The sequence below is a fragment of the Brevibacterium ihuae genome, assembly GCF_900184225.1.
Taxonomy (GTDB): domain Bacteria; phylum Actinomycetota; class Actinomycetes; order Actinomycetales; family Brevibacteriaceae; genus Brevibacterium; species Brevibacterium ihuae.
Genome location: NZ_FXWZ01000003.1, coordinates 1,486,491 through 1,542,254, shown reverse-complemented (window position 1 = coordinate 1,542,254; position 55,764 = coordinate 1,486,491). Strand labels below are relative to the sequence as shown.

General features: G+C 71.2%; 52 protein-coding genes and 4 tRNA genes (2 of these 56 running past the window's edge). 34 read left to right on the top strand and 22 right to left on the bottom strand.

From position 1 onward, the window contains the following. Positions 1 to 635: the 3' portion of a phosphate ABC transporter ATP-binding protein PstB gene (pstB, locus tag C1A17_RS12225; RefSeq protein ID WP_101653230.1), read on the top strand. Its footprint begins 145 nt before the window's first position; the window shows 635 of its 780 coding nt (coding positions 146–780); the start codon falls outside the window, past its left edge; its stop codon occupies positions 633 to 635. 208 nt (positions 636 to 843) lie between these two features. Here the strand turns inward: pstB and C1A17_RS12220 are convergent, their stop codons facing one another. The 3 genes from C1A17_RS12220 to C1A17_RS12210 form a co-directional block, all read right to left on the bottom strand. Next, positions 844 to 1,851, bottom strand: a complete 1,008-nt coding sequence (locus C1A17_RS12220) for an inorganic phosphate transporter (protein ID WP_101653229.1) — start codon at positions 1,849 to 1,851, stop codon at positions 844 to 846. 1 nt (position 1,852) lies between these two features. Then, positions 1,853 to 2,473: a DUF47 domain-containing protein gene (locus C1A17_RS12215; protein WP_101653228.1), complete on the bottom strand. Its 621-nt coding sequence runs from the start codon at positions 2,471 to 2,473 to the stop codon at positions 1,853 to 1,855. 301 nt (positions 2,474 to 2,774) lie between these two features. Further along, entirely contained in the window at positions 2,775 to 3,374 is a 600-nt protein-coding gene (locus C1A17_RS12210) for a hypothetical protein (protein ID WP_245873737.1), read from the bottom strand. Between the two features lie 190 nt (positions 3,375 to 3,564). Here C1A17_RS12210 and C1A17_RS12205 point away from each other — a divergent pair, with 190 nt between their 5' ends. Then, entirely contained in the window at positions 3,565 to 4,596 is a 1,032-nt protein-coding gene (locus tag C1A17_RS12205; RefSeq protein WP_101653226.1) for a hypothetical protein, read from the top strand. 225 nt (positions 4,597 to 4,821) lie between these two features. Here the strand turns inward: C1A17_RS12205 and C1A17_RS12200 are convergent, their stop codons facing one another. Then, complete coding sequence (locus tag C1A17_RS12200) at positions 4,822 to 6,225, bottom strand: MFS transporter (RefSeq protein ID WP_101653225.1); 1,404 nt, start codon at positions 6,223 to 6,225, stop codon at positions 4,822 to 4,824. Between the two features lie 246 nt (positions 6,226 to 6,471). Here C1A17_RS12200 and C1A17_RS12195 point away from each other — a divergent pair. After that, a tRNA-Lys gene (locus C1A17_RS12195) sits at positions 6,472 to 6,544 on the top strand. 119 nt (positions 6,545 to 6,663) lie between these two features. On the opposite strand, the gene dctP is transcribed toward C1A17_RS12195, so the two are convergent. Then, a complete protein-coding gene (gene dctP / locus C1A17_RS12190) occupies positions 6,664 to 7,965 on the bottom strand; it encodes a TRAP transporter substrate-binding protein DctP (protein WP_245873832.1) in 1,302 nt (433 codons plus the stop codon). A gap of 250 nt (positions 7,966 to 8,215) precedes the next feature. Between dctP and C1A17_RS12185 the strand changes: the two genes are divergently transcribed. The 3 genes from C1A17_RS12185 (at position 8,216) to C1A17_RS12175 (ending at position 12,030) form a co-directional block, all read left to right on the top strand. Next, on the top strand, positions 8,216 to 9,049 hold the full coding sequence (locus C1A17_RS12185; protein ID WP_101653223.1) for a phosphatase PAP2 family protein: 834 nt from the start codon (positions 8,216 to 8,218) through the stop codon (positions 9,047 to 9,049). Between the two features lie 176 nt (positions 9,050 to 9,225). Further along, positions 9,226 to 10,515, top strand: coding sequence for a type 2 periplasmic-binding domain-containing protein (locus C1A17_RS12180; protein WP_101653222.1), 1,290 nt, complete (start codon positions 9,226 to 9,228; stop codon positions 10,513 to 10,515). A gap of 54 nt (positions 10,516 to 10,569) precedes the next feature. Then, positions 10,570 to 12,030, top strand: coding sequence for an MFS transporter (locus C1A17_RS12175; protein WP_245873735.1), 1,461 nt, complete (start codon positions 10,570 to 10,572; stop codon positions 12,028 to 12,030). A gap of 139 nt (positions 12,031 to 12,169) precedes the next feature. Here C1A17_RS12175 and C1A17_RS12170 read toward each other — a convergent pair whose 3' ends face one another. Continuing rightward, entirely contained in the window at positions 12,170 to 12,967 is a 798-nt protein-coding gene (locus tag C1A17_RS12170; protein WP_101653221.1) for an acyl-CoA thioesterase, read from the bottom strand. A gap of 117 nt (positions 12,968 to 13,084) precedes the next feature. Continuing rightward, positions 13,085 to 13,810 (bottom strand): NADPH-dependent F420 reductase, encoded by a 726-nt coding sequence (locus tag C1A17_RS12165; RefSeq protein WP_101653220.1) that lies wholly within the window; start codon positions 13,808 to 13,810, stop codon positions 13,085 to 13,087. A gap of 70 nt (positions 13,811 to 13,880) precedes the next feature. On the opposite strand from C1A17_RS12165, the gene C1A17_RS12160 reads away from it, so the two are divergent. From C1A17_RS12160 to C1A17_RS12105, 12 genes are all read left to right on the top strand, one after another. Beyond that, entirely contained in the window at positions 13,881 to 14,909 is a 1,029-nt protein-coding gene (locus C1A17_RS12160) for an LLM class flavin-dependent oxidoreductase (protein ID WP_101653219.1), read from the top strand. A gap of 273 nt (positions 14,910 to 15,182) precedes the next feature. Further along, positions 15,183 to 15,824: an ABC transporter permease gene (locus C1A17_RS12155; RefSeq protein ID WP_101653218.1), complete on the top strand. Its 642-nt coding sequence runs from the start codon at positions 15,183 to 15,185 to the stop codon at positions 15,822 to 15,824. After that, the gene (locus C1A17_RS12150) at positions 15,817 to 17,070 is read left to right on the top strand and encodes an ABC transporter ATP-binding protein (protein WP_425427308.1); all 1,254 of its coding nucleotides are present in this window, start codon (positions 15,817 to 15,819) and stop codon (positions 17,068 to 17,070) included. The genes C1A17_RS12155 and C1A17_RS12150 overlap by 8 nt, the downstream gene beginning before the upstream one ends. Further along, positions 17,070 to 17,924, top strand: coding sequence for an ABC transporter permease (locus C1A17_RS12145; protein ID WP_219618280.1), 855 nt, complete (start codon positions 17,070 to 17,072; stop codon positions 17,922 to 17,924). The genes C1A17_RS12150 and C1A17_RS12145 overlap by 1 nt, the downstream gene beginning before the upstream one ends. Before the next feature lie 2 nt (positions 17,925 to 17,926). Next, on the top strand, positions 17,927 to 18,916 hold the full coding sequence (locus C1A17_RS12140; protein ID WP_101653217.1) for a glycine betaine ABC transporter substrate-binding protein: 990 nt from the start codon (positions 17,927 to 17,929) through the stop codon (positions 18,914 to 18,916). A gap of 268 nt (positions 18,917 to 19,184) precedes the next feature. Then, a complete protein-coding gene (locus C1A17_RS12135) occupies positions 19,185 to 19,991 on the top strand; it encodes a basic amino acid ABC transporter substrate-binding protein (protein WP_101653216.1) in 807 nt (268 codons plus the stop codon). Between the two features lie 228 nt (positions 19,992 to 20,219). Further along, on the top strand, positions 20,220 to 21,011 hold the full coding sequence (locus tag C1A17_RS12130) for an amino acid ABC transporter permease (RefSeq protein ID WP_101653676.1): 792 nt from the start codon (positions 20,220 to 20,222) through the stop codon (positions 21,009 to 21,011). Positions 21,012 to 21,028: 17 nt separating this feature from the next. Beyond that, a complete protein-coding gene (locus C1A17_RS12125) occupies positions 21,029 to 21,886 on the top strand; it encodes an amino acid ABC transporter ATP-binding protein (protein WP_101653215.1) in 858 nt (285 codons plus the stop codon). 154 nt (positions 21,887 to 22,040) lie between these two features. Further along, on the top strand, positions 22,041 to 22,304 hold the full coding sequence (locus C1A17_RS12120) for a hypothetical protein (protein WP_101653214.1): 264 nt from the start codon (positions 22,041 to 22,043) through the stop codon (positions 22,302 to 22,304). Positions 22,305 to 22,328: 24 nt separating this feature from the next. Continuing rightward, on the top strand, positions 22,329 to 22,895 hold the full coding sequence (locus tag C1A17_RS12115) for an HAD domain-containing protein (RefSeq protein ID WP_101653213.1): 567 nt from the start codon (positions 22,329 to 22,331) through the stop codon (positions 22,893 to 22,895). A gap of 55 nt (positions 22,896 to 22,950) precedes the next feature. Continuing rightward, a complete protein-coding gene (locus C1A17_RS12110; protein WP_101653212.1) occupies positions 22,951 to 24,738 on the top strand; it encodes a thiamine pyrophosphate-dependent enzyme in 1,788 nt (595 codons plus the stop codon). Between the two features lie 90 nt (positions 24,739 to 24,828). Then, positions 24,829 to 26,088 (top strand): M20 family metallo-hydrolase, encoded by a 1,260-nt coding sequence (locus tag C1A17_RS12105; protein WP_101653211.1) that lies wholly within the window; start codon positions 24,829 to 24,831, stop codon positions 26,086 to 26,088. A 128-nt stretch (positions 26,089 to 26,216) separates the two neighbouring features. Here the strand turns inward: C1A17_RS12105 and C1A17_RS12100 are convergent, their stop codons facing one another. Continuing rightward, positions 26,217 to 27,575, bottom strand: coding sequence for an aspartate aminotransferase family protein (locus C1A17_RS12100; RefSeq protein ID WP_101653210.1), 1,359 nt, complete (start codon positions 27,573 to 27,575; stop codon positions 26,217 to 26,219). A gap of 128 nt (positions 27,576 to 27,703) precedes the next feature. On the opposite strand from C1A17_RS12100, the gene C1A17_RS12095 reads away from it, so the two are divergent. Beyond that, entirely contained in the window at positions 27,704 to 28,327 is a 624-nt protein-coding gene (locus tag C1A17_RS12095; RefSeq protein ID WP_101653209.1) for a YigZ family protein, read from the top strand. Between the two features lie 49 nt (positions 28,328 to 28,376). Here C1A17_RS12095 and ybaK read toward each other — a convergent pair whose 3' ends face one another. Together ybaK and C1A17_RS12085 are read right to left on the bottom strand one after the other, a co-directional pair. Then, complete coding sequence (gene ybaK / locus C1A17_RS12090; RefSeq protein WP_101653208.1) at positions 28,377 to 28,877, bottom strand: Cys-tRNA(Pro) deacylase; 501 nt, start codon at positions 28,875 to 28,877, stop codon at positions 28,377 to 28,379. 200 nt (positions 28,878 to 29,077) lie between these two features. Further along, on the bottom strand, positions 29,078 to 29,428 hold the full coding sequence (locus C1A17_RS12085) for a metallopeptidase family protein (RefSeq protein WP_101653207.1): 351 nt from the start codon (positions 29,426 to 29,428) through the stop codon (positions 29,078 to 29,080). 145 nt (positions 29,429 to 29,573) lie between these two features. On the opposite strand from C1A17_RS12085, the gene C1A17_RS12080 reads away from it, so the two are divergent. The 3 genes from C1A17_RS12080 to C1A17_RS12070 all read left to right on the top strand — a co-directional run bounded on the left by C1A17_RS12080 (position 29,574) and on the right by C1A17_RS12070 (position 29,906). Further along, positions 29,574 to 29,646: transfer RNA gene (locus C1A17_RS12080), tRNA-Glu, on the top strand. Positions 29,647 to 29,691: 45 nt separating this feature from the next. Beyond that, positions 29,692 to 29,765: transfer RNA gene (locus tag C1A17_RS12075), tRNA-Asp, on the top strand. A gap of 68 nt (positions 29,766 to 29,833) precedes the next feature. Next, positions 29,834 to 29,906: transfer RNA gene (locus tag C1A17_RS12070), tRNA-Phe, on the top strand. Between the two features lie 59 nt (positions 29,907 to 29,965). On the opposite strand, the gene C1A17_RS12065 is transcribed toward C1A17_RS12070, so the two are convergent. From C1A17_RS12065 to C1A17_RS12050, 4 genes are all read right to left on the bottom strand, one after another. Next, entirely contained in the window at positions 29,966 to 30,592 is a 627-nt protein-coding gene (locus C1A17_RS12065; RefSeq protein WP_180953358.1) for a 1-acyl-sn-glycerol-3-phosphate acyltransferase, read from the bottom strand. Positions 30,593 to 30,750: 158 nt separating this feature from the next. Continuing rightward, complete coding sequence (locus C1A17_RS12060) at positions 30,751 to 31,038, bottom strand: hypothetical protein (protein ID WP_101653206.1); 288 nt, start codon at positions 31,036 to 31,038, stop codon at positions 30,751 to 30,753. Positions 31,039 to 31,165: 127 nt separating this feature from the next. Then, positions 31,166 to 31,666 carry a hypothetical protein gene (locus C1A17_RS12055; protein WP_101653205.1) on the bottom strand — a complete coding sequence of 167 codons (501 nt, stop codon included), beginning with the start codon at positions 31,664 to 31,666 and terminating at the stop codon, positions 31,166 to 31,168. 8 nt (positions 31,667 to 31,674) lie between these two features. Continuing rightward, a complete protein-coding gene (locus C1A17_RS12050) occupies positions 31,675 to 32,502 on the bottom strand; it encodes a DUF8083 family protein (protein WP_101653204.1) in 828 nt (275 codons plus the stop codon). On the opposite strand from C1A17_RS12050, the gene C1A17_RS14840 reads away from it, so the two are divergent. After that, a complete protein-coding gene (locus C1A17_RS14840; RefSeq protein ID WP_425427307.1) occupies positions 32,501 to 32,908 on the top strand; it encodes a DUF3073 domain-containing protein in 408 nt (135 codons plus the stop codon). The two genes, C1A17_RS12050 and C1A17_RS14840, sit on opposite strands and share 2 nt — an antisense overlap. Positions 32,909 to 32,971: 63 nt before the next feature. Here the strand turns inward: C1A17_RS14840 and purM are convergent, their stop codons facing one another. The 6 genes from purM to C1A17_RS12015 form a co-directional block, all read right to left on the bottom strand. Next, the gene (purM, locus tag C1A17_RS12040) at positions 32,972 to 34,075 is read right to left on the bottom strand and encodes a phosphoribosylformylglycinamidine cyclo-ligase (protein WP_101653202.1); all 1,104 of its coding nucleotides are present in this window, start codon (positions 34,073 to 34,075) and stop codon (positions 32,972 to 32,974) included. Position 34,076: 1 nt separating this feature from the next. Then, positions 34,077 to 35,564, bottom strand: a complete 1,488-nt coding sequence (gene purF, locus C1A17_RS12035) for an amidophosphoribosyltransferase (RefSeq protein ID WP_101653201.1) — start codon at positions 35,562 to 35,564, stop codon at positions 34,077 to 34,079. A gap of 4 nt (positions 35,565 to 35,568) precedes the next feature. Beyond that, a complete protein-coding gene (locus C1A17_RS12030) occupies positions 35,569 to 36,114 on the bottom strand; it encodes a hypothetical protein (protein WP_180953325.1) in 546 nt (181 codons plus the stop codon). 57 nt (positions 36,115 to 36,171) lie between these two features. Next, positions 36,172 to 37,614, bottom strand: a complete 1,443-nt coding sequence (locus tag C1A17_RS12025; RefSeq protein ID WP_101653199.1) for an aldehyde dehydrogenase family protein — start codon at positions 37,612 to 37,614, stop codon at positions 36,172 to 36,174. Positions 37,615 to 37,763: 149 nt separating this feature from the next. Then, positions 37,764 to 38,162: a sterol carrier family protein gene (locus C1A17_RS12020; protein WP_101653198.1), complete on the bottom strand. Its 399-nt coding sequence runs from the start codon at positions 38,160 to 38,162 to the stop codon at positions 37,764 to 37,766. Further along, positions 38,159 to 39,193 carry an asparaginase gene (locus C1A17_RS12015; RefSeq protein ID WP_101653197.1) on the bottom strand — a complete coding sequence of 345 codons (1,035 nt, stop codon included), beginning with the start codon at positions 39,191 to 39,193 and terminating at the stop codon, positions 38,159 to 38,161. Before C1A17_RS12015 ends, C1A17_RS12020 begins: the two co-directional genes overlap by 4 nt. Positions 39,194 to 39,246: 53 nt before the next feature. Between C1A17_RS12015 and purD the strand changes: the two genes are divergently transcribed. The 11 genes from purD (at position 39,247) to C1A17_RS11960 (ending at position 54,309) form a co-directional block, all read left to right on the top strand. Continuing rightward, positions 39,247 to 40,542 (top strand): phosphoribosylamine--glycine ligase, encoded by a 1,296-nt coding sequence (gene purD / locus C1A17_RS12010; protein WP_101653196.1) that lies wholly within the window; start codon positions 39,247 to 39,249, stop codon positions 40,540 to 40,542. A 49-nt stretch (positions 40,543 to 40,591) separates the two neighbouring features. Next, on the top strand, positions 40,592 to 41,494 hold the full coding sequence (locus C1A17_RS12005) for a phosphoribosylaminoimidazolesuccinocarboxamide synthase (RefSeq protein ID WP_101653195.1): 903 nt from the start codon (positions 40,592 to 40,594) through the stop codon (positions 41,492 to 41,494). Between the two features lie 26 nt (positions 41,495 to 41,520). Then, on the top strand, positions 41,521 to 42,048 hold the full coding sequence (locus tag C1A17_RS12000; protein ID WP_101653194.1) for an arsenate-mycothiol transferase ArsC: 528 nt from the start codon (positions 41,521 to 41,523) through the stop codon (positions 42,046 to 42,048). Between the two features lie 89 nt (positions 42,049 to 42,137). Further along, complete coding sequence (gene purS / locus C1A17_RS11995) at positions 42,138 to 42,479, top strand: phosphoribosylformylglycinamidine synthase subunit PurS (RefSeq protein WP_101653193.1); 342 nt, start codon at positions 42,138 to 42,140, stop codon at positions 42,477 to 42,479. A 65-nt stretch (positions 42,480 to 42,544) separates the two neighbouring features. Continuing rightward, the gene (purQ, locus tag C1A17_RS11990) at positions 42,545 to 43,258 is read left to right on the top strand and encodes a phosphoribosylformylglycinamidine synthase subunit PurQ (RefSeq protein ID WP_425427321.1); all 714 of its coding nucleotides are present in this window, start codon (positions 42,545 to 42,547) and stop codon (positions 43,256 to 43,258) included. Between the two features lie 73 nt (positions 43,259 to 43,331). Further along, the gene (locus C1A17_RS14275; RefSeq protein ID WP_180953324.1) at positions 43,332 to 44,492 is read left to right on the top strand and encodes a DUF6882 domain-containing protein; all 1,161 of its coding nucleotides are present in this window, start codon (positions 43,332 to 43,334) and stop codon (positions 44,490 to 44,492) included. A 110-nt stretch (positions 44,493 to 44,602) separates the two neighbouring features. Then, positions 44,603 to 45,271 (top strand): hypothetical protein, encoded by a 669-nt coding sequence (locus C1A17_RS11980; protein ID WP_146000634.1) that lies wholly within the window; start codon positions 44,603 to 44,605, stop codon positions 45,269 to 45,271. Between the two features lie 79 nt (positions 45,272 to 45,350). Further along, positions 45,351 to 46,340 carry a hypothetical protein gene (locus tag C1A17_RS11975; protein ID WP_101653190.1) on the top strand — a complete coding sequence of 330 codons (990 nt, stop codon included), beginning with the start codon at positions 45,351 to 45,353 and terminating at the stop codon, positions 46,338 to 46,340. Between the two features lie 43 nt (positions 46,341 to 46,383). Next, complete coding sequence (locus C1A17_RS11970) at positions 46,384 to 49,272, top strand: LysM peptidoglycan-binding domain-containing protein (protein ID WP_101653189.1); 2,889 nt, start codon at positions 46,384 to 46,386, stop codon at positions 49,270 to 49,272. Positions 49,273 to 49,291: 19 nt separating this feature from the next. Further along, the gene (locus tag C1A17_RS11965) at positions 49,292 to 53,824 is read left to right on the top strand and encodes an FtsK/SpoIIIE domain-containing protein (RefSeq protein WP_146000633.1); all 4,533 of its coding nucleotides are present in this window, start codon (positions 49,292 to 49,294) and stop codon (positions 53,822 to 53,824) included. A 194-nt stretch (positions 53,825 to 54,018) separates the two neighbouring features. Next, the gene (locus C1A17_RS11960) at positions 54,019 to 54,309 is read left to right on the top strand and encodes a hypothetical protein (protein ID WP_101653187.1); all 291 of its coding nucleotides are present in this window, start codon (positions 54,019 to 54,021) and stop codon (positions 54,307 to 54,309) included. 91 nt (positions 54,310 to 54,400) lie between these two features. Here the strand turns inward: C1A17_RS11960 and C1A17_RS11955 are convergent, their stop codons facing one another. Together C1A17_RS11955 and C1A17_RS11950 are read right to left on the bottom strand one after the other, a co-directional pair. Continuing rightward, positions 54,401 to 55,042 carry a hypothetical protein gene (locus C1A17_RS11955; RefSeq protein ID WP_101653186.1) on the bottom strand — a complete coding sequence of 214 codons (642 nt, stop codon included), beginning with the start codon at positions 55,040 to 55,042 and terminating at the stop codon, positions 54,401 to 54,403. Beyond that, positions 55,039 to 55,764: the 3' portion of a hypothetical protein gene (locus C1A17_RS11950; RefSeq protein WP_101653185.1), read on the bottom strand. The gene runs 42 nt beyond the window's last position; the window shows 726 of its 768 coding nt (coding positions 43–768); its start codon lies off the right edge, out of view — the gene reads right to left on this strand; it ends in the stop codon at positions 55,039 to 55,041. The genes C1A17_RS11955 and C1A17_RS11950 overlap by 4 nt, the downstream gene beginning before the upstream one ends.

The following is a 55,764-nucleotide window of genomic DNA, read 5'->3' as shown; positions in this document are numbered from 1 at the left end:
CGATCAACCGGATGCACGAGGTCATCCCCGGCGCCTACGCCAAGGGCCAGCTCATGCTCGACGGCGACGACATCTACGCTCCGGGCGTCGACCCGGTCAACGTCCGGGCCATGGTCGGCATGGTGTTCCAGCGGCCCAACCCCTTCCCCACGATGTCGATCCGGGACAACATCCTCGCCGGCCACAAGCTCAACGGCTCGCGGATGTCGCGCTCGGAGGCCGACGACATCGTCGAGCGCTCCCTGCGCGGATCGAACCTCTGGGAGGAGGTCAAGGACCGCCTCGACCGCCCGGGATCCGGGCTGTCCGGCGGCCAGCAGCAGCGCCTGTGCATCGCCCGCACGATCGCCGTCTCCCCCGATGTCATCCTCATGGACGAGCCGTGCTCGGCCCTCGACCCGATCTCCACGCTCGCGATCGAGGACCTCATCAACGAGCTCAAGGAGGAGTACACGGTCGTCATCGTCACGCACAACATGCAGCAGGCGGCGCGCGTGGCCGACAAGACCGCGTTCTTCAACATCGCCGGCACCGGCAAGCCCGGCAAGCTCATCGAGTATGACGATACGAGCACGATCTTCTCCAACCCGGCGAACGAGGAGACCCAGAACTACATCTCCGGCCGCTTCGGCTGACCGGGCCGTCCGGGTCCTGCGGTCCGTGGGTGCGCCCGCGGCCCAACGGTCCGCTTCACACGAGTGACCCGCGTTTCCTGCGGTGGCACGCGATTCCTGTACAGATTTCGCGTGCCGCAGCAGGAAACGCGGGTTTTTCGTCGTCGTGGCCGCTGGGAGGGTCGGCACCGGATGTGAGGGCCGGCCGGGGCCGAGGCGGCCGTGCGCCTCAGCGCGCGGGCAGGAGGACGAGGGCGAGGAGCGCGGCGAGGACGGCTGCGGCGGGCAGGCTCAGCAGCCACGAGCCCAGCACCGGGACGAGATAGCGCATCCGCCCCCCGGCCCGCCGATCCTCGAACTGGGTGCCGAGATTCGCCGCGACGACGAGGAAGCTCATCGACACCGGCACCCGGAGGAGGAGTGCGGCGATGAACATGAACGAGGTTGAGGTGAAGTCCGAGACCGCGGACTTCACCGGATCGAGTTGGACCATGCGCACGCTGAGGGTGCGCGCCACCCGCCAGCCGCTGAGCAGGGTGCCGAGGGCGAGCGCGCACGCGATGGTGATGCGCACCGGCCAGTCGATGGAGAACGCGTCGAGCACCACGGGCTCCGTCGTGGTATACGCGAGGACCGCGACCATCATGATCGCCGCGGACTTCTGCGCGTCCTGGATCCCGTGCGCGAGCGACAGGGCACCGGTGAGGACGCTCGAGACCATCCGGCTGCGCCGGAACAGCGGCTTCATCGCCGTCGCGCCGACGACCGCGCTGACCACGCCCATGAGCAGGAAGCTCAGGAGGAAGGCGACGAGCGGGGTGAGGATGAGGGGGGCGAGCACCGAGACGAAGAGCTCACGTCCGGACGAGGTGGCGCCGAACACGAGCCCTGCGCCGATGAGCCCGCCGAACAGGCAGTGGGTCGAGGACACCGGCAGTGCGAACAGGTAGGTGGCGATGTTCCAGACGAGGCCGCCGAGCACGCCGGCGAGCACGATGAGGAGGATGTCGACGTGATCGGGAGGGAAATCGACGATGTTCGCGACAACGACCTCCGCGATGCTCTGCCCGAGCAGGGCTCCGATGAAGTTGAAGACTGCGGCGAGCGCGAGTGCGAGGCGCGGTGTGAGCGCGCGGTGGACGACCGCATTGCCGACGGTGATCGCCGCGTCGTGGAAGCCGTTCATGAACGCGAACGCCACGATGACGAGGACGATCGCTGCGAAGAGGAGCTCCACCTCAGGACTCCTTGACGGCGATCGTGGCGATCACCCGCGAGATCTCCTTGAATGACCGGGACGCGTGGACGAAGGCGGTGGACAGCTGCATGACGGCCGTCGCGTACGTCAGTCCGCGGCGGGATGCGGGCACCGCGTCGGACACCTTCTGCTGGAGCCCGACCGCGCGATGGACGAGCCGGTCGATCGACTCGACGTACTCCCAGTGATCGGTCTTGCCGCGCAGCCGCTGGGTCATCCGCAGCGTCTGGTCCGCCTGGGTGGAGAGCAGCGCGAGCATCTCGAGTGCGCCGACCGGGAGCTCGTCGAACGCCGAGGAGGTCATCGCGAAGCCCACCGCATCGAGCGCGTGGCACGTCTCGCGGAGGGTGTCGGAGAGAAGGAAGAGATCCTGGCGGTCGAGCGGGGTGACGTAGTTCTCGCGGAGCCGGCGGAGCACGGCCCCGGCCGATTCGTCGGCGGAGTCGCAGATCTCCTGCATCCGGCGGGCGGCCGCCCGCCGCTCGTCGACCGGGATCCCGGAGAGCTCGGCGAGGACGAGGGTGCCGTCCTGGAGGTGAGCGGCGAGCTCGATGAACAGGTCGTAGAACTGTGATTCGCGTGGAACCCGGCGCAGTCTCACGCGGTTCTCCTCGTTCGGTGCTGCTGGAGGGCGGGTGCCGGACCGAGAGCGCCTCTCGGCGGTAGGCCGCTCGAAGCGGCTGATGTTGGAGCCCGGGGCTTCAGCGATCCGACACCCGATGCGACCCTCGCGGGCCACGTGAGCAGGATACAAGTCCCGGCGCCGGTTTCCCAACGGCGGATCGCTGATGCTCGAGAACCCGGGTGACCTGTGCGATCACCACCGGAACCGCTCCCAGCAGCACCCGGGCGACCTGCGAGATCCGCGTCGGGGACGCGTGCGGTGTGCTCGCCCGGTGGGTTCAGACGAGGCGGCCCTGCCGGCGCGCGCGAGCGGCTCCAGCGAGATCCCGAGCGAGGTTCTCGAACTGCTCGGCACCGGTGCCGGTGTCCCCGGTGAGGACGCGGCCGCGCGCGGCGACCTCGACGAACGCCGAGGCGCGGGCGAGTGCGATGGCGAGATCCCCCGCGAACGCCCCGGAGAGGATCCGGTCAGCGGCGCGGGCCACCGCATCCGGCCCGGGCGGGGTCTCGACACCGGCGAGCACCTCGGCCACGGAGTGGCCCTGGCGGCCGGCGTCGAACCAGTCGGCGGCCTGCCGGGGCGAGCGGCGGATCCAATCGCGGAGCGCATAGAGCCGCCACAGCGCACCGGGCAGTGAGACCGCCGGCGCCCGGGACCAGATCTCGGCGAGGGCCTCGAGGCCGACCTCGTCGGCGAGGCGGACGAACCGCGCCGTCGCGTCCGCGTCGCGCTGCCCGTCCCTGCTGCCCACGAGGAGGACGGCGGTCGAGTGAGCGGCCTCGGCGCGAGCGGCCGGATCCGGCTGCGGCCGCAGGTGATCGAGGTCGGGCATGACGCGGGGGCGGTGGTGGCGCGGGGCGTTCCCTGGTGTCGACATCGCCGCCCAGTGTACTCCGGCGGCCGTGGCGGCCGGCGGTGCTCCGCGTACTCCCCACGGGTGCTGGGAGTTGGATTCGAGGGACCCCGGGAGGGGCGAAGTAGACTGATGCGCAGTGTCCGACTTCACAATGTCGCTTGCGGATTCGAGCCGACCCGGCCCGGCGCGCGAGTGCGAGAGAGGAACTCCCATGGTGAAGAGCACGATGGTCAACTCCGGCATCGGCCGGGCCGCCGGCATGGCGATCAACGACGACGGCACCCTCCATCCCAAGGCCGAGGGCGGCATCCGCAAGCTGCTGAGCGTGCAGCGCCCGGCCGTCCTCGCCTACCTCCGATCGCTGCGTCGCCGCAACCCCGATGCGACACCGGCGGACATCGCGGAGATCGTCCGCAGCCACTACGTCAACCTCACCACCGACGGCGGTGCCGCGGTCGGCGCCACCGCAGTGGTGCCGGGGATCGGCACCGGCGCGGCGATGGGCGTGGCCGCGGTGGAGACCGCGGGATTCCTCGAGGGGTCGGCGCTCTACGCGCAGGCCGTCGCCGAGCTCCACGGCCTGCCGGTGCGCGACCCGGAGCGCGCGAACGCTCTCGTCATGGGCCTCACGCTCGGCGATTCCGGCCGTGATCTCGTCAAGAAGTTCGCGGGCCAGGCCCGCGGAACGGGGCCGGCGGTGACGGCGAACTGGGGCCAGATCGTCGCCAAGCAGGTCCCCGCCTCGATGATGAACTCGCTCACCCGTCGCATGCGCAAGGCGCTGCTCAAGAAGTACGCGGCGCGGGCGAGCGGCTCGTTCGTCGGGCGGCTGCTGCCCTTCGGCGTGGGAGCGGTGATCGGCGCGGTGGTGAATCGGAAGATGGCGCTCACCGTCGTCGACCAGGCGCGCACGGCGTTCGGGCCGTTCCCGGTGAACTTCGAGCCCGAGCTCGACCCGCAGGTGAGCACCCCGAAGAAGGACGCCACCGTCGTCGGCGGACTCAAGAACATCATTCGGCTCAAGAAGAAGCGCGGATCCGGTGAGGTCATCGACGGCGAGGTCGTCGACGAGCAGCAGACCGGGAAGGGCGGCGGTCGCGGTGACCGCCGCGGCCGGAGGTCCGGGATCTTCGGCGGGCGGCGTTCCGAGGACCAGGACGTCGTCGCGCACACCGGCTCGGCCGACACCGGACCTGCTGCGGACGAGGCGCCGCGCACCTACCGGCCGGACGTCCGTCTCTGAGAGCGGATGAGGTTGCTCGGTCTGCCCAATCTCGTCGTCCCGTCCACCTGCCGTTCGTGCACGGTCTTCCCGTCGACCTGCCGCTCCTGCACGGTTCTCCGTCCGGAATCGAGCAGACATGGCAGTTCGATGGGAAGATCGAGCGGACATGACAGGTCGACGGCGTGTGACCTGCAGCGCGGCAGCCGGCGGAGGCTCGGCTCGACTTGAGGACTGGAGTGCAGGTCAGCGGGAGCGGCGAGCGGCCCAGACGAGGACAGCGCACACGAGCGCTCCGGCAAGACCGAGCGCGAAGCTCACGCGGAATCCGTCGAGCGAGGGCACCTGGGAGCCGGCAACCTCGCGGCTCGTCGCTGCGAGCACCATGCCGGAGACCGTTGCCCCGCTGCTCGTGCCGACGCTGCGCATGAGCGCGTTGACGCCGTTGGCGGATCCGGTGGCCTCGCGGGGGACCTCGTCCATGACGAGCGTGGGGATCGCGGCGTAGGACAGGGCGAGGCCGGCGCACAGGACGGTGCTCGAGAGCACGATGTGCCACACCGCATCGTGCCAGAGGAGGGTGTAGGCGTAGGACAGCGCGATCACCACCGACCCCAGACATGTCGCGAGGTGGCCGCCGAGGACGGTGATGAGGCGCGCGGACACGGGAGCGAGCGCCATCATCGTCAGGGCGCTGGGGACGAGCGCCAGGCTGCCGCCGAACGTGCTCAGCCCGAGGCCCGCCTCGGTGTCGGCCGGCAGCTGGAGCATCTGCATGTAGGCCACCTGGGAGATGAAGAACGAGAACCCGAGGGCGATCGTCCCGGCGTTGACGAGGAGCAGCCGACGGTGGGCGAGCAGGCGGAGATCGACCATCGGGGCACCGATCCGGAGCTCGTAGACGCCCCAGGCGAACAGCACACCGATGCCGCCGAGTCCGAAGCCGAGCGTAGGGGCGGAGATCCATCCCCACACCGGCCCCTGGGAGATCGCGACGAGGATGCCCGACAGGCCGGCAGCGAGTCCGACGGCGCCGAGGACATCGACGCGCTGCCGGGTTCCCGGGGAGGCGGGCACGGCGGCGCGGAGGGCGAGCAGGGTGACGACGCCGAGCGCTGCGGTGGCCCAGAAGAGGAGCTTCCAGTCCCCGATCTGCACGATCCAGGCGCTCAGCGGCAGTCCGAGCGCGCCGCCGAAACCCAGGCTGGCGCTGACTATCGCGATGCCGGTGACGTTCTTCCGGGGATCGGGCTGGTCGCCGAGGATCGAGATCGAGACCGCGATGATGCCCATGCTCGCGCCCTGGAGCGCACGGCCCACGAGGACGCCGACGAGCCCGGAGGACAGGGCGGCGATGACCGAGCCGAGGACGAGGAGACCGATGAGCGCCAGGGCGACCCTGCGCTTGCCGAACAGGTCCCCCAGCCGGCCGGAGATCGGGGTGGTGACGGCGGCGGCGACGAGCGAGATGGTGAGCACCCAGGCCGTCGCGGACCGGGGTGCGCCGAGCAGCTCGGGCAGGGAGTTCTGGATGGGGACGACGAGCGTCTGCATGAAGGCCGCCCCCGTGCTCGCGAAGGCGAGGGCGGCGATGAGGCGCCAGGTGCCGCTCGGATCGGTCGGGGTCGGACGAGAGCGGTTCTTCGCCATCCGGCACCTCCTGCCCACCCGTGTCCGTCCAGGCTGCGCAGCGGTGCCGGCAGCCTCTGCAACTCTACCGAGTGACTCGCGCGGGGAGGGCGCGGGAGAGCCCGGGCCGGTCGAAGACGGGCTCGTGCTCCGGATCGGGCGGGTCTGGACGGCGTGAGGGATTGGGCAGGCGGCCACCGCGCGGATTATACTTGTGCCGCGCGCAATCGCGCGCTGAACGGTCCCATCCTGACGATTCGACCGTTCGGGCCTCTAGCTCAGCTGGTAGAGCAGCGGACTTTTAATCCGCGGGTCGTGGGTTCGAGCCCCACGGGGCCCACCGTGTCCTCCCCGTTCCGGCCAGCGCCGAGTGTGCACGTCCGCTCGAATCATCCACGATGTTCTCGAACGGACGTGCACAGTCGGCGCGTGCGACCGCCTCGGGTGTCGCCGGCGGTGTCAGCCGCCGGGCCGGTGGTCGAGTGCGCCGGCCTCCTCGAAGATCGCATCCGAGTAGTCCGACCAGTCGGCCGACGGGTCGTACCATTCGTCCATGGTCTCCATGTCGCCGCCGTCCTCGTAGCCGAGCTCGGTGACGATGCCGCGGTACTTCTCCTCGAGCTCGGCGATCGATTCGACGATGTCCTCCGGCACCAGGCCGTCGGCGATGTTCGTCTCGGTCTGGCTGTCGACGATCTCCCGGAGTTCGTCCTGCATCGCCGAATCGAACTCGTTGATCGTGCCGTCCACGCTCCGGATGTCCTCGACGTGGTTCTTGTTCGAGTCGACGTACCCCTGGGCCGAACCGCTCACCAGCAGATCAGCCGAATCGAAGAGAATCTGCTGATAGGCGACCGGGAGGTTGTCGAAGCTCGATCCGACGAAGAAGCCGGCCGGGAACCGGGGCCAGCTGGCCTCGGTGGTGTAGCTCAGGTGCGGAGCCGCCTGGAACACGCCGCTGATGTCCTTGGCCGCGGTGGGCGAGAGGTCGCAGTCGATGGTGCCGCGCTGCATGGCTTCGAAGGCCTCGGTGAACTCCATGCTCGTCGGCACCGCGCCGAAGTCCTGGACCGCCTGGCTCTGGCCCGAGGTGCCGGCCCGGATCTGCCGTCCCTCGAGGTCGTCGCCGGTGGCGATCTGCGAGTTGCAGTTGAGGGAGTAGGCGCCGTTGGCGATGAAGGGGGCCAGCGGCCTGACACCCTCCTGCTCGAAGCGGTCGAGGAGCGGTTCGCTGTTCCACCCGATCTCGGAAGCCACACCGTGCGCGACCATCTCACCGACCATGGGAGAGTACTCGACGTTCGCCAGCGCGGTCGCCAGCGCGGTGGCCTCGGGGAAGCGCTGCGGCTCGTACCCCACGAGGTGGTAGCTCACGTCCACGCGGCCGTCGACGACGGCGTCGATCGCCTCGGGATACCCGGCGACGGCCATGCTCCAGACGATCTCGACCTCGATCTGGCCGTTGGACATCTCCTCGACCGCGTCCTTGAACTGCAGCGATCGTGCTCCAGTGGTCGAGTTCGCCGAGGGCGTTCCCACCTGGTAGACGATGTTCACGGGTTCGAGATCGGCGATCGCCTCATTGATCTCGTCCTGCGAGGCTCCGTACTCGTAGCCTCCCGATTCTCCGGCGGATCCTCCACCGCCGACGCTTCCGGCGGTGCCGCACGCCGAGGCGAGGAGCAGCACCGATCCTGCAGCACCCCCGACCACCGCCCTGCGCCCCGTGGTCCGGAACTTCATGCTCCCTGCTGTTCTCATCACGGTCACTTCAACTCCATCGTCGATCGTGCGAACGGTCGAGCGGATCCGGGGACCCGCGTCGGCTCTGAGGGCGCCTCGACAGTGAGTGCCGCAGAACTGACGCCAGAGTAACCCGCAATTCGTTCAATTTTCATCACATTTTCATCACGCCCCCGCGTATTCGCAGGTGGAACGGCCCCGGGCCGACGATCCGGCCGACGGGCGCCCAGCGCGTGGGCCGGTCCGCGCATGAGCGAGAATCGGGACCATGGATCATCGCGCACCCGGCTCGCAGGCGCAGCCGGAGGAGACCGCCCCGACCGCATCGCCCGGACGCGTCGCGAAGCTCACCGCCCGCCTCATCGGCCTGCTCCCGGCCGCCGCCGTCTTCCTCGTCATCGCCCTCTCGCTCGACGCCCTGGAGGACCTCTACGAGGCGGTCCAGGCAGGAGGAGAGGCCCAGCGGATCGACGGCCCGGTGCACGCCTGGATGCTCGCACAGCGCACGGACTGGCTCAACACGGTGGTCACGGGTTTCACCCACCTCGGGGGCACGATCGGGATGCCGATCCTCGCCGGCACGACCATCATCGCGCTCACGTGGTGGTGGCGCACCCGCACTCCGCTCGTGCTCATGGTCGTGGCCGTCGCCGGGTCGCTCTTCCTCACCACCCAGGGGAAGACGATGACCGGACGGGCGCGTCCCCCGCTCACCGAAGCAGTGCCTCCGTTCGAGCACTCGCCCAGCTTCCCGAGCGGTCATACGCTCAACACGTTCGTCATCGCCACCGTGCTCGCCTATCTCGTCCTGCTGTATGTGCGCAGCCGCCGGGGCCGGGTCCTCACGCTCACCGGGCTGGCCGTGTTCAGCGTGCTCATGGGCACCTCGCGCATCTACCTCGGGCACCACTGGCTCACCGACGTCCTGGCCGGGGCGGTGACCGGGACCGCCTGGGCGCTCGCCGCCTGCATCGGGCGCTGGATCTACGTCCGGCTCCGCACCCGGCACCGCGCGTCCTCGGTGCGCGAGGTCGCCCAGGAGCACCGGCGCGAGGCCTCCCGGCGCCGTCACCAGCCCTCGCACGAGGCGCTGCCGCACTGACGCCCACCGTTCTGCAGCTCATCTGCACGCCCGCCGCAACGAAGCGAATCTGACGTCGGACTCAAGAATTCGGCCCATCGGTGGTATAAGTGATCTGAGCCACAACGCCGTGGGCTCACGCACGACCCCGACCGACAGCGCGCCACGCGAGCGTCCTCGACGAGGAGGAACCCCCCATGACCACTGTTCGATCTCCCCGATTCCTGTCCGCTGCCGCCATCACAGCGACAGCCGTCCTCGCCCTCAGCGCCTGCGCCGGATCCGCCGGCAGCGGCGGAGGAGGCGGGGGCACCGGCGGCGGCACCGGATTCGACTACGGGGCGTCCCAGGAGGACGTCGACGCCGCTCTCGCCGAGCTCGACCCGATGAACATCGTCTACCAGGCCGGCGCCCAGGGCCCGAACTCCGTCTCCGCCCAGTCGGCCCATGACTTCAAGGAGTACGTCGAGGAGCGCTCCGGCGGGAAGATCACCGTCGAGGTCATCTGGGCGCAGGCGATCGCGGGCTACTCGGAGATCGACGATGCCCTGGCCGACGGCCGCATCGACGTCTCCTACGCCCTGCCGATCTACGACCCCTCCACCTATCCGGCCTTCGACGCGCTCGCCACCACCTCGGCGGGGCTGCCGAACTCCCCCGTCGTCGGCGAGCTCGTGGGCAACGCCGCGATCATCGACATGGCCTGGAACTCCGAGGAGATCCTCGCCGGGTACGAGGAGCAGGGCATCGTGCCGCTCACCCCGGTGGTGAGCACGGGCAACCACCACGCGATCTGCTCCGATGCCGGCACCACGCTCGACGACTGGAAGGGCCGCCAGGTCCGCATCCCCAGCGTGTCGCTCGAGGCCGTGGCGAGCAACCTCGGCGCCACCCCGGTGTCGATGGAGTACGTCGAGGTGTTCGAGGCGATCCAGCGCGGCACCGTCGACTGCACGCTCGCGCAGCTGCTCCCGTCCGAGGAGGCCGGTCTCCTCCAGATCGCCCCGAACGTCTCCTACGCATCGCCGGAGTCGAGCCTGTCGAGCCGCGGGGCCGGCGCGATGCTCGCCGGATCGAACTTCCAGAACCTCCCGCTCGCCTACCAGCAGATCATCTTCGATGCGGGTGAGCCCGGCTTCGTCGCGAGCTCCGAGGTCATCGCCAACGGCAACGCCGCAGGCGTCAAGCAGCTCCGCGAGGCCGGCGGCGAGATGACGCCGCTCGATCCGGAGGCGGAGAAGAAGTACAAGGAGACGAACGACGAGCTCATCGCCCAGGTCGAGGAGGACGGACTCATCGGTTCCGACGCCTCCCAGCGGATGAAGGACGCTGCGGACAAGTGGTCCGGCGTCGCCGAGGAGCTCGGCTACGAGGAGGGCGGGGACTTCAGCACGCTCGACGAGTGGTACGACGTCGAGGACTTCGACTTCACGCCGTTCGCCGCGCAGCTCTTCGAAGAGGTCTACCTCCCCCACCGGCCCAGCTGATCCGGACGGATCGAGTCCACCTGCCCCGGTCGACCTCGCGGTCGACCGGGGCAGGTGCCGTCGGGAATCCCGTTACCTGACGGCAATGATCCGCGCGCGTCCTCCGGCGTAGTCTCGGCTGTCGACAGAGAGCCAGACTCCCACCACGATCCAGGAGGACGCAATGAGCACCCCGAACCGCAGTCCGGCCCCCGCACTACGTCCGCCAACCTCGAGGCCGGTGCCACCCGGCAGCTCACCGAGGCCGAAGCGCGCAAGGTCACCCTCGGTGCTCTCGTCGGCACCGCGATGGAGTGGTACGACTTCTTCCTCTTCAGCGCGGCCGCCGCCCTCGTCTTCAACGTCCAGTACTTCACCAACGAGAACGCCGCCGCGGCCGCGATGGCCTCGTTCGCGACCTTCGGGGTCGGACTCGTGGCCCGCCCGATCGGCGGCATGATCTTCGGTCGGATGGGCGACAAGATCGGGCGTCGCAAGACCCTCATGGTCACGATCGTCGGCATCGGCATCGTCACCGGCCTCATCGGCATGCTCCCGACCTACGCGGCGATCGGCATCTTCGCCCCGATCCTCCTCGTGCTCCTCCGCGTGGTCCAGGGCCTCTTCGTCGGCGGCGAGTGGGCCGGCGCGATGACGATCGTCGTCGAGAACGCCCCGCTCAAGCACCGCGCGCGCTATGCCGCGATCCCGCAGATCGGCTCCCCGATCGGCACCATCCTGTCCTCCGGCGGGTTCTTCCTCGCCACCCTCTTCTTCTCGCAGCAGAACTTCGACTCCTTCGGCTGGAGGATCCCGTTCCTCGCGGCGATCCCCATGCTCCTGCTCGCGATCTGGATCCGCTCGAAGCTCGACGAGTCGCCGGTGTTCCAGGAGCTCATGGAGTCCGACGAGATCGTCAAGGCCCCGATCAGCACCACCCTGCGCGAATCGTGGAAGCACATCATCATCGGCATGGCCGCGGCCCTGCTGGGCGTGGGCGGCTTCTACCTCGTCACGACCTTCGTCGTCTGGTACGGCGTCAACGTCCTCGGCCAGACGAGCGAGACGATGCTGCTCGGCACCCTCATCGCCGCCGTCGTGGAGATCCCGGTGCTCATCATCGGCGGCCGGCTGGGCGGGATGTTCGGCGCGAGCAGGGTCGTGCTATACGGCGGCATCGTCTCCGCGCTCATCGCGTTCCCGGCCTTCCTCCTCATCGACAGCGGCAACCCCGTGCTCGTCGTCCTCGGGATGACGATCGCCGTCGCCGCGCTGTCCTTCCCGTACGCCGCCTCCGGCACTGTGCTCACCGGCCTGTTCCCGGCCAAGACCCGCTACACGGGAGTGGCGTTCGCGCAGAACACCGCGGGCATGCTCAGTGGCTTCGTCCCGCTGCTCACGACCGCGATGGTGGCCTCGGTGGACAACCACTGGTGGCCGGCAGCCGCGCTGCTCGTCGCGGTCTCGCTGTTCACGGCGTTCGCCGGCATCGTCGCTCCGCGGATGAGCCAGGATCTGCCGGACTTCAAGCACTGAGAAGACGGCGCTCCGACGCCGCGCTGTTCCGGCCGGACTCCGGTTCGAACCGCCGCGCACGAGGCCCCGCCCCCGCGATCATCGCGGCAGGCGGGGCCTCGGCCGTTCGGGCGTCGCACCGTCCTTCTGCGTCGACCGGCTACTTGAAGTACACGAGCTGGTGGGTGGTGGCGAGCAGGTCCCCGGACTCGCCCCAGATCTGCGCGGACTGGTCGAACAGCCCCTCGCCGAACCGCGATCCCCGGGCGGTCCCGAGCAGGTAGTCGCCCTGCGCGGCGAGCTCCTCGGCACCGGCGTGGAAGTACGCGGTGAAGCTCACGGTTCCCGCAGGCTTCCGCTCCCCCGTCCGCAGGTACACCCGGGGGAAGAACACGTCGCACGCCGAGGCGATCCCCGGGAAGTCCCAGGCCCGCGGCTCGGCATGGCGGAACCACTGCCGCGTCACCGAGTCCTCGGTCGCGTGCTCCGGGCTCTCCGGGATCTCGCCGGTGACGAACCGCATCTCGTACTGGTTGAGCCACGGCAGCGGCAGTCCGCCGGGCCGGGGAGCGACCTCGGCCGGGGGCGGCACCTGCGGGAACTCGGCCTCGGTGTCGGACCAGGTCTCGCGCATCTGCGCGAACAGCGCGGTGCCGGTGACCGTGACCTCGCCGTTCTGCGTCGCCGTGATCGTCCAGTGCTGGTTCGACCGGTTCGTGCGCGCCGGCTCCGCGCGGACGGTGTACTCGCCGTCGGCGATCGGCGCGGTGTAGTTGAGCGTGAGCGCCGCCGGCCGGCCCTGCACCTCGGGATGCTCGAGCACGGCCTGCAGGGCGACCGCGGCGGTGATCCCGCCGTAGGGCCCCACCATGTTCGCCCACGCCGGGTGCGTGTGCGCGGTCATCGCACCGCTGCCGTCCGGGGTGAGCGCGATCGCTTCGTCGAAGGTATGGGTCATGGGTCCTCCTCGGGTCGGCCGGTCACGGCCGTTGTCTGCGCGGGGGCGCCCCAGCGATGAGACGCGCGTCACGTCCGAGCCTAGCGAAGCGGCGGCGGGCCCGAGGGCACCCGACCGTCAGACGGACGGGACGCCCCTCACGATGTCGCCGCCCCCCGAGGTGCGCTCATCGACCGCTCGACCGCCGGGGATGCCGACGGCCGCCTCGAACTCAGCCCGCTCGAGCCGCCTGCCGAACACCGGCCCGTCGACGTCGAGGAGATGGGCCTGCTCCGCATCGAGGACCACGGGGTCGAAGCCGAACGCATCGACGAGCCCCGCGATGGCGTCGACCGCAGGCGCTCCGCCGGCGACGCCGAGCGCCCTCCTCCCCGGCACCCCGGCGGGCCGCGCGTCCGCGCCGAGGTCGGTGTACGCGGCATGGTTGAGCGCCCGGACGAACGACAGATGGGGATGGGCGGCGGCGAGTGCCGCGAATCCCCCGCCCCCGACGTCCGACCCGCCGACGCCGGCATCCGGGGGCGCGCCGTCGGTCGCCTCCCAGGCATTCGTCGCATCGACGACGATCCCGCGCAGGGCGCCGAGGTCGACCTCGGCGAGGGCGGGGCGGGGAACGGCGAGGATCGTCACCCGGGCCGCGACGGCGAGCGTCGCGAAATCGGTGAGGCGCGCCTCGGGGAGCAGGCTCGACACGATGAGTCCGAGCATCGGATCGTCCTGCGCTGCGGGCCGACCGGCGAGCACGAGGTCGTACCCGGCGTCGAGGACGAGGCGGCCGAGCGCGGTGCCGAGCTTGCCGACGCCGAGGATGCCGATGGTGATGGGAGCGGGTGCGGTGGTCACATCCGGGACAACCGGGCCCCGGGGCGGGGTATTCCGGAATAATTGCACCTTCAACCAGGTTCTCCCGGACATGACACACGAATTCGGCATCGACACCTTCGGCGACGTCACCGCCGGCCCCGACGGTGCGCTCCTCTCCCACGCCCAGACCGTCCGCAACGTCGTCGAGGAGGGTGTCCGCGCCGATGAGGTCGGCCTCGACTTCATCGGCATCGGCGAGCACCACCGCGACGACTTCGCCGTCTCCGCCCCGGAGATGGTGCTCGCCGCGATCGCCGCCCGCACCGAGCGCATCCGACTGGGCTCCGCGGTCACCGTGCTGAGCTCCGACGACCCGGTGCGCGTCCACGAGCGCTTCGCCACGCTCGACGCCCTGAGCTCGGGCCGCGCGGAGGTCATCCTCGGCCGTGGGTCCTTCACCGAGTCGTTCCCGCTGTTCGGCTACCGCCTCGAGGACTACGAGGAGCTGTTCGAGGAGAAGCTCGCGCTGTTCGCGAAGCTCCGCACCGAGCAGCCGGTCACGTGGCAGGGCACCCACACGCAGGACCTCACCGATGTCACCCTCTACCCGCCCATCGAGAGCGGGCAGCTGAAGACCTGGATCGCGGTCGGCGGCAGCCCGCAGTCGGTGATCCGCGCGGCCCACTACGACCTCCCGCTCATGCTCGCGATCATCGGCGGTCCGGTCGACCGCTTCGCCCCCTTCGCCGATCTCTACCGGCGCGCGCTCGCCGAGCTCGGCGGGACCGAGGGGAATCCGGTGGGCTACCACTCCTACGGCCACGTTGCCGACACCGATGAGCAGGCGATGGAGGAGATCTACGAGCCCTACACCGCACAGGTCGAACGGATCGGCGCCGAACGCGGCTGGGGCCGCCCCTCGCGGGCCTCCTTCGAGCACGAGGTGCGGCACGGCTCGATGGCCGTCGGCTCGCCGGAGACGGTCGCCGCGAAGATCGCCGCCGGCATGCGGTCGCTCGGCGCCACCCGGTTCGATCTCAAGGTCAGCACCGGCCCCCTCGCCCACGAGAAGATCATGCACAGCATCGAGCTCTACGGCGAGAAGGTCGTCCCGCTCGTCCGCGACATGCTCAGCTGACGCCACCGGCCGGAGGCCCCGGTCGAGCTGTCCGGGACCGCGCACCCGCGCCCGTACTCCGAGGTCACGACTTGGACACGGATCTCCCCAGGACACCCCAGCGGCTGGGAATGCCGCGGCGCTGCCGTTACCGTGGACGCACTGCGCGCTCCGCCGGTCCCGCTCACCCGAACACGGATGGGCGGGACCGGCGACGCAGCGTGTGAGCAGCACTGAAGCGAAGTGCGCACGAGACCGGACAGACGCGACGACGAACCGACAGGGGCAGCGACGATGTGGGATTACCTGGTGGACCGATTCCCGCAGATCGCGTTCGCCAGCTGGCAGCACTTCAGCCTCGTGGTCCAGTGCCTCATCCTCGCCACCATCATCTCGATCGTCATCGCCGCGCTCGTCTACCGCTCCGGGGTCTGGACGTCGGTGGCCAACTCCGTCACCGCGATCGGCCTGACGATCCCGTCCTTCGCCCTCATCGGTCTCCTCATCGCCCCCGTGGGGTACGGCGTCACCCCTGCTGTCATCGTCGTGACGTTCTTCGCCACGCTCCCGATCCTCCGCAACGCCGTGGTCGGGCTCGCCTCGGTCCCGTCCGCCACCGTGGAATCCGCGCGCGGCATCGGGATGAGCCGGATGCGCACCCTCCTCACCGTCGAGCTGCCGGTGGCCTGGCCGGTCATCCTCGCCGGCATCCGGGTCTCCGCGCAGATGGTCATGGGCATCGCCGCGATCGCCGCCTACTCCCTGGGCCCCGGCCTCGGCGGCCTGATCTTCACCGGGCTGTCCCGCCTCGGCGGTGCGAACTCGCTCGAATCGGTGGTCGTCGGCGTCATCGGCATCATCCTCCTGGCACTCGTGCTCGACCTCATCCTCGTCGGCATCGGCCGGTTGACCACCTCGAAAGGTATCCGTGTCTGATCAGCTCACCGGATCCGCCGACACCGCCGCGGACCGCACCCCGACGTCGACCGACTCCCAGGGCGCAGAGATCTTCCTGCGCGAGATCACCAAGACCTACCCCGGGCAGGCGAAGCCCGCGGTCGGGGGTCTCACCATGGAGATCCCGGCCGGCAGCATCGTCATGCTCGTCGGCCCCTCCGGCTGTGGCAAGACGACCACGCTCAAGATGATCAACCGGCTCATCGAGCCCACCGCCGGCAGCATCATCATGGACGACGAGGACATCACGACGATGGACGCCGACAAGCTCCGGCGGCGGATCGGCTACGTCATCCAGGCCGGCGGACTCTTCCCCCACATGACGGTGGCGACGAACATCGGGATCGTGCCGAAGATGCTCGGCTGGGACAAGGACCGGATCGCCGCCCGCGTCGACGAGCTCCTCGAGCTCGTCTCGCTCGACCCCGACACCTATCGCGACCGCTACCCGCGCGAGCTCTCCGGCGGCCAGCAGCAGCGGATCGGCGTGGCCCGCGCGCTGGCGGCCGACCCGCCCGTGCTCCTCATGGACGAGCCGTTCGGCGCGGTCGACCCGATCACCCGGCAGCGCCTGCAGGACGAGCTCATCAGCATCCAGGCCGAGCTCAAGAAGACCATCGTCTGCGTCACCCACGACTTCGACGAGGCGGTCAAGCTCGGCGACTGGATCGCGATCTTCGCCGAGGGCGGCCAGCTCGTCCAGTACGACTCGCCCGAGCAGATCCTCAAGCACCCCGCGAACGACTTCGTCGAGAACTTCATCGGCTCCGGCGCCGGCCTCAAGCAGCTCACCCTGAGCCGCGTCGCCGACGCCGAGGTGCGCGAGACGGTGACCTCGCCCGTCGCGGACGGCCCCGCCGCCGCCCTCGCCGCCCTGCGCAGCTCGGGCTCCGCCGACGACGCCGTCGTCATCCTCGACGACCGCGAACGTCCCGTGCAGTGGTACTCCTCGCGCCAGCTCGAGCGGCTCACCGAGTTCCCCGCCGCGCGCGACGAGGACCTCCCGGTGGTCGGCGACCGCGCCTCCCTCAACGACGCGCTCGACACCATGCTCGTGTCCTCGACGAGCAATGCGATCGTCACCGGCAGCAGGCACCGCTACCTCGGGGTGATCGGCGTGGAGACCGTCATGGACGCCATCACCTCGGCGCGCGGCGCCACGGCGGAGCAGACCCCGGACTCCCCCCGCGGAGAGAACACGACTCCGGCCGAGGGCGACTCGTGATGAGCCGGCCGGGCACCGCCGACTCCCGCACCACCGACTCCTGCACCGCGGAGCACGCCGCACCGGGAGCACCGCTTCAGGGCACCGCGACGGGGGCCTCGCGTCCCCGGAACGCCCGGGAGGTCGAGCGGGCCGGGGAGCGTCGCGCGCTGATCTTCCAGATCCTCGGCATCGCCGTGGTCTTCGCCGCGCTCGTCATCTGGCTCGTCACCGCCGATCTCACGGAGACCGAGCTCGGCACCCTCAACCCCGCGACCCTGTGGGGCTACACGCTCGAGCACCTCGCCCTCACCGCGGTGTCGGCGCTCATCGTCCTCGCCATCGCGATCCCGCTCGGCATCCTCCTCACCCGCCCCGCCCTCCGGTTCCTCACCGGACCGGTGATGACGGTGGCGAACATCGGTCAGGCCGCGCCGGCGATCGGTCTCATCGTGCTCCTCGCGTTCTGGCTGGGCTTCGGGTTCTGGGCCGCGATCGTCTCGCTCGTCCTCTACGCGGTGCTGCCCGTGCTCCGCAACACCATGGTCGGACTCACCCAGGTCGACGACAGCCTCATCGAGGCCGGTCGCGGCATGGGGATGAGTGCGACCGCAGTGCTGTTCCGCGTGGAGCTGCCGCTCGCCGTGCCGCTCATGCTCGCCGGCATCCGCACCGCGCTCGTCCTCCTCGTCGGCACCGCGACGCTCGCGACTTTCATCAACGGCGGCGGGCTCGGGGTGCTCATCACCACCGGCGTCAACCTCAACCTCACGACCGTGCTCGTCTCCGGCTCCCTCATCGTCGCGCTCCTCGCGCTCGTCATCGACTGGCTGGGTCGCGTCGTCGAGTACTTCGCCCGGCCGAAAGGACTGTGAGCATGAAGCGCCTTCCGCTCTCCGCCGCCCTCGCCGCCGCAGCCCTCGCCCTCACCGGGTGCGGCCTGCAGCCGGCAGCGTCGTTCGTCCCCGCCGTGGAGCCCGGCACCATCGAACCGGTGCCCGGTGCCGAGGACGCCGACCCGATCACCGTGACCTCGAAGTCGTTCACCGAGCAGCTCATCCTCGGCAAGATCGCGGTCCTCGCCGCCGAGGCGGCCGGCTACGAGGTCGTCGACCTGACGAACGTCCCCGGCTCCCAGCCCTCGCGCCAGCTCATCGAATCCGGCGGTGCGGATGTCGGCTACGAATACACCGGCACGGCATGGCTGACCTACCTGGGCCAGGAGGAGAGCATCCCCGACCCGCAGGAGATGTGGGAGGCCGTGTCCGAGATCGATGCCGAGAACGGGGTGACGTGGGGCGCGCCGATGCCGCTGAACAACACCTACGCCTTCGCCGTCGGACCGGAGCAGTGGGAGGCGCTCGGCGGGATCTCGACGCTGTCCCAGATCACCGAGCTCCCGGTCGAGGACCGCACCTTCTGCGTCGATGCGGAGTTCAATTCGCGCGTCGACGGGATGAATCCGATGCTCGAGCACTACGAGATGCCGCGCGGCGGCTCCGAGGGCGTGCCGGACGACCAGATCGGCGTCTACGACGTCGGAGCGATCTACGCCGCCACGGCGGAAGGCGACTGCAACTTCGGCGAGGTCTACACCACCGATGGACGGATCGATGCCCTCGAACTCACCGTGCTCGAGGACGACCGCCAGTTCTTCCCGGCCTACAACGCCGCGCCGACGTTCCACGCCGACTCCCTCGACAACCATCCGGAATACAAGGAGATCCTCGACTCCTTCGGCGATCGGCTGACGAACGAGGTCATGCGCCAGCTCAACCTCCGCGTCGACGTCGAGGGCGAGGAGCCGGCGGACGTCGCCTTCGACTGGATGGTCTCCGAGGGCCTCATCACCGACCCCGCCGCCTGAGCGCGCCGAGGACGCCGCCTGAGCGGACCGAGGCCGCCGGGATCACCTGCCCCCGGGGCGCCGACCCGATGGCGCGCGGCCGACGGGACACGGTGCCGCGGAGTGACCCGGGTCACAACGAAACGGACACGATTTCCCGTGAGGCGGCCTCGCGCGGGGGCGGGTCACGGTCCGGAGGAGTATTTTCTCCCCATACCGGCCGCACAGCCACCCGCCGATCGCACGATCGGCACCGGCCGCCCGGCCGCCCACACGACGAGGAGACACCGTGAACCGACGCCTGACAGCCGCCCTGGCACTTCCCGCCGCACTCGCTCTCACCCTCACCGCCTGCGGCGGCGGGGGATCGGAATCCGAGCCCGCCGCCACCGGTGAGGGCGGCATCCCTCTCCTCGAGGAGGGGAAGCTCAAGGTCTGCACCCACCTGTCCTACCAGCCGTTCCAGTTCGAGCGCGACGGCGACGTCGTCGGCTTCGACGTCGACCTCGTCGATCTCGTCGCCGAGGAGCTCGGCGTCGAGCAGGAGATCGTCAACACTCCCTTCGAGACGATCACCACCGGAGCAGCGTTCAACACCGGCGAGTGCGACCTCGCGGCCGCCGGGATGACGATCACCGAGGAGCGCGCCGAGGTCATCGAGTTCTCCGAGGGCTACTTCGACGCCAACCAGGCCGTCGTCGCGAAGGCCGATGCGAACATCGCCGACGAGGCGGGGCTCGCGGGTGTGCCGATCGCGGCACAGACCGGCACCACCGGCCTGCAGTACGCGGAGGAGAACCTCTCCGACGCGGAGATCATCACCTACGAGGATCTCCCGCTGTCGCTCCAGGCCCTCCAGAACGGCGACGTCGAGGCCGTCATCAACGACAACGGCGTGCTCTACGACTTCGCCAAGGAGAACCCCGACTACGCCGTCCAGTTCGACATCGAGACCGGCGAGGAGTACGGCATCGCCGCGAAGAAGGACAACACCGCGCTCATCGACAAGGTCAATGAGGTCGTCAGCGCTGCGAAGGAGGACGGCACCTACGACTCGATCTACGAGGAGTGGTTCGGCGCCGCCCCGGCCAACTGACCCGCAGCCGCCGTCGCCGATGCCCGCTTCCCCGCTCCCGGCATCGGCGACGGCCCTGCCCCGCCCGGTCCCGCGCCACGAACCGCACCCGGGCGGGATCCATCGCACCGAGAAGGGTGAATCGTGACCCAGGACAGTTCCCCGGGATCCGGGACCAGCACCTCGGCGGTCGACGCCCGCAGCTCCTCGACCCCGGGCATCCCGCCCGCACCGGCCGTCAAACCCGGGATGAGCAAGCGCAAGAAGGCGAAGATCTCCCGCGGCATCCAGTACGCGATCCTCCTCATCGTGCTCGCGATCGTCATCATCGCCGCCGACTGGGGTCAGCTCGCGGACACGTTCCTCGACTTCGAGGTCGCCGCGGGCATGTTCCCCGAGGTCATCACCGTCGCACTGAAGAACACCGTCCTCTTCACCGTCCTCGGGTTCGCCCTCGGCCTGGCGCTCGCGATCGTCCTCGCGCTCATGCGCCTGTCCTCGGTCGCTCCGTACCGCTGGATCTCCGCGATCTACATCGAGTTCTTCCGCGGGCTGCCCGCCCTCGTCGTGTTCCTCGTCATGGGCTTCGGCCTGCCGGTCGCGTTCCCCGGCATGGGCCTGAGCAAGCTCGTCGTCATCATGATTGCGCTCGGACTCGTGTCGAGCGCGTACATGGCCGAGACGATCCGCGCCGGTATCCAGGCCGTGCCCAAGGGCCAGGTCGAGGCCGCCCGCTCGCTCGGCATGTCGTCCTCGCGCGCGATGGTGACGATCGTCCTGCCGCAGGCCTTCCGCATCATCCTGCCGCCGCTGACGAACGAGCTCATCCTGCTGACGAAGGACTCCTCGCTCGCCTACATCCTCGGCTCGGCCGTGGGCGGGCGCGAGCTCGCCGCGCTCGCCCGCGCGGAGATCGTCAACTCCGCGAGCCTGACGCCGTTCATCGTCATCGCGCTGTGCTACCTCGTCATCACCATCCCGCTGTCCTTCCTGTCCCGGGTGCTCGAACGGAAGTTCGGCGCCGTGGGATCGAAGAGCTGAGCCTGAGAGGAATCCTCATGAGCACGCCCACCGGCGAACCCGCAGGCTCGACCGCCGCGACCGGCGCACCCGCATCCGGCTCCCCTGCCCCCGGCGCCCCGAAGACGGCCCGCCGACAGGTCGATCGCACCGGGGAGCCCATCGTCCGCATCACCAACCTCAAGAAGGCCTTCGGCGACAACGAGGTCCTCAGCGACATCAACGGCGAGATCCACCGCGGCGAGGTCGTCTGCATCATCGGCCCCTCCGGCAGCGGCAAGTCGACCCTCCTGCGGTGCATCAACCTCCTCGAAGTCCCGACCGCCGGCGAGATCGTCGTCGACGGGCAGTGCATGACCGATCCTGACATCGACATCGACGCCGCCCGCACGCGGATCGGCATGGTGTTCCAGAGCTTCAACCTGTTCTCCCACCTCAGCGTCCGGGAGAACCTCACCGTCGCCCAGCGCAAGGTCCTCAAGCGCTCGAAGTCCGAGGCCGACCGCGTCGCGGAGCACAACCTCGAGCGGGTCGGTCTCATCGAGAAGCTCGATGCGTCTCCGGCCTCGCTGTCCGGCGGCCAGCAGCAGCGCGCCGCGATCGCCCGCGCCCTGTCGATGGACCCCGACGTCATGCTGTTCGACGAGCCCACCTCGGCGCTCGATCCCGAGCTCGTGGGCGACGTCCTCAACGTCATGCGTTCGCTCGCCGACGAGGGCATGACGATGATCGTCGTCACCCACGAGATGGCGTTCGCCCGCGACGTCGCCGACCGGGTGGTGTTCATGGCCGACGGCGTCGTCGTCGAAGAGGGCCCCGCCGCCCAGGTGATCGGCGATCCGCAGCAGGACCGCACGCGCGAGTTCCTCCACCGGGTGCTCCACCCCACGGGGTGAGCCGGGCGCGGTCGCCCCGACGTCCCGGCCCGGTGCGACTCGTTGCCCGTGGTCCGGTCCGCTCCCCGGCCGATGCGCCCCGACCGGCAGGACGCCTTGCCGTGCGTGGAGTAGGCTGGGATCTCAGGTGCACCAGCCACGATGGGAGACGCACATGTCGAAAGACCAGCACAGGACCACCGATCCCGCCGAGAGCAGCGGCAACTCCGGACTCGACAAGGTCAACGAGGCGGCCAAGGACGTGCTCGGCCCCGCGGACCGCGCCGAGGACAAGCGCGGCGGCTACGTCGAGGCGAATCCCGACCCCCGCGCGGTCGCTGCGGCGCACGGCGACACGCTCATCACCGATGAGGACGGCAACACCGTCATCATGGAGAACCCCGCCTCGCCGAACCACCCCGATTCGCCGACCCGCTGACCGGTGGATCCGGCCACCCGGCAGATGACCGGAGCGGACGCTCCCGCCTCCGGCAGCGGGAGCGCGAGCACCGGCGTGCACATCTTCCTCGACATCGACGGGGTGCTCGTCACCGAGCCCTCCCCGCCGTTCCCGCGTGACTTCACCGCCCGCGACGTGCGGGTGGCCGACGGACGCTTCGTGCCCGTCGCCTACTCCGAGGCGATCATCGCCGGCCTCGCCGACATCCTCCGGTCGCCCGGCGTCGCGGTGACCACCGCCTCGTCGTGGGAGCACGACGCCCCCTTCCTGTTCCGGGCGCTCGGGCTGCCGGAGAGCCCGTGGCTGCCGGTCATGGACCGCGGGCCGACGATCTTCCACGGCAAGGAGCAGGCAGTGCGGGACCACCTCGCCGAGCACGCCCGCGGCTCGGACGGGGAGACGGGGCGCGTGCTCTGGATCGACGACCACCTGCCCGCATCCGAGGCGGACCGCGCGGAGCTCGCCGCCTCCCTCCCCGTCGATGACGCGCTCCTCATCCGCACCTCGGCCCGCGAATGCCTCACCGCCGCCCACCTCGGCGAGATCGCCGATTTCGTCCGGCGGGACTGAGACGCGGGTGTGACGCCCCTCACCTTGGAAGCGTGTTCATGGTTAGAGTGAGGGCATGAGCGTCGACGCCGCATCCACCGATCCCGCAGCCCCCGCCCCCTCGCCCTCCGCAGGCACGGACTCCACCGCTCCCGCCACCGCGGGCACCGGCCCGTGCTCGGCGGGCCACCTCATCGTCCGCGAGCTCGAGGCCCACGGGGTCGAGAGGATCTACTGCGTCCCCGGCGAGTCGTACCTCGATGTGCTCGACGGGCTCCACGACTCCCCGATCCGCACCATCGTGTGCCGGCAGGAGGGCGGCGCCGGCTACATGGCGGTCGCCGAGGGCCGTCTCACCGGCCGACCGGGCATCGCGATGGTCACCCGCGGACCGGGCGCCTCGAACGTCATGGTCGCCATCCACAACGCCTACCAGGACGCCACTCCGCTCGTCGTCTTCGTCGGCCTCGTCCCCACCGAGGTGCGCGGCCGCGAGGCGTTCCAGGAGTTCGACCTCGCCGGGTGGTTCGGATCGACGGCGAAGAAGGTCCTCACGCTCGACGATCCCGGCTCCGCCGCCCGCATCGTCGCCGATGCCATGCACACCGCCGCTTCCGGGCGCCCCGGCCCGGTGATCGTCGGCCTGCCCGAGGACACCCAGCTCGTCGAGGTCGACGGCGCCGTCGTCCCCCCGCGCCCGGTGCCCGAACCCGGTCCGAGCCCCGCCGACCTCGCGGCGATCGACGCAGCGATCGCCGCAGCCCGGCGCCCGGTCCTCGTCACCGGGGGCGAGATGTGGGACGCGGACACCTCGGCGGCGGTCGCCGACTGGGCGGCCGACCGCGGCGTCGGGATCTTCGCCGACTTCCGGGCCTACGACGGGATCGACCACGCACACCCGCACTACCTCGGGGCGCTGGGGATCGGGTCCGCACCGGTGAGCCGCGAGGTCTTCGATGCGGCCGACCTCCACATCTTCCTCGGCTGCGCCCGCACCGACATCATGACGAACTCCTACGAGCTCGGCTGCTCCCCGGACACGACGATCGTCATCTCACGCGACCCCGGCGCACGCGGTCACTTCGGGCCGCTCGACCGGCTCATCGTGTCGACGACCCGGGCGTTCGGCGCCGCCGTCGCGGAATCCGCCGCGGCGGGCGCCGGAGCCGAGGCGGGTTCGGCATCCCCCGGCTCCGGGGCCGAGGCGCCCGCCTGGATCGCGGAGACCCGGGAGGCGTTCCTCAACTGGCGCGTCCCCCGGCCGCCGGCAGACTCCGCAGAGGCCGCCGAGGGCTCGGCGGGCGACGGCGAGCGCGAGTACGTCGACATGGACCTCGCATTCGGGTCGATCGCCGAGCAGCTGCCCGCGGACGCGATCATCGCCTACGGCGCCGGGAACCACACCGGCTGGGCGGCCCGGTTCCTCCCCGTCCATCGATTCCCGTCGGCCCTGGGACCGCGCAACGGCTCGATGGGGTTCGGCGTCCCGGCCACCGTCGCCGCCGCACTCGTCCACCCGGAGCGCACCGTGTTCTCCATCGCCGGCGACGGGTGCTTCATGATGAACGGCCAGGAGTTCTCCACCGCGGTGAACGAGGGCGCGAACCTCACGATCGTCATCAACGACAACTCCCGCTACGGCACGATCGTCGCCCACCAGGAGCGCGAGTACCCGGGCCGGCCCTCCGGCACGACGCTCGGCAACCCGGACTTCGCCGCGTGGGCCCGCTCGTTCGGCGGATTCGGCGTCCGGGTCGAGCGCACCGCGGACTTCGCCCAGGCCTTCGCCGAGGCCCTCGCCCATGACGGCCCGGCGATCGTCCACTGCATCACCGACCCGGACATCCGCACCAGCCGCCCCTGATCGTCCGCCGCCGCCCGCGGGGTCGCCCGTCGGCTCCGCGGCGGCGGCCGGTCCCACCCGGTCACCGCAGCCGATCCGAAGGAGTCAGCCATGCCCTACTCGCAGCTCACCGCCGACCAGCTCGATGCCGAGGTGCTCGCCGATTTCCGGGAGCTCTCCCGGTTCGGGGAGACGCCCCGCGGAGGCGTCGACCGCGAGGCGCTCACCGCTCCGGACGTCGAGCAGCGCGCGTGGCTCACGCGCTGGCTCACCGAGCGCGGCTTCACCGTCGAGTTCGACCGGGTCGGGAACCAGTTCGGCCTCTTCACCTGGACGCCGGGCGCACCGTACGTCATGCTCGGCTCGCACCTCGACTCGCAGCCGCTCGGCGGGAAGTTCGACGGCGCGTACGGGGTGCTCGCCGCCGCGCAGGCCGCCTGGCGCGTGGTGCGCCGGATCGAGGAGACCGGGGAGACGCCGCGGCACAACATCGCGGTCGTCAACTGGTTCAACGAGGAGGGGTCCCGGTTCCAGCCCTCGATGATGGGGTCGGGCGTCTACACCGGCAAGCTCGACGCCGACGCCGTCCTCAAGACCGTCGACCTCGCGGGGGTGAGCGTCGCCGAGGCGCTCGAAGCGGGCGGTTCGCTCGGCACCGGCGAGGGCCCCGAGGCCGCAGCCTACGCCGAGATCCACATCGAGCAGGGCCGGCACCTCGACGAGGAGGGGGTGACGATCGGGCTCGTCGAAGCGACATGGGCCGCGCAGAAGTACCACCTCATCGTCACCGGGGACCAGTCCCACACCGGCTCCACGGTGATCTCCGACCGGCACGACGCGCTGCTCGGCGCCTCGCACCTCGTCGTCGCCGCCCGCGAGCTCGCCGACCGGTTCGGCCCCGACATGCACACCTCGGTGGGGCAGATGGTCATCCTGCCGAACTCCCCGGTGGTCGTCGCCCGCGAGGTGCGCCTCCACCTCGACATGCGCTCCCCGGACGAGTCGCTCGTGGAGCAGGCCGACGCCCTGCTCCACGAGCGGATCGCGGAGATCGAGAAGCTCGCCGACGTCCGGATCGAGAAGGACACCGCGCACTCGTGGGGGCTGCTCCCCTACGATCCCCGCGGGGTCGAGCTCGCGCGCGAGGTGGCCGACGAGCTCGGGCTCAGCCACCGGCCGATGATGACGATCGCCGGCCACGATTCGACGAACGTCAAGGACGTCGTCCCCTCGGTCATGCTCTTCGTCCCGAGCGTCGACGGCATCTCCCACAACGAGGGCGAGTACACGACGGACGAGGACCTGTGCGCCGGCGTCCGGCTCTTCACCGGGGTCGCCGAGCGCCTCGTCGCAGGCCACCTCGACCGCTGACGACCCGACGGCAGGACGACCCCACGGCCCAGCGACCCGGCCCGGAGTTCCAGCCCGGAGCTTCCACCCCCGAGAGTGCAATTTCCGGCGGCTCCTGTGAACGGAACCGCCGGAAATCGCAATCCGAATCAGGAGTAGTCGGCTTCCGAGAGCACCTGCTCGAACACGTCGAGGCCGGCGTTGAGCTCGTCGGCGGAGATGTTGAGCGGCGGCACCACGTGGAGCCGGTGGAAGTTGTTGAACGGGATGACGCCCCCGGCCTTGATCTTCCCGACGATCTCGGTGACCTCGGGCGAGGCGCCGCCGTAGGGCGCGAGCGGCTCGCGGGTCTCCTTGTCGCGCACGAGCTCGAGCGCCCAGAACATCCCCACCCCGCGGGTCTCCCCCACATTCGGGAACTTCTCCGAGAACTCCTTGAGCCGCGGGCCCACGATCTCCGCGCCGAGCTTCGCGGCGTTCTCGATCATGTTCTCCTCGCGCATCGTCGTGATCGTCGCGACCGCGGCGGCGCAGGCGAGGGGATGGCCCGAGTACGTCAGACCGCCGGGGTACGGGCGGTCCGCGAAGGAGCCGTAGATCTCGTTGTTCATGATGACCCCGCCGAGCGGGACGTAGCCGGAGTTGACGCCCTTGGCGAAGGTGATGATGTCGGGCACGATGTCGTAGTGCTCGAAGGCGAACCATTTCCCCGCGCGCCCGAACCCGGACATCACCTCATCGGTGATGAACACGAGTCCGTACTCGTCGCACAGGCGCCGGACGCCCTGCATGTACTCCGGGGTGGGGATCATGATCCCCGAGGTGCCCGGGATCGATTCGAGAATGATCGCCGCGATCGTCTGCGGCCCCTCGAGCTGGATGGTCCGCTCGAGGTGCCGGAGCGCGCGCTCGGTCTCCTCCGCCTCGGTCGTCGCATCGAACTCGCTGCGGTAGAGGAACGGCCCGAAGAAGTGGACGACGCCCGAATCGCCGCGGTCGTTGGGGAACCGGCGGGGGTCGCCGGTGAGGTTGATCGCGGTCTGCGTCGCGCCGTGGTAGCTCCGGTAGCGGGCGAGCACCTTGTGCTTGCCGGTGTGCAGGCGCGCCATCCGCACCGCGTGCTCGTTCGCGTCCGCCCCGCCGTTGGTGAAGAACACATGGTCGAGGCCGGCCGGGGTGAGCTCGGTGATGAGGCGGGCGGCCTCGGACCGGGCGGCGTTGCCGTGGGCGGGGTTGATCGTGCAGATGAGGTCGGCCTGGTCCTTGATCGCCTGGACGATCGCCGGGTGCTGGTGTCCGATGTTCGTGTTGACGAGCTGCGACGAGAAGTCGAGGAAGCGCGCGCCCTCGCCGTCATACACGTAGGGACCGGCCGCACGGGACACGACCATGGGCGAGAGCTGGGCCTGCGCCGACCAGGAGTGGAAGACGTGCGCGCGGTCGAGCTCATAGGTGCGCTCGGCCTCGCGGCGGATGTCGGCGAGTTCGGCATCGGTGAAATCGGACATGAGCACCCTCTCCTCGGCGGGACGGCCCGGCTCCGCGAGACGCGCTGCGGCTCCGGTCGGGCAGTGTCGGCCGGCGGCATACCGGCCCTGCACTCATCGTAGGCCACCGCCCGGCTACAGTGGCGGGCATGGACGACGAGGGGTACGAGGAGCCGGTGGGTGAGAACACCGCAGAGATCGCGATCAAGCGCTCGCGCTTCATCGCCCGCGTCGCCCATGCCGCGACCGAGGACCGGGCCCGCGCGATCGTCGAGGAGCAGCGTACGACCCACCCGAAGGCTCGCCACCACTGCACGGCGTTCGTCCTCGGCCCCGACGGGCGCACCCAGCGGTTCTCCGACGACGGTGAGCCGGCCGGCACCGCAGGCGCCCCGATCCTCGAAGTCGTCACCGGTCACGGGCTGACGAACGTCGTCGCCGTGGTGACCCGGTACTTCGGCGGGACGAAGCTCGGCGCGGGCGGTCTGGTCCGCGCCTACGGCGCCGCCGCATCCGAGGCGCTCGCCGAGCTCGACACCGTGCGGCGCCATCTCGTCGTGCCGATCACCGCCGAGCTCGACTACGCCCGGGCAGCCCATGCCCAGCGGCTCGCGGAGCAGTCCGGGTGGACGGTTGCGGACAGCGATTGGGCGGAGACGGTGACCCATCGGTTCGCGGTCCCCGCCGCCGAGGTCGACGCATGCCTGGCGATGCTCGCGGACGTGTCCGCAGGGGAATGCGAGCCCGAGGTGGGCGAGGCGGAGTACCTGTAGCGCCACCGGGAGAGCTCCCGGTGCGGGGTGCACCGAGGCGCGCCGGGAATCAGTCGAGGTTGGCGATCTTGCCGATGCGGGCGTTGGTGAGCATGACGAGGTCGTCCGGACGGAGCTCGATCTCCATGCCGCGGCGCCCGGCGGAGACGAAAACCGTCTCGAAGTCGTGGGCGGTGCGGTCGACGATCACCGGGGAGGCGCTGCGCTGACCGAACGGGCTCACCCCGCCGGACACGTAGCCGGTGCGGCGCTCGGTCTCGGCGATGCCGGCGAGGTGCGCCTTCTTGCCGCCGACCACGGAAGCGAGTGCCTTGAGGTCGAGCTGCCCCGACACCGGGAGGAGCGCGACGACCGGCTCGGTGTCGACGAGGAGCATGAGGGTCTTGAGGATGCGGGCGGGGTCGGTGCCGAGCTGCTCGGCCGCCTCCGTCCCGTAGCGACGGACCGCCGGATCGTGGTCGAACTCGTGCACCGAGTACTCCACGCCGGCCAGATTGAGCACTCGAAGCGCCGGGGTCGCCGAGCTGTGTATGCGGGCCGCAATCGACATCAGTGGCTGTTGCCTCCTACTCGTGCTCGTGCTGTCGTGCGCATCCGAACCGCGCTGTTCGGTCGAACGAGGCGGTCGGAATACCCCGCTACTCTAGGATACGGGCCGAGGTCGGAGCCAATCCGTTCCCGCCGGGACCCGCGTGAGGCCCCCGCGGCACGCCACCTCGGCCGCCCGGCACCTCTCGCCTCCTGCGCCCCTCAGCCCCAGCCGAGCTCGTGCAGCCGATCGTCGTCGATGCCGTAGTGGTGGGCGATCTCGTGGATGATCGTGATCCGGATCTCGTCAGCCAGGTGCTCCTCGTCGCGAGCGAAATCGATGAGCGGATTCTTGAACAGGACGATCGTGTCCGGCGGCACGAACCCCCAGGACCCGTCGCGCTCGGTCAGCGGGATGCCGTCGTAGACGCCGAGCAGATCCGGGGTCTCCGGCGGAGGGTCGTCGTGGACGAACAGGGCGACGTTGTCCATGAAGTCCTCGACCCCCGGCGGGAGATCCGCCATCGCCGCGTCGACGAGCGCGTCGAACCGGGCGTCATCGATCCTCTCCATCCTGCCAGTCTACGAACCCCTCCTGCCTCGGACCCGCCAGGTGACGCACCTCACGCCCCGGCAGTGCCCAGCGGTTTGCGGAGCGCGAATCGTCTGGGGTAATCTGACTGAGGTTCAAACGCCGTGTGAACGGCGGGGCAGCTGGGCCCCCATCGTCTAGTGGCCTAGGACACCGCCCTTTCACGGCGGCGACACGGGTTCGAATCCCGTTGGGGGTACGTGTACGATAGGGCGGATCCCCGAAGAGCACGACAAATGAATATGGCCCTGTGGCGCAGTTGGTTAGCGCGCCGCCCTGTCACGGCGGAGGTCGCGGGTTCGAGTCCCGTCAGGGTCGCGGAGCACGAAGGCTCTTCTGTTTCAGAAGGGCCTTCGCTCTTCGGTGCGGTACGATGGACTGCATTCGGCTCTGTAGCTCAGTTGGTAGAGCGTTCGACTGAAAATCGAAAGGTCACCGGATCGACGCCGGTCGGAGCCACCGAGCGAAACAGCAGAATCCCGCGGTTCCTGAGAACGGAACCGCGGGATTCTGCATTCTCAACGCTGTTGCGACGGCGGTGTCGGCTCATCCTCGTGCGGGGGCAGGGACGCGGGCCGACCTTCCCCGGAGAGCCGCGGCTCGGTCCGCAGCTCCGGCTTCATCCCGGCCTTGTCGGCGTAGAAGGCGCGGATCCGGTCCATGTCGGCCGCCATGTCCCCGCTCAGCCGGATCGTCGGTCCGAGTCCCGTCGTGCGGGTGCGCACATCGATGAATCCGAGCGTCACCGGCAGACCGGTCGCCATCGCGATCCGATAGAAGCCGCTGCGCCAGCCGTCGCCGGAGCGCGTGCCCTCGGGCGTGACGACGAGGGAGAAGTCGCGCTCGGTGCGCGCCCGCTCGATGACGGCCTCGATGAGTCCGGCCGGGTTGGACCGGTCCACCGGCACCCCGCCGAGCAGCCGCATGAGCGGCCCGCCGACACCGCGGAAGAGCTCCTGCTTGCCGAGCCAGCGGACCCGCAGGCGCGCGTCCCACGCGATCGCGAGCATGTGGACGAAGTCCCAGTTCGAGGTGTGCGGGGCACCGAGGAGGATCCGCGACCCCGTCACCGGCGGGTCCTCGCGGACGAAGCGATACGAGGTCGCGCTCCACCAGCAGCGGGCAAGGGCGCGGCGCACGGGCATCCGCGGGAGGCGGGCGCGGGCGCCCTCACTGTTCGTCACGCTTCCCAGGCTATCCCCTCCGACGCCCCGCGGCGGCACGGCGGTGAGATTGCGAAATCCTGCGGATCCGTTCTCAGGAACCGCAGGATTTTGCAATGGGCGCTGGGAGAGGGGCGGGGTCAGCCGACCGGGTCCTCCGGCAGCGGGGTCTCGGTGAGGAGGGTGCCGGATTCGTCTGCGGCCCGCTGCGGATCCGTGAGGGGGTCCTCGGCGTCGAGCAGCTCCGGCTCGTCGGAGCTGCCGGCGACGGGCTGCCCGTCACGGCCGTCGAGCGGCTCGGGGGATTCGGCGTCACCGGGGTCGGCGGCGAGCTCCTCCTCACGCTCGGGAGCGAACTCCTCAGCGGCGCTCTGCTCGGCCTCGATCTGCTCGGGGGTCCCGCCGGGAGCGGTCGGATCGGTCGTCATGGTGAGGTCCTTCCTCGGGGAATCGGGTCCCACCCACTCTATGACCGCAAGGTCACCTGCGGAACCGGCTGCCGGAGGCGAGCGCGGACCCGGCTACGATGACCGCGAGGACGCGACCGCACCCGGTCTACCGCCGCCGGTCCTCCTCCCACGTGTACGATCCGTCGTCGAGGCGGTGGACGAGGACCGGGATCTCGGGATCGAGCACGAGCCGGTACCCGCCGGCCCGCGCCCGACGGTCGGCCTCGTCCCGCTCCCACGCGTCCGGCAGCTGCACCCCGGTGCTCCGATCGAGAGGCAGTCGGCGCACGATCCGATCGCGCACCCGCTTGGGCAGCACCGGCGGGCTCTTCCAGCCCATGGTCGTCCGCACGGTCCGTCCGCCTTCGTCGAACCGGAGCGTGAGATGGATGCCCCGCGGATCATCGTCGTTCCACGTGCGGGCGAACCGCTTCCAGCTGTGCTCGATGAGCGCGGATTCGATGACGCCGGGTGCGGTCGACCGTACCCGCGAGCGCGGCACGCTCCGTCGGCGCATGACGGTCATGAAGCCGAGCACGACGACGATGACCACGAGCACGATGAGGACGGGGACGAAGACGCCGAACGTCCCGGGAGCGTTCGCCATCGCCGCTCCTAGCTGCTCCGGGAGTACAGGCCGAGCATCTCCCACATCCGGGTGTACCGGTTGAAGGCCGCGCGCGCCCCGTCGACGTCGTCGGCGTCGAGGCTGTCGACCCAGTCGGCGACGAGCTCGGCACCGGTGTCCGGCCACAGCACCTCGCTCATCCCGCCCATGTCGAGCTCGAGGACCGAGTTGACGTCGAAGCCGTCGAGCCACTCGGAGAACATCTCCGTCGACTCGACGACGCTCGTCAGCCGCGACTTCTCCCTGATGACCTCGAGCGCCCAGTCGACCCGGGCCGAGGCGGTGACGATCGGGGTGCGGATCCGGATCCGGAACCCCTCCTCGTCGCCGTCCTCGACGTCGTCGCTGATGACCCGGTCCCGCTGCGGGTCGAGCGCGAGCCACCACACGGGCGACACGTCCCAGGCCGAGGTGCGGGTGAACACCCGGGTGTCCGGGTCGTCCTGCATCCACTCGACCCGGTGGGCCGCCGCCCGCCGACGGGCGGCCTTGGGGACGACGAGGTCGAGCTCGCGGCGCGTGCTGTTCTCCGCGAGCGCCTCGAGCGCATGCCAGGACCGGATGTCGTCCTGCACCGGACACACCCGGTCGAACTCGTCGCCGCCGTCGGCCGCGGGCATGAAGATCGGGGTCCCCCGGTACGAGTCGGCGACCGGATCCGGCGGGATGCTGATGAGGCGCGTGTCGGCGTCGGCTGCGACGAGCCCGGCGATCGTCTCCCGGTTCTCCGACACCGGGTAGTCGGCGAGCTCCGGGTGCACCACGAGGGGCTCGAACACCCGCAGCAGGATCTCGAAATCACGCTGATAGGCCATGGTCCAACCCTATGTGAGAACGGGCCGGTCGGACCGCGCGCACCCGCTCTCAGCCTGTCCACATGAGTGTCCGAGAAATGGCACATCCTATCCCGACCGGGTAGGATTCCCCGGGAGAGATGACAACCACGATGCCGGGACCGCGCTCCGCCGCGACCTGGACCGACGACAGAGGGGGTCGACGCCTGTGGGTCGCGGCCGCGCTAAGGCGAAGCAGATCAAGGTTGCCCGAAAGCTCAAGTACTACAGCCCGGACACCGATCTGAGCGCATTGCAGAAGGAACTCGGAGCCACGTCCTCATCCGACGGCGGCGGCTCCGGCGACGCCTACGACGAGGAACCCGATTACTCCGAGTACGCCGACAAGTACAACGACATCGACGACGAGGATCCCGGCCGCGGCTGACGCGAGCATCCGGCTTCCGGCCCCGCCCCTGCGGCGGGGCCGTCGTCATTCACGGCACCGGCCTCAGTCGCGGAGGATCGCGGCACCGCCGTCGACCCCCTTGGCCCCCTGCACGTAGTACTCGTCCCCTGCGAGAGCCCGGTCGTCCGCGCTCACCTCGCCGAGCACCCACGCCCCGTCGACGCCTGAGAGCACGGCGTCGACCGCGTCCGGGGCGACCACGAGCACCATGCCGACGCCGAGGTTCCACGTCCGCTCGCGATCGATGCGCGGGACCCCGCCGAGGTCGCCGAGCACGTCGAACACCGCCGGCACCGTCCAGGTCGAGCGGCGCATCGTGGCGAGCAGCCCCTGCGGGAGTACGCGGGCGACGTTCGCCGACAGCCCGCCGCCGGTGACGTGCGACATCGCGTGCACGGCCTCGGGCTGCGCGGCGAGGAGCCCGAGCAGCGGGCCGGAGTACACGGTGGTCGGGACGAGGATCTCCTCGCCGAGCGTCCGACCGAACTCCGGCACCTCGCGCTCGAGGGTCCAGCCCGAGTCGGCGATGATCCGCCGGACGAGCGAGTAGCCGTTGGAATGGAGGCCCGAGGACGGCAGGCCGACGAGCACGTCGCCCGCCTCGACCCGGTGGGCGCCGAGGACGCGGGACGCCTCGACGACCCCGGTGGCCGCGCCGGCGACATCGTACTCGTCGACCCCGAGCAGACCGGGGTGCTCGGCCGTCTCGCCGCCGACGAGCGCGACCCCGGCCGAGGCGCACGCCTCGGCGATGCCGCGCACGATGTCGGCGATCCGCTCCGGAACCACCCGGCCGCAGGCGATGTAGTCGGTCATGATGAGCGGCGTCGCGCCGCACACGACGATGTCGTCGACGACCATGCCGACGAGGTCGAAGCCGATGGTGTGGTGGATGTCGAGCGCCTGCGCGATCGCGACCTTGGTCCCCACCCCGTCGGTCGAGGTGGCGAGCTGCGGGCGCTCGTAGTCTTTGAGCATCGAGACGTCGAACAGCCCGGCGAAGCCGCCGAAGTCCCCGACGACGTTCGGGCCGTGGGTGGCCGCCACCGCGGACTTCATGAGCTCGACCGCCCGGTCGCCGGCCTCGACGTCGACGCCGGCGGAGGCATAGGTCGTGCCCTGGGCGGGTGTGGCGTCCTGCGTCATCTCAGCAGCTCCTCTCCACGGCGGTCGCATCCGCCGGGATCCTGATCGGGTACTCGCCGGAGAAGCACGCGGTGCACAGCTCGCGGCGCTCCTGCTGGGTCGCGAAGATCATCCCGTCGAGCGAGATGTAGCCGAGCGAATCGGCTCCGAGCGACTGGCAGATCTCGTCCGTGGACAGGCCGTTCGCGATGAGCTCGGCCCGGGTGGCGAAGTCGATGCCGTAGAAGCACGGCCATTTCACCGGCGGGGAGGAGATGCGGATGTGGATCTCGCGCGCACCGGCCTCGCGGAGCATGCGGACGAGCGCGCGCTGGGTGTTGCCCCGCACGATCGAGTCGTCGACGACGACGAGCCGCTTGCCCTCGATGTTCTCGCGCAGCGGGTTGAGCTTGAGGCGGATGCCGAGCTGGCGGATCGTCTGCGAGGGCTGGATGAAGGTCCGTCCCACGTACGCGTTCTTCATCAGGCCCTGGCCGAACGGGATGCCTGACTCCTCGGCGTAGCCGACCGCTGCCGGGGTGCCGGATTCCGGGGTCGCGATGACCATGTCGGCGTCGACCGGGTACTCGCGGGCGAGCACGCGGCCCATCTCCGTCCGGGCGGCGTGGACGGTCTTGCCGGCGAGGATGCTGTCGGGCCGTGCGAGGTAGACGTACTCGAACACGCAGCGCGCAGGCTCCGGCTCGGCGAACGTGTAGGAGCGCAGTCCGTCCTCGTCGATCGCGATGAGCTCACCGGGTTCGACGGCGCGGACGAAGGAGGCGCCGACGATGTCGAGCGCCGCGGTCTCGCTCGCGACGACCCAGCCGCGCTCGAGGCGGCCGAGCGCGAGCGGGCGGACGCCGTGACGGTCGCGGGCGGCGTAGAGCGTGTGCTCGTCCATGAAGACGAGGCTGAAGGCGCCCTCGAGCCGGGGGAACAGGTCGAGAGCGACCTCGGTGAGGTTCTCCCCCTCCCCGGAGGCGAGGAGCTCGGTGATGAGCGAGGTGTCGTTCGACGAATCGCGGTGGCTGCGCGTGCGGTTGCTCTTGCGCGTCGCCTGCTTGACCGTCTCCTGCCGCTCCTCCTGCCGGGTGTCGGCGAGCTCCTGGAGCTCGAGGAAGTTGGTGAGATTGCCGTTGTGGCCGAGCGCCACGGTGCCGAAGCGGGTGGGTCCGAGCGTCGGCTGCGCGTTCTCCCACGTCGAGGAGCCGGTGGTCGAGTACCGGGTGTGGCCGACCGCCATGTGTCCGGGCAGCGTCTCGAGGTCGTTCTCGTCGAACACCTGGGACACGAGCCCCATGTCCCGGTAGACGATGATCTGCTCGCCGTTGCTCGCGGCGATGCCGGCGGATTCCTGGCCCCGGTGCTGCAGGGCGTAGAGGCCGTAGTAGACGAGTTTGGACACCTCCTCGCCCGGTGCCCAGACCCCGAACACGCCGCATTCGTCCTGCGGCTTCTTGTCCCCTGGGTCGATCTCGTGAGTCAGCTGTCCATCTGCGCGTGCCACGCCGTCATTCTTCCACAGTGCGCGGCCCGGCGGGTCCGCGCCCGGACTCCGGATCCGAGGCGTCCGCGATGTCGGACCGCTCGTCCGCTCCCGCAACAGGGCCGGTTCCCGGGTGCCGGGCGGGCGCCTCGGCGGCGGGATCCCCGGCGGGGGCAGGGTCCGCGCCACGAGCGGGGTCCGCACCGGCGGCGGTTGCGGATGCGTCCGGGGCCGGTCGCGCGGAGCGGCTGCGCGCCTGCTCGTACTCGGCCCCGACCTGGTAGGTGCGGGCGCGCTTGAGACTGCGTCGATCGATGACGAGGGCGACGATCGCCCCGAGGAAGCCGCCGACGATCCCGACGACGACCATGAGCATCCAGACGACGGACCCCCGCGTCACCTGCGTGGAGAGCGCGCTCGTGTCGACGGGCAGCAGGCTGAGGACGAGTCCGACCGTCATGCCGAGGACGACGCCGACGATGATGAACGCCGAATACCGCGGACTCCGCCGCACCGAGACGTCGATGGTGTCCTTCATGTGCTCCCCCGGGCCGCTGTCGTGTGCGCCCATCAGTCTAGTTCACCGGGAGCGGCGGTCCCGGACACCGCCCGCCGGGCCCGGCCCGCCTCAGAGCTTGATGACGACGGTCTTCGTCTGGGTGTATTCGTCGAAGGCCTCGATCGACTTCTCCCGGCCGTAGCCGGACTTCTTGAACCCGCCGAAGGGCAGCTCGACGCCGCCGCCGGCGCCGTAGGTGTTGACGAACACCTGGCCGGCCTCGATCTCCGCGGCCATCCGGTGGGCCCGGCCGACGTCCTTCGTCCACACCGCCGACACGAGGCCGTAGTCCGTGCCGTTCGCCAGCGCGACGGCCTGGTCGTCGTCGGTGAACTCGGTCGCGACGACGACGGGGCCGAACACCTCCTCGCGGGCGATCTCCGCGGCCGGGTCGACGTCGTCGACGATGGTCGGGGAGAAGAAGGCTCCGCCGGCCAGGTCCTCGCCGAGCCCCTCGGGCGCACTGCCCCCGGTGACGATCTCGCCGCCGCTCAGCCGCTCGAAGAACCCGGCCACCCGCTCCTGCTGCCGGGCGGACACGAGCGGGCCGAGCATCGGGTCGTCGACCCCGCGGCCGATCGTGACCTGCGCGAACTCCGCGGCCATCTTGTCGACGACCTCGGCGTGGACGTCGCGGTGGACGAGGAGGCGCGCCCCGGCCGAGCACGTCTGCCCGGCGTTCTGCAGGATCGAGCGCACGAGGCTCGGGATCGCCGCGTCGACGTCGGCGTCGGCGAACACGATGTTCGCGGACTTCCCGCCGAGCTCGAGGACGGTCGGCACCACGCGCTCGGCGGCCGCATGGGCGATGAGCGATCCGGTCGCGGTCGAGCCGACGAAGCCGAGGTGGGCCACCCCGTCGTGGGCGGCGAGGGCGGCTCCGGCCTCGGACCCCAGGCCGGTGACGACGTTGAAGGCGCCGTGCGGCAGTCCCGCCCGGGCGATGAGCTCGGCGAGCCGCACGGTGGTGCGCGGGGTCTCGTCGGCGGGCTTGGCCACCGCGCAGTTGCCGGTGGCGAGCGAGGTCGCCGCCGCGCGCCCGATGAGCTGGAGCGGATAGTTCCACGCGACGATGTGCCCCGTCACGCCGTACGGCTCGCGGCGGGTGTAGGCGTGCATCCCCGGGTCGAAGGGGATCGTCTGCCCGGAGTACGACTCGATCGCATGCCCGTAGAACTCGAAGTAGCGCGCGCAGGTGTCGGCGTCGGCATACGCCTGGGTGAGGGGCTTGCCGGTGTCCTCGGTCTCGAGGCGGGCGAGCGTCTCACGGTCCTCGCGGACGAGCCGGGCGACCTCGACGAGGAGCCGCGAGCGCTGCTCCGGAGAGGACGTGCGCCATTCACGCTGCGCCCGGGCCGCCGCCGTGACCGCCCGGTCGACGTCCTCGGCGGTGCCGCGGGAGACCGCTCCGAGGGACCGGCCGGTGGCCGGGTCGATGTTGTCGTAGGTGTCCGGGGCCGGCACGTGGCGGCCGTCGATGAACAAGGACGTCGGGGCGGTCTGCGCAGTCATGGAGCCCATTGTCCTCGCGCACGTGCTCGCGGGGCAACGACCCGCCGCATCGCGGACGCCGGGCTGGAGCCGCAGGGCGGGGCGGGCGGTGCCGCTCGGCCGGGGCCGCAGGGCGGGAAGGGCGGTGCCGCCGGACCGGACCCGACTCCTCAGGCCTCGAACAGCTCCGCGGAGTCGAACAGCGGGGTCGCCTGTCCGAGATCGGCGCGCGTGCCCGAGGCGGCGATCCGGCCGGCGGAGAGCGCCTCGGCGAACGGGGTCTCCCCCACCGCCACTGCGAGCCACGTCTCCGGGTCGGTCTCGACGACGTTCGGCGGGGTGCCGCGGGTGTGCCGCGGACCCGCGATGCACTGCGTGACGCCGAACGGCGGGATCCGCACCTCGACGGAATTGCCCTCATTGCGCGTCGCGAGCTCCTCGAGGGTGAAGCGCACCGCGGTGGCCACGGTGGCGCGCGGGGCCGGAGCGGCCCCGGTGCGCCGGGCCTGGACCCAGGCGACGAGCGCCTCGTGCCCGGCGGTCGGATCGATGCGGCGCCGGATGCTCATGCGCGGCCCAGCTGCTCGCCTGCGGCCACGAGCGCGGCCGAGGAGCGCATCGCGCCGACGACGGCCGGGGTCCCGTCGCCGGCCACGCCGCCGGTCACCCGCTCGTCGAGCTCGGCGAGCACCGGGACGACCTGCTCGGCGGGCAGCGCTCCGGCCGCCGCGAGGAGCTCGAGCGCGACGAGGGTGGTGGGTCGGCTCGACCCGTCGAGACACTTGACGGCGACGGCCGGGCCGCCGGGAGTGGCCATGACCATGACACCCTCGGCACCGAACTTCGCGAGGATGCCGAGCTTCTCGATGACGACGGTGTTCGGCCTGCCGCGGCCCTCGATCGCCCACGGATGGGCGAGGATCGCGTCGCGCAGGGTGCGGGCCGCTTCGGTCGAGCCCGCGGCGAGCCGGCCGATCCCCCGTGCGAGCCGGGTGAGCGACATCGCGTGGACCGGCGCCCCGCAGCCGTCGATCCCGACGAAGTCCGAGGGCGCTCCGCAGAACTCCTCGACCGTCCGGGAGACCTGCCGCTGCACCGCGGAGTCCGGGTCGAGATAAGCCGCGGTGTCGTGGCCGCCGAGCTCCTGCGCCATGAGGAATGTCGCGTGCTTGCCCGAGCAGTTGAAGTGGAGCGGGGACATCATCGTGCCCTCCATCCGGGTGCGCATCCGGTTGCCGCGGTCGGCCGGAGCGACGGACGGGCACTGCAGGTCCGCCGGTCCCAGCCCCACGGACTCGAGCATCCGGGAGACGACCTCGACGTGCTCCTCCGACGCCCGGTGGGAGGCGGTGGCGAGCACGAGGGATTCGTCGGCCAGCGGCACCCCCATCTCGAGGCACGCGAGCGCCTGGAGCGGCTTGAGCGCGGAGCGGGTGAGCACCGGCGCCGAGGCGTCCCCGAGCTCGATGAGCACGGCGCCGTCGGGGTCGACGAGGACGGCCGATCCGAGGTGTCGGGACTCGACGAAGCCGGAGCGCTCGATGACGGCGAGTTCGACGGCGGCGTCGGCGGTGAAGGTCTGCAGCGTCTGTGGACTCATGGGTCCACACTATCGGGGCACCCGGGCGGCGGCCGCCGTATTAGGCTGGGAGCGTGAAGGTTCTCGTCATCGGGCCCGGAGCCCGCGAACATGCCCTGGCCGCCGCGCTCTCCCGCGATCCGCAGGTCGATGCGGTCATCGCCGCGCCGGGGAATCCCGGGATCGGGATGCTGTGCGAGACCCGGCCGCTCGACGCCACGGATCCCCGCGCGGCGGTCGCGCTCGCCGAGGAGCTCGACGTCGACCTCGTCGTCGTCGGGCCGGAGGCGCCGCTCGTCGCCGGGGTCGCCGACGCGCTGCGCGCAGCGTCGTTCGCGGTGTTCGGCCCCGGCCAGGAGGCCGCCGCCCTCGAGGGCTCGAAAGCCTATGCGAAGGACGTCATGGACGCCGCCGGTGTGCCCACCGCCGCAGCGGTCGCCGCCACCACCGCGGCGGAGGCGGCCGCCGCGCTCGACCGGTTCGGCGCCCCGCACGTCGTCAAGGCCGACGGTCTCGCCGCCGGCAAGGGCGTCGTCGTCACCGAGGACCGCGCCGCGGCCCTCGCCCATGCCGAATCCTGCCTGAGCGTATCCGACCGGGTCGTCGTCGAGGACCACCTGTCCGGTCCCGAGGTGTCCCTGTTCGTGCTGTGCGACGGCACCACCGCGGTCCCGCTCGAGCCCGCCCAGGACTTCAAGCGCATCCACGACGGCGACGCGGGTCCGAACACCGGGGGGATGGGCGCGTACTCGCCGCTCCCCTGGGCCCCGCCGGGCATGGTCGACGAGATCGTCGCCCGGGTCGCCCAGCCCGTCGTCGACGAGATGGCCCGCCGCGGTGCGCCCTTCATCGGCCTGCTGTACTGCGGCCTCGCCCTCACCCCGCAGGGTCTCCAGGTCATCGAGTTCAACGTCCGGTTCGGCGACCCGGAGACCCAGTCCGTGCTCGCCCGCCTCGAATCCCCACTGGCCCAGACCCTCCTCGCCGCCGCCGAGGGCCGACTCGCCGAGTTCGGTCCGCTCGCCTGGTCCCCGGACGCCGCAGTCACCGTGGTGATGGCCGCGGAGGGCTATCCCGAGGCGCCCCGCACCGGCGACCCGATCGCCGGGCTCGAGGAGGCCGCCGCCCTGCCGGGCGTCATGGTCCTCCACGCCGGCGCCGCGACCTCGGTCGAGGGCGAGATCGTCACCGCCGGCGGGCGGGTGCTCTCCGTCGTCGCCACCGGAGCGGATCTCGCCGCCGCCCGCGAGCGGGCCTACGAGGCCGTCGGCCTCATCTCGTGGGAGGGCGAGCAGCACCGCTCCGACATCGCGCGCGCCGCCGCGGCCGGCGAGGTCGCCGTCCCCGGCACCGCCGCGGACCCCTCCTGACACCCCGGCGCCCGGATCCCCGGGCCGCCCCCGACCCGAAGGAACAGCCATGATCGACACCCCGCAGTACGACCTCCCCGGCTGGACCCACGTGTACTCCGGGAAGGTGCGCGACCTCTACGTGCCGTCCGAGGTCGGCACCCTCGAGGGCGCCGACCGCGTCCTCATGGTCGCCTCCGACCGGATCTCCGCCTACGACCACGTGCTCCGCTCGGAGATCCCCGACAAGGGCGTCGTCCTCACCGGTCTCACCCTGTGGTGGTTCGACCAGCTCTCCGACGTCATCGGCAACCACGTGACCTCGACCGAGGTGCCGGCGGCGGTGGCCGGCCGCGGCATGGTGTGCCGCCCGCTCGACATGTTCCCCATCGAATGCGTGGCCCGCGGCTACCTCACCGGCTCCGGGCTCGCCGACTACCGGCGCACCGGCGCGGTGTGCGGCGTGAAGCTGCCTGCCGGGCTCGGGGAGTCCGACAAGCTCGAGCCGGCGATCTTCACCCCGGCGACGAAGGCGCAGATCGGCGATCACGACGAGAACATCAGCTTCGAGCGGGCCGCGGAGATCGTCGGCGCCGACGACGCGGAGGAGCTCCGCGACGTCACGCTCCGGATCTACACACGGGCCGAGGAGATCGCCCGCGAGCGCGGCATCATCCTCGCCGACACGAAGTTCGAGTTCGGGCGCGACCGGACCGGCACGATCCTCCTCGCCGACGAAGTCCTCACCCCGGACTCGTCCCGGTTCTGGGACGCCGCGGCGTACGCCCCCGGCCGCTCCCAGCCGAGCTTCGACAAGCAGTTCGTCCGCGACTGGCTGACCTCCGAGGCCTCCGGCTGGGACATGGACTCCGCGGAGGAGCCGCCGGAGCTGCCCGCCGAGATCATCGAGCGGACGCGCGCCCGCTACGTCGAGGCCTTCGAGCGCATCACCGGCGAGACCTTCCCGCTCTGAGCGGCGCCGCGACGGGAATCGAACCGATGGCGGAGCAGGACGGAGCGGCCGGGCCGCCGACGACGGTGATGTTCGTGTGCACGGGCAACACGTGCCGCTCCCCCTTCGCCGAGCGCCTCGCCGCCCACCTCGACCCGGGCACCCGCTACACGAGCACCGGCACCCACCTGCTCGCCGACCTCGGCATCGACCCGCCGATGGCCGCGTGCCTGAACCGGCTCGGCGCCCGGACCGACGACTTCTCGAGCACGCAGCTCGATGCGGCGGGGATCGACGACGCCGATCTCATCGTGTGCCTCACCCGGTCCCACCGCGACCACGTCGTCACGACGTGGCCCGAGGCCGCCGGGCGCACCGTGGTGCTCCGGCCCTACGCCCGGCTCGTCGAGACCGGCCGGGTGCGGGCGTGGGATCCGCCGTCCGCCGACGTCGCCGCACCCTCCGCCGGGCACCTCGACGACATCGCCGACCCCTACCGCCTCGGGCGCGACGAGGCCGAGCGCGCCGCTGCGGAGATCGAGGCCGCGCTCCGCACCGTGCTCGGGACGGGATGACCGCCCGGCGTTGGTAGACTCGGCGGTGTCCGGCGCGCGCGGCGCGCCCCGCCGCCGTCCGCGGCATCACGCGATCTGCAAGGAGCACCATGGGACGTGTCGTCGTCGAAGTCATGCCGAAGCCGGAGATCCTCGATCCCCAGGGCAAGGCGATCTCCTCGGGCCTCGATCGTCTGGGGCTCACCGGGTTCACCGATGTCCGGCAGGGCAAGCGGTTCGAGCTCACCGTCGACGGGGCCGTCACCGCGGACGTGCTCGCCCAGGTGAAGGAGGCCGCTTCGACGCTCCTGTCGAACCCGGTCATCGAGGACGTCGTCGCCGTCACCGAAGTCCCCGACGCCCCGACCCCGAGCCACCCCCGCACTCCCGTGGGCGCCGCCTCGGACTCCGTCGCCGAGGCGAACGACGACGCCGGGGCCGGTGCCCGGTGAGCGGCGACCGCACCCGCTACACCGCCGGCGGTCCGCTCATCGGAGCGGCCGAATCCACCACGACCCTGCCCGGCGCCGAGGGCGTCCGGGTCGGCATCGTCACCTTCCCCGGCACCCTCGACGACCGCGATGCCGCCCGTGCGGTGACCCTGTCCGGGGCCCGGGCCGTGAATCTCTGGCACGCGGACACCACGCTCACCGACATCGACGCGGTGATCCTGCCCGGCGGCTTCTCCTACGGCGACTACCTCCGCTGCGGCGCGATCGCCCGCTTCGCACCGATCATGGACGCGGTCGTCGACGCCGCCCGCGGCGGCATGCCGGTGCTCGGGATCTGCAACGGCTTCCAGGTGCTGTGCGAGGCGCAACTGCTGCCCGGTGCGCTCGTGCGCAACGACTCCCAGCAGTTCATCTGCCGCGACCAGGTGCTCTGCGTGGAGAACGCCGACACCGCGTGGACCGCGAGCTTCGCCGCGGACCAGGAGATCCTCATCCCGCTCAAGAACGGCGAGGGAGGATTCATGGCCCCCGAACCGGTGCTCGACGAGCTCGAGGAGTCCGGCCGAGTGGTGTTCCGCTACGTGGGCGGCAACCCCAACGGCTCGCGCCGCGACATCGCCGGGATCACCAACGAGCGCGGCAACGTCGTCGGACTCATGCCGCACCCGGAGCACGCGGTCGAGCCCGGATTCGGGCCCGACAGCGCGAGCGGGCTGCGCTCCGGAGTCGACGGGCAGGGATTCTTCACCTCGGTGATCCGCACCCTCGTCGACGCCTGAGACCAGCGGCGCAGCCGGCCCGAGGACGGCCGCTCCCCCGGGCGGCCCGGCGCGCGTCCAGTAGTCTGGGGCCATGAGCGATTCCCTGCAGAGCCTCGTCAACCGGGCCATCTTCTTCTCCACCGAGATGCAGACGCGATTCGGGATGCGGATCGCCGGCGCGGAGTGGGAGGTCGACTTCTCGGCCGATCCGCGCCTCGAGTTCGCCGGGGAGCAGCCGCTGTCCACGACCGCGCATCTCATCGGCACGGTGGCCGACTCGCCGCGCACGTGGCACTGGGGCTGGGACAACATCAACGGCTTCCCCGACCCCGTCGTCGCCCGTTCCCACGAGGTGCGCCGCTACGGCGCCGCCCGGGAGATCGGGGAGCTCACCCTCGACGAGTTCGACGCCGACGAGGAGATGCCGCTCCGGCTCACCCTCGCGGCCAAGGAGATCACCGGCGTCTGGGCCCACTACCCGGCCGCCGCGGGGGGCGGAACCGTCGTGTGGATGCTCGTCGAATCCCCGGAGCTCGAGCTGCCGGAGCCGCAGATCAAGAGCATCGTGCGCTCGATGGCGCAGGGGCTCACCGAGACCACCGTGAGCGACCACGTCGAGGCTCTCCAGGCCTATGCCTCGCACCGCGGGTTCCCGCTCCTCATGCGTCCTGACGGCACCCTGCGGGCGCTCGCCGCCGACGGCTGGGCCGATGTCACGGTCGACGAGCAGCGCCGGATCACCAACTGCCAGATGCACTCCCCGCTCGAGGGCGAGGCCGCCGAGGAGTTCGCCGCGCACCGCTCCACCGATGCGGTACCCGCGGAGCCGACCCCGGCGCCCGCCCCGGAACCGACACCCGCACCACCGGTCACCGAGCCATCTCCCGAGCCGGCACCCGAGTCGCCTGCGGCGGAGACCGCACCCGCCCCGGAGCCGGAGTCCGCTCCCGAGGCGCCGGCCCCCGAGCCGCGTCCGGAGCCGCGACCGGCGCCGATCGAACCCGAGCCGGCGGAGCCCGCACCCGTCGAACCGGGTCCCGGGTGGAGCCCGCACCCGTCGACCCGGGTCCCGTGGAGCCCGAACCCGCCCCCGCCCCGGCCGAACCGGTGCCCGCACCGGCCGCCGAGGACCGGGAGCGGCCGGAGGACACCCCGCAGTCCGACGAGGAGCCGCGGAAGAAGGGATTCTTCCGCAAGCTGTTCGGACGGTGAGCCGAGCACTTGGATCACCCGGCGGGGCCTCCTAGACTGATGACCGTGCGCGTCCATCGGTCCCCACCCGGACGCCGCCGATCCCCAGGTCCCAGGTCCGAAGGCAGCACGGTGCTCAGATCCACGCGATTCCCCGCTCGGCGCACGAGCATGCCCGCACGCCGCCCTCGCCCTGCCCGCGCAGTGCTCGCCGCCGGCGCGACCCTCGGCCTCCTCGTCCTCGCCGCCTGCGGCCCCGAGGACGCCGAGGTGGCACCCCGACAGGCGGCGGACGCGCCGACGGCCGCACCGTCCGCCGGCGGGTCCTCCGCTCCGGCGACCGCCGGCGCCCCCGAGCCCGGTTCCGACGGCGCCCTCGATGAGGAGCTCCGCAAGACGAACGACACCCCGGAGGCCCGGGCGGTCAAGCGCTTCTACGCCGGCCTCGCCCGCGCGGTCAACGACGGCGACTGGGACGACGCCGACCTCCGGGCCACGTCGACCGACGCCCGCTTCGAGCGCAACGAGGCGACCATGGAGTCCTACGCCGGGCAGCGCTTCCCCGGGCCCATCCCCTTCACCGCCACCCACGTCACGAGCACCGGGGGCTCGGCCGTCGTCGTCGGGTGCTCCGTCGACGCGGGCTGGGCGGAGAACGAGGCCGGGGAGCCGGTGGGCGGCTGGACGCCGTCGGGCGCCAAGATCGAGCTCGTCCGCGACGGCTCCGACTGGCGCGTCGACGCGATCCACGACTTCGACTACGACTGCAGCGAGATCCCCCTCGAGACGGAGGAAACCCGCCGGCGCCCCCGAGCCCGGTTCCGACGGCGCCCTCGATGAGGAGCTCCGCAAGACGAACGACACCCCGGAGGCCCGGGCGGTCAAGCGCTTCTACGCCGGCCTCGCCCGCGCCGTCGGCGTGCTCGTCCTCGCGCTCCTCGCCTTCGCACCCGCCGTCCCGGTGAGTGCGGCTCCCGGATCCGAGGTCGGCATGCCGCCCGGGGACACCTCCCACACCTCCGGGTTCGAGGGCTCCGAGGGCCAGTCGTGCTTCATGTACGCCAACGAGTACGGCTTCGGCGCCTACTGCCCGTCGGCCGGGGGCGGGATCGGCGAGCGGATCACCATCGGCGAGTTCCTCGGCGTCGAGGAGGAGCGGTTCTGGCAGCTCGTCCCGCCCTTCCCGGAGTGCTGGCACAAGGACCTGCCGCCGAACGCACAGAGCGGTGACCTCGCCCCCGGTGAGAAGCGCTACGTCACCAACTGCATCGAGAACTACGACGAGCTCCACCTCCAGGAGGACACCCCGCGCGACATCGAGTTCTCGACGAGCTACGCGATCCTGCCCCCGCACGAGGTCATCACGCTCACCCCCGAGCAGGACGAACTCATCGAGGCCGCCTGGGAGTCCTCGACCTTCCCGCCGACCTTCATCGAGGTGCGCCCCGAGGACGCCGCGCGGGTCAACAGCGACACCCGGTTCTTCATGAAGGTCCAGGACGCCTCGGAGATCCGACCCGGCGAGGTCCAGTACATGGACACGATCGCGGTCGCCGGCATCGAGATGCGCGCCTACCTCCACCGGCTCGAGGTCCACCCCGAGGGCGAGGGGGACGGCAAGCCGATGGTGTTCTGCGAGGGTGCCGACATCATGGCCGCCGACGCCGCCACCCGACAGTCCTCGCCCAATTCGTGCTGGCACCGCTACACCCGCTCCTCGGCCTCCCAGCCCGACGACGTCTACCGGGCGCAGGGCTACGCGTACTGGCAGGTCCAGTATCGCGAGGGCCCCGGCGACGACTGGACGAACTTCCCGGAGGGCACCCCGACGCAGAGCGAGGCGCTCGTCCGGCGCGGCGGCCTCACCCGCGTCCCCGTCCGCGACGTGCAGACCCTCGCGGTGCCGTGATCCCCGGGCACCGTCGAATCCCCTCCCCTCGAAAGCAGGCGCTATGACCTACACCCCGACCACCCGCCTCCCGAACCGCAGCTCCGAGCCCAGCGGCTCGCGCCGGCAGGATGTGCTCAAGGGCATCGCCGCGATCATCGGCGCCGTCCTCCTCGTCGTCGTCGTGCCGGTGCTCCTCGTCGCCCTCGTCGGCAATCCCTTCGCGGGATTCCTCGGCACCCCCGGGACGGTGCTCACCGCGGGGCTCGACACCGGGATGATCATCGACGTCTTCGTCATCGTCCTCTGGATCGCGTGGGCCTGGTTCACCCTCAGCCTCGTCGTCGAGTTCGTCCGGTTCTTCCGGAACCGCCGGCTCTCCGGCCACGGACTGGCCCCGGGCGGGGGCGGGATCCTCACCCGCCGGATGGTCGCCTCGATCATGCTGCTCCTCGGGGCCGCATCGATCACCCCGAGCTTCCAGGGCCTCGCCTCGGATTCCGCGGTCGACCGAGCCGCCGCGGCGGAGTACGAGCGCTCGAGCCACGAGCTCGAGGTCGTGCAGTCCAACGTCGCCGCCTCCGAGGCCCGCATCGAGGCTGCGGCGGCCGCACCGGACGGGGCCGCCGCCGCGGACGGCTCGATCATCACCTACGTCGTCCAGCCGCAGCAGGGGCGCCACTACGACACCCTGTGGGACATCTCCGAGCGGTACCTCGGCGACGGCATGCGCTACAAGGAGATCTACCAGCTCAACAAGGACAAGGAGCAGCCCGACGGCACCCGGCTGCGGGACGCGGATCTCATCTATCCGGGCTGGACCCTGCACATGCCCGCCGATGCGCGCGGCGAGGGACTCCATGTCTTCACCCCCTCGTCCGCCGCCGCGGTGTTCACCGCGGACGGGACCCGCTCCGCGGCCGGGGCATCCGCCGCGCAGAGCACTGCGGGGGCCGCCGGTGCGCAGGACGGCACCGCCGTCCACGCCGAGGAGGCCGCCGCCCACAGCGCCGCCGCCCGGTCGATCGACACCGGGCTGCCCGAGGCGCTCGCCGATGCGTCATCCCCGCGCGCCGGGGTGCGCCACGCGCTCGGCGGCGGACTGCTCGCCGCCGGCCTGCTGCTCGCCCTCACCGCCCGCCGCGGCCCCTTCGCCGAGGTGTCCGACGAGCGCATGCTCCGGCTCGCGGAGAACACCGAGCTCGCCTTCGACCTCGATCGGGCGCTGCGCTCCCTCGCCCTCGGCTGCCGGGAGACCGGGACCGCGCTCCCGGAGGCGACCGTCGTCATGGCCGGGCCGGACAACGTCGTGCTCCACCCCGCCTCGGGCGCGACCCCCCCCCCGCCGTGGCCCTGGCGCCGGGTCGAGGAGGGGACCGCCTGGATCGTCGACCTCGCCGACGTGCCGGCCGAGCAGGCCGCCGTCCCGGCCCCCTACCCCGCCCTCGTCAACGTCGCCTCGGCGGCGGGCTACGAGATCCTCCTCGACCTCGAGTCCGCGCCCGGTCTCGTCTCCCTGGACGGGGACGAGCTCGCCGCCCGGGAATCCCTGATGTCGATGGCCGCGGAGCTCGCGACGAACGTGTGGTCCGACGGGGTCGCGGTCGACATGGTGGGATTCGGCACCGACCTGTCCGCCCTCGCTCCCGACCGGATCCGCGCCGCGGATTCGCTCACCGCGATCCTCGACGAGATCGAGGCCGACCTCTCGCAGACCTCCGAGATCCACGAGAAGCTCGGCATCTCCGGCATCCTCGCCGGTCGCAGCGCCCGCACGCCGGAGCGCGCGCGGCCGCGCGTGGTGTTCTGCTCCGCCGCGCCGACCGCCGACGAGCTCGAGCGGATCAACGCCCTCCTCGGTCGGGGCCGCACCCCGCTCGCCGTCGTCGGTCTCGGTCGGACGGCCGGTTCGCGCTGGGTCGCCCGGGTCACCGGCGAGGAGTTCGCGATCGACGTCTTCAACCTCCACGGCACCGCCCGCCGCCTGTCCGCCGCCCAGGCCGACGAGCTCGCAGGGCTGTTCCGCCACGCCGACACGGCGCGCGCGGCGGCCGAGAGCGAGCTCTCGTCGACGTCGTCGGCCGCATTCGCGCAGCGTGCCGCCGCCCGCGTCCTCGGCGACCCGGAGTCGCCGGACACGCCCGGCGGCGGCGCCCTCCCGGTTCCCGCCGTGTCCTCCTCCGCGCTCCGCAGCGCCCTCGTCGACAAGCCGGCGGCGGCGCTGCGGGTCCTCGGCCCGGTGGTCCTCGAGGCGCCCGGTCCCGTCGATCCGGCCACCCGGCCGCTGCTCACCGAGCTCGTCACCGCGGTCGCTCTCCATCCCGCGGGCCTCCACGACGCGGTCCTCCGCTCGCTCGTGTGGCCGCGCGGCGTCGGCGACTCCGTCGTCGAGTCCGCGATCGCCGATGCCCGGACCTGGCTCGGCCGGACCCCGTCCGGCGGGGAGCGTCTCCGCACGCTCGAGGACGGCCGCTGGACCCTCGACGAATCCGTGCTCGACGAATGGCGGCTCCTCCACCAGGTCGCGGGGACCGGGTACGGCACAGCCGGCGAGCTCGACCTCTACGGGCTCCTGTTCACCCGCGCCCGCGGCTCGCTGCTCGACACCGGGGCGACGGGACGGTACGCGTGGATCGCCTTCCACTCCGCACGTCGCGACGCCCGCGTCATCGTCGTGGGGATGGCTGAGCGCGCCGTCGAGCTCTGCCTGCAGGAGTCCAACCGCGCCGGAGCCGTGTGGTTCCTCGAGCGCGCGCTCGAGCTCGTGCCGACCGCCGAGCGTCTGTGGCGCCGCCTCCTCGAGCTCACCTCGGAGACCGATCCGGACGGCGCCGCCGCCGTCGCGGCGACGATGTACCGCACCCTGTCCGGCGCCGGGGTGTCCCGCCCCGAGGCGGAGACCGACGCCCTCGTCGGGCAGCTCGCCCCGAGCATCGCGCGCGAGACCGCGTAGACCGGAGGACCCCACCACCATGCGCCTGGCGTTCAGCCTCATCGGGCCCGATCTCGACTCCCCGCTCGACGTCCTCCTCGACGTCGACGAGGAGGCGACGGTGGGGAGCCTGATCGCCGAGCTCGAGTCCCTGCTCGACGCGCCGCCCGCGGTCGCCGGCGGCTCCGTGCTCGCCGCGGTGAGCGCGCACGAGGCCGAGGCCGCGGCGGACGCCCCGTCGGCGACCGTCATCACGGGGCCGTGGCGGACCGGGTCCGCATCCGTGCCGCGGCGCCCGGATGCGCCGCCGACCCTCCCCCCGGTGGGCGCAGGGCGCCGCTTCTCCGTCAACGGCATCGACCTCGACCCCGAGGACACCGTGACCGCCTCGCCGATCGTCGACGGGTGCCTGCTCTCCTACGACGCCCCGGAGTACTCCCTCGCGATGTCGGAGACCGGAACGATCCGGATCCAGGTCGTCGGCGGCCTCGGGGCCGGGGCGGTCGCCTGGCTCACCCCCGGGGAGTGGACGCTCGGCGGCGGGGGCGTCGACCTGCCCGGTCTGCCCGACCTCGGCGGCCTGCCGCTCACGGTGTTCGAGGACGGCGCGGTCGAGGTGCACCCCGTCGAGGGCCGCCCGATGTGGATCGACGGCGAGGAGGTCGCCGGGTTCACCACGTGGGGCTTCGGCGCCTTCCTGCGCGTCGGCGACAGCGTGCTCACCGTCGCCGCCCCGGAGATCCGGTACGCCGCGGTCACCGCCTCGGACACCGGCACCGGGTACGACTTCAACCGCCCCCCGCGCATCCTGCCGCCGGACCCGGAGACGAAGTTCACCCTGCCGACGAAACCGCAGCCCCCGCGGTTCCAGGGCTTCCCCATCGTCATAATCTTCCTGCCGATCGTGTTCGCCATCGTCATGGTCACGCTGCTCGGCTCGATGCGCTACGCGATCTTCGCGATCCTGTCGCCGATGATGATGATCGGCAACTACTTCCAGCGCAAGGTCACCGGGAAGAAGACGTACCAGCAGGAGATGGCCGAGTACCGCGAGAAGCGCGCGAAGGTCGAGGCGGACATGGTGCAGGCGGTCGCCGATGAGCGCGCCCACCGCCGAGTGGTCGGCCCCGACCCGGGGACGCTCCTCCTCAACGCCGCCGGTCCGCAGACCGCGCTGTGGGAGCGGCGCGACGACAATCCGGACTACATGTGGCTGCGCGTGGGACTCGCCTCCCTCGAGTCCGAGGTCGTCCTCGTCGATCCCGACGAGGTCGACCACCTCCGGAAGTCGACGCAGGAGATCGTCGAGGTCCCGGTCTACATCCCGCTCCAGAACGCGGGCGTGGTGGGGGTGGCCGGCACCGCCGACTTCACCGGACGCACCGCGGGCTGGCTCATCGCCCAGGTGGCGGCGCTCCACTCCCCCAACGACGTCCAGATCTGCGTCCTCGGCGGAGCCGACGACGCCGACCGGTGGAGCTGGATCCGGTGGCTCCCCCATGCCGTCCCGATGCACGGCCAGGACGCGGTGCGAACGCTCGGCACCGACACCGACACGCTCGCCACCCGGGTGTCCGAGCTGTCGGCGCTGGTCAAGGCGCGCCTCGAGGTGCTGTCCTCGCCGCGTGTCGGCGAGAGCCCGTGGGAGGACGTCGTCGTCCTCGTCGAGGACGCCCGCCGCCTCCGCGCGCTGCCGGGCATGACCCAGATCCTCAAGGACGGTCCGAAGGTCGGGGTGTACTCGATCTGCGTCGACCGCGAGGAGCGTCTGCTCCCGGAGGAGTGCAACTCGATCGCCGTCCAGGTCGACGCCTCCTACGTCCGGGTGAGCCAGCAGAAGTCGAAGGTCGTCGAGACCTCGCTCGCCGACCAGCCGGCCCCCGGCTGGTTCAATCGCCTCGCCCGATCGATGTCACCGATCATCGACGCCACCGACGAGGACGCGGACTCCGCGCTGCCCGACTCCTGCCGCCTCCTCGAGGTCATGCGCCTCGAGGACCCCGATTCCGCGGGCATCCGCAGCTACTGGAGCCGGATCGGCCGGTCGACCGAAGCGGTCATCGGCATGTCCCTCGACGGGCCGATCGCCCTCGACATCCGCAAGGACGGCCCGCACGGCCTCGTCGCCGGCACCACCGGCTCCGGCAAGTCGGAGTTCCTCCAGACGCTCGTCGCCGCGCTCGCGATCGTCAACCGCCCCGACGCGATGACCTTCGTGCTCGTCGACTACAAGGGCGGCTCGGCCTTCAAGGACTGCGTCAAGCTGCCGCACACCGTCGGCATGGTCACCGATCTCGACTCCCATCTCGTCGAGCGGGCGCTCACCTCGCTCACCGCGGAGCTCAACCGGCGCGAGCACATCCTCGCCGACGTCGAGGCCAAGGACATCGAGGACTACACCGATCTCCGGGCCAAGCGCCCCGAGCTCGCCCCGCTCCCCCGGCTGCTCATCGTCATCGACGAGTTCGCCTCGATGGTCCGCGACCTCCCGGACTTCGTCACCGGTCTCGTCAACATCGCCCAGCGCGGCCGCTCGCTCGGCATCCACCTCATCCTCGCCACGCAGCGCCCCTCCGGAGTCGTCTCCCCGGAGATCCGCGCGAACACCAACCTCCGCGTGGCGCTGCGCGTCACCGACAAGGGCGAGAGCACCGATGTCATCGATTCGCCCGCGGCCTCGACGATCGGCAAGCACCATCCCGGACGCGGCTACGCCCGGCTCGGCGCCTCCACGCTCGTCCCGTTCCAGGCCGGCCGGGTGGGCGGTCGCAAGCCCGGCGGCGGCCCGAGACAGATCCCGAAGCCGTTCGTCAGCGAGGTCGGCTGGGAGGACTTCGGTCGTCCCTGGCCCGCCCGGCCGAAGCAGAAGGTCGACGAGGGCGACGTCGAGATCACCGATCTCTCCGTCCTCGTCGGTGCGATCATCGACGCCGACCGGGACGAGGCGATCCCCGCCCAGCACCGCCCCTGGCTCGATGCCCTGCCCGAGATCCTCACTCTCGAGGAGCTCGACGCGCGGGCGGGCGCGCCGTCCGTCGACCCGGCGACGGCGATCCCCCCGGTCGCCTGGGCGCTGACCGATCGGCCGGAGCGGCAGGCGCAGGCGGTCGAGACGATCGACTTCCGGACGCTCGGCCACAAGTTCGTCGTCGGCGCCGGTCGGAGCGGACGGACGCAGGCGGTGCGGACGATCGCCGGTGCGCTGTCCCGGGCGACGGGTCTCGCCGACGTCCATCTCTACGGCCTCGACTGCGGCACCGGCGGCCTGCTCCCCCTCACCGAGCTGCCGCACACCGGCGCCGTAGTGCTGCGCACCCAGCCCGAGCGCGCCCGCCGCCTCCTCTCCCGCCTGCAGGACGAGGTGACCCGCCGGCAGGAGCTCCTCGCCGACGGCGGGTACGCCTCGATCACCGAGCAGCGCGAGGCGGCCGCGGACGACGCGCGCCTGCCCCACATCGTGTTCTTCATCGACCGCTGGGAGGGATTCATCAGCTCCCTGTCCGAGCTCGACAACGGCAAGCTCCAGTCGACGGTGATGTCGCTGCTGAGCGACGGCGCGAGCGTCGGGATCCACTGCATCGTCACCGGCGACCGGAGCCTCAACAACTTCCGGATGATCTCCCAGACCGAGGATCGCCTCGTGCTCCGGCTCAACGAGCGCACCGAGTACTCCGGTGCCGGACTCGTGCCGCGGAACATCCCGGAGGAGATCCCGCCGGGCCGCGGGTTCATGGTCGACGGCCAGGTCGAGACGCAGATCGCCGTGCTCAGCGAGGATCTGTCGGCACAGGGTCAGGCTGCCGTCCTCCGGTCGATCGGAACGGCGGCGAAGGAGCGCGCCGGAGCGGTCCCGCGCTCGCGGCGCCCGTTCCGCGTCGACGTGCTCCCCAAGACCGTCACGCTCGAGAAGGCCCTCGAGTTCCGCACGGACGAGCAGGAGGCCAACCCGTGGTTCGCGCTCGCCGGGGTCGGCGGCGACGATCTCACGGCACAGGGAGCGGACTTCGCGCAGGCGCCGGTCTTCATCATCGGCGGCCCGCCCAAGTCGGGCCGGAGCACCTCGTTCGCCGTCATGGCCCGCCAGCTCCTCGACCACGGCAAGCACATGGTCCTCATCACCCCGCGGCGCTCGCCCGCCGCCGCTCTCGCCGAGCACCCGGGGGTGCTCGGCCACCTGACGACCGACGATCCCGACCCCAAGGAGCTCACCGCGCTGCTCGCCGAGCACCCGCGCGACGTCGTCATCGCGATCGACGACGCCGAGCTCGTCAAGAAGGACTGCACCGCCTCCTCGTTCCTCAAGAAATGGATCTCCACCGCGGGCGATGCGGGCAACGCGCTGCTGCTCGCCGGCGGCTCCGCCGAGCTCGGCAGCGGCTTCAGCGGCTGGCACGCCGCGGCGCGCAAGGGCCGGTGCGGCATCGTCATCTGCCCGCAGTCGAGCAGCGACGCGGAGATCCTCGGCATCCGGATGAACCGGAGCATGTACGTCGACACCGTGAAGACCGGAACGGGATACCTCCACACCGGCGACGGTGCCCTCCACTCGATCACGCTCGCCCACCTCGGCTGAATCCCGGTCGGACCGGTCGTGCGCACACCGGTCCGGGCGGACAGTCTGGGTATTTGCTCAGGACCGGACGGGCCGGTTCAGCAACAGTTCACCTGGCCCGCCGCCCGTGCGCGGCGCATGCACGTAGACTGGGGACGACGGCGCCCCACACGCCGCCCACACATCCCCGATACCCCTCAGAAGGAGTACTCATCATGGCTGTCACTCTTCGCCAGGAAGACGTCGAGACCCTGTACCAGGCGCTCACCAACGGTGCCGAGACCGTCGAGTCGACGCTGGACACCCTGCAGGGCCAGGCGACCGAGAACATCAACAGCGCCCTCGAGGGCACCAAGACCGCTCCGGTGTGGGACGAGAAGACCGGTGAGCTCATCAAGCAGCTCAAGGAGACCCTCCCCGCGTTCGAGCAGCTCGGTGACTTCGTCCGCAAGTGGATGGAGGGCTTCGACGAGATGGACCAGGGCCAGGCCGACGCCCTCGCCTGATCCTCCTCCGGCACAGCGCGGGCCCGGATGCACGATGCATCCGGGCCCGTCGCCGTCCGCGGGCCGTCGGTGCGGGACCGCGGTCGACCGATCAGCGGATCGCGAGCTCGACCGCCAGGCCCCGGGCGAAGTCGTCGACCGTGTCCCCGTAGGCGGCGAGATCGACGAATCCGGAGAGCTGCGTGGTGAGCAGCAGGAACACCCCCGGGGCAGCGGTCGGCCAGATATGGAAGACGCGGCAGAACAGCGCCTCCTCGGACCCGGGTGAGCACTCCCCCAGCAGCGGTGCGAGGCCGACCGCGCGGATCCGCAGGCACCGTCCCTGCGCAGTGTCGATCTCGTCGTGCTCCGGTGGGAACCGGCCTTCGGGGTCGAGACCGAGCGCCGCGACGATGTCGGACCGCCGGGCCTGCGGCCCGCCGTCGACGACGCACAGCACCGGATGGGCGACGGGGACCCCATTCATGCCCGCAGGCGCGAGGAAGCTCTGGAGGACCGTGAGGAGACCGAGCCCGTGCTCGTACACCTCGACGCTCCGCTCGGCCGCCTCCGCGAGCTCGAAGACGCGGCGTTCGAGCACGTCGCCGGCGACCGGCACCGGCTGCGCGGCGGAGAGCCTGCCGAGGGCCGCGCGCAGGTGCGCTCGGTCGGACCACCTCTCGCGGGTGGCCGAGATCCATTCATCCGTGCAGGGCTCCGTGACGGAGACGACCACGATGGTGCGCGCCGTCATTCCGCCGCGGCACCGAACGCGCCGGCCCAGCCGTCCTCCGCGGCGAACTGGAGCGATTCCGCGATCGAGAACACGATGGTGCTGAGAGGGGAGAACAGGACCTCGTCGCGGGTGGTGAGACGCAGGGAGACCGAGCGTCGGCCGGACGGATGCGGCAGTGCGAGGTCGAGGGTGCACGTCGTGAGCGCCTGCCGGTCGGCCGCCGCACGGTCCTCCGGCCGAGCGGCGGCGCGCTCGGCGCGCACATCGGCCGGGAGGTGGGCGTCGGCCTCACGGCCGAGCCCGGCGACGTCCGCACCGTCGAGCACGCCCTCCTCGATCCGCTTGCGGACCTCGGCGACCGCGTAGCCGCCGGAATCGAGGTCGATGAACCGGATGCCGATGCCGTCCCCTGCGCGCCCCGCGACGCGATGGGTGTACGCACGGGCACGCTCGCGCGTCGAGAGGTCGAGCGGGGAGGCCGCGAGCAGCAGCGACCCGGTCGCGCGCACCCCGTCGGTCTCGAGATCGAGCACGAAATGCTCCTCGACGTGCGCCGCCCGGCCGCGCCGGTAGGACTCCTCGAAGCGCTCCTGCGCGGCACGGCGGGAGCGGGCGGTGGCATCCCGACCGGCGTCGCCGCTGCGTTCGAGGAAGAAGCGATGGAGGAAGCGGCTGCGCTCCTCGGCGTCATGGGGGACCCGCAGGAAGGCGCGGGGGACGACGAGCCGGTAGTCCTCGGT

What these genes read in the sequence shown, in the direction of transcription:
- C1A17_RS12210 (WP_245873737.1), bottom strand. Translation starts at nt 3,374, where the DNA reads ATGTCGACACCAGGGAACGCCCCGCGCCACCACCGCCCCCGCGTCATG.
- C1A17_RS12205 (WP_101653226.1), top strand. Translation starts at nt 3,565, where the DNA reads ATGGTGAAGAGCACGATGGTCAACTCCGGCATCGGCCGGGCCGCCGGC.
- C1A17_RS12200 (WP_101653225.1), bottom strand. Translation starts at nt 6,225, where the DNA reads ATGGCGAAGAACCGCTCTCGTCCGACCCCGACCGATCCGAGCGGCACC.
- dctP (WP_245873832.1), bottom strand. Translation starts at nt 7,965, where the DNA reads ATGAGAACAGCAGGGAGCATGAAGTTCCGGACCACGGGGCGCAGGGCG.
- C1A17_RS12185 (WP_101653223.1), top strand. Translation starts at nt 8,216, where the DNA reads ATGGATCATCGCGCACCCGGCTCGCAGGCGCAGCCGGAGGAGACCGCC.
- C1A17_RS12180 (WP_101653222.1), top strand. Translation starts at nt 9,226, where the DNA reads ATGACCACTGTTCGATCTCCCCGATTCCTGTCCGCTGCCGCCATCACA.
- C1A17_RS12170 (WP_101653221.1), bottom strand. Translation starts at nt 12,967, where the DNA reads ATGACCCATACCTTCGACGAAGCGATCGCGCTCACCCCGGACGGCAGC.
- C1A17_RS12160 (WP_101653219.1), top strand. Translation starts at nt 13,881, where the DNA reads ATGACACACGAATTCGGCATCGACACCTTCGGCGACGTCACCGCCGGC.
- C1A17_RS12155 (WP_101653218.1), top strand. Translation starts at nt 15,183, where the DNA reads ATGTGGGATTACCTGGTGGACCGATTCCCGCAGATCGCGTTCGCCAGC.
- C1A17_RS12145 (WP_219618280.1), top strand. Translation starts at nt 17,070, where the DNA reads ATGAGCCGGCCGGGCACCGCCGACTCCCGCACCACCGACTCCTGCACC.
- C1A17_RS12140 (WP_101653217.1), top strand. Translation starts at nt 17,927, where the DNA reads ATGAAGCGCCTTCCGCTCTCCGCCGCCCTCGCCGCCGCAGCCCTCGCC.
- C1A17_RS12130 (WP_101653676.1), top strand. Translation starts at nt 20,220, where the DNA reads ATGAGCAAGCGCAAGAAGGCGAAGATCTCCCGCGGCATCCAGTACGCG.
- C1A17_RS12125 (WP_101653215.1), top strand. Translation starts at nt 21,029, where the DNA reads ATGAGCACGCCCACCGGCGAACCCGCAGGCTCGACCGCCGCGACCGGC.
- C1A17_RS12120 (WP_101653214.1), top strand. Translation starts at nt 22,041, where the DNA reads ATGTCGAAAGACCAGCACAGGACCACCGATCCCGCCGAGAGCAGCGGC.
- C1A17_RS12115 (WP_101653213.1), top strand. Translation starts at nt 22,329, where the DNA reads ATGACCGGAGCGGACGCTCCCGCCTCCGGCAGCGGGAGCGCGAGCACC.
- C1A17_RS12110 (WP_101653212.1), top strand. Translation starts at nt 22,951, where the DNA reads ATGAGCGTCGACGCCGCATCCACCGATCCCGCAGCCCCCGCCCCCTCG.
- C1A17_RS12105 (WP_101653211.1), top strand. Translation starts at nt 24,829, where the DNA reads ATGCCCTACTCGCAGCTCACCGCCGACCAGCTCGATGCCGAGGTGCTC.
- C1A17_RS12100 (WP_101653210.1), bottom strand. Translation starts at nt 27,575, where the DNA reads ATGTCCGATTTCACCGATGCCGAACTCGCCGACATCCGCCGCGAGGCC.
- C1A17_RS12095 (WP_101653209.1), top strand. Translation starts at nt 27,704, where the DNA reads ATGGACGACGAGGGGTACGAGGAGCCGGTGGGTGAGAACACCGCAGAG.
- ybaK (WP_101653208.1), bottom strand. Translation starts at nt 28,877, where the DNA reads ATGTCGATTGCGGCCCGCATACACAGCTCGGCGACCCCGGCGCTTCGA.
- C1A17_RS12085 (WP_101653207.1), bottom strand. Translation starts at nt 29,428, where the DNA reads ATGGAGAGGATCGATGACGCCCGGTTCGACGCGCTCGTCGACGCGGCG.
- C1A17_RS12065 (WP_180953358.1), bottom strand. Translation starts at nt 30,592, where the DNA reads ATGCCCGTGCGCCGCGCCCTTGCCCGCTGCTGGTGGAGCGCGACCTCG.
- C1A17_RS12060 (WP_101653206.1), bottom strand. Translation starts at nt 31,038, where the DNA reads ATGACGACCGATCCGACCGCTCCCGGCGGGACCCCCGAGCAGATCGAG.
- C1A17_RS12055 (WP_101653205.1), bottom strand. Translation starts at nt 31,666, where the DNA reads ATGGCGAACGCTCCCGGGACGTTCGGCGTCTTCGTCCCCGTCCTCATC.
- C1A17_RS14840 (WP_425427307.1), top strand. Translation starts at nt 32,501, where the DNA reads ATGGTCCAACCCTATGTGAGAACGGGCCGGTCGGACCGCGCGCACCCG.
- C1A17_RS12050 (WP_101653204.1), bottom strand. Translation starts at nt 32,502, where the DNA reads ATGGCCTATCAGCGTGATTTCGAGATCCTGCTGCGGGTGTTCGAGCCC.
- purM (WP_101653202.1), bottom strand. Translation starts at nt 34,075, where the DNA reads ATGACGCAGGACGCCACACCCGCCCAGGGCACGACCTATGCCTCCGCC.
- C1A17_RS12030 (WP_180953325.1), bottom strand. Translation starts at nt 36,114, where the DNA reads ATGGGCGCACACGACAGCGGCCCGGGGGAGCACATGAAGGACACCATC.
- C1A17_RS12025 (WP_101653199.1), bottom strand. Translation starts at nt 37,614, where the DNA reads ATGACTGCGCAGACCGCCCCGACGTCCTTGTTCATCGACGGCCGCCAC.
- C1A17_RS12020 (WP_101653198.1), bottom strand. Translation starts at nt 38,162, where the DNA reads ATGAGCATCCGGCGCCGCATCGATCCGACCGCCGGGCACGAGGCGCTC.
- C1A17_RS12015 (WP_101653197.1), bottom strand. Translation starts at nt 39,193, where the DNA reads ATGAGTCCACAGACGCTGCAGACCTTCACCGCCGACGCCGCCGTCGAA.
- C1A17_RS12005 (WP_101653195.1), top strand. Translation starts at nt 40,592, where the DNA reads ATGATCGACACCCCGCAGTACGACCTCCCCGGCTGGACCCACGTGTAC.
- C1A17_RS12000 (WP_101653194.1), top strand. Translation starts at nt 41,521, where the DNA reads ATGGCGGAGCAGGACGGAGCGGCCGGGCCGCCGACGACGGTGATGTTC.
- purS (WP_101653193.1), top strand. Translation starts at nt 42,138, where the DNA reads ATGGGACGTGTCGTCGTCGAAGTCATGCCGAAGCCGGAGATCCTCGAT.
- C1A17_RS14275 (WP_180953324.1), top strand. Translation starts at nt 43,332, where the DNA reads ATGAGCGATTCCCTGCAGAGCCTCGTCAACCGGGCCATCTTCTTCTCC.
- C1A17_RS11980 (WP_146000634.1), top strand. Translation starts at nt 44,603, where the DNA reads ATGCCCGCACGCCGCCCTCGCCCTGCCCGCGCAGTGCTCGCCGCCGGC.
- C1A17_RS11970 (WP_101653189.1), top strand. Translation starts at nt 46,384, where the DNA reads ATGACCTACACCCCGACCACCCGCCTCCCGAACCGCAGCTCCGAGCCC.
- C1A17_RS11965 (WP_146000633.1), top strand. Translation starts at nt 49,292, where the DNA reads ATGCGCCTGGCGTTCAGCCTCATCGGGCCCGATCTCGACTCCCCGCTC.
- C1A17_RS11960 (WP_101653187.1), top strand. Translation starts at nt 54,019, where the DNA reads ATGGCTGTCACTCTTCGCCAGGAAGACGTCGAGACCCTGTACCAGGCG.
- C1A17_RS11955 (WP_101653186.1), bottom strand. Translation starts at nt 55,042, where the DNA reads ATGACGGCGCGCACCATCGTGGTCGTCTCCGTCACGGAGCCCTGCACG.